Genomic DNA, 57671 nt, shown 5'->3' with positions numbered 1-57671 from the left:
GGTAAAAGAGAAAGAGTTTATTTGTCTGTTGAGGAGATGCCAAAATACTGGTATAATGCATTAGCTGATTTGCCATTTGAACTTGATCCACCTTTAAATCCACAAACTAAGGAAATAATGAAACCAGAAGAGTTAGAAGCTATTTTTTCAGCTCCTGAATCTTCCCATGCAATTGCTGGTGCAATTAAGGAAGCAATTGAAGCAAAAGAAAATAAAGAAGAGAAGGTTATTGTATTTACATTGTCCGGTCATGGGCTTCTTGATTTAACAGCGTATTCTTAATAAAAAGCCAACCATGGAAAATCATGGTTGGCTTTTTTATTATTTATTTTGATTAATTCCAACATATACAGTTACTTTTCTTTCGATTACACTTTCATTTGTTTTTACAGTATAAATTAATTGATATTTTCCTGGAATTGATAAAGTTACAGGACGATCGTAAGGTGAGAGGTAATATACTATAGCCTTTCCACCAGCATTTATGTATATTCTCCTTTTGTCGGAATTTTCATAGTTGAATACAACTGTGTTTTTATCAAGATTAATGAGTCTTAACGAATATCCCGTAATTTCAATAAATCTTTCTTTTTTGAGGTCTTTGTTATTGATATAAAATATTCCCTGAAATTTTTCATTTACTGGATAAAAGAGATAAGTATCCATTGACAGACTTATGTTTTTTAATTTTGTTTCAATTTTATCTGTAATTGGGAACGGAATATATACAGCCTGATTAAATTGTTTTGAAACGAAATATAGATCATATGTTCCCTTTTCTATTCTTGGTATATTAAAATCATTTACTTTTTTCTCAAGAGATTTTAATGTTAAATAACCAAAATCTACAGGAATTTCTTTTATTAATTTCTTTTTTTTGGTATATATTTGAATTGTTCCTTTAAATTCAAATTGTCTGGTTTCTTCAGAATAGTTTCTTGCCTCTATGATGAGTTGAGGATACTCATTTTCAAGGAAGAAGCCTTTTTTTAGATAGACATTATATCTAACTGTATGTATATAATCTATTTCTTTGTGCAATTTTATTTCTTTTCCATTTGAATTAAATGTGGAATATATTATGTATTTACCGTCAGGAATTTTTGAAAGAGGGTTTATATTCATTAGATCAAATATTTTTTTTGTTTCATATGGCGATAATTGATATTTTATTATTTTTGGATATTCGAATTTATAGAATGTTTCGCTTGAATCTCCTGTTATTTTGTAGATTATAAACTTAAATGAATCTATTTTTACATCTATTGGTGAGGTAGTACTATTGTTCATAGAAACAGAGACTGTTAAAGGATCAGGGTATGTGTATTTGTCTGAGGAAAATATTGAATAAGAAATTTTGTCAACTAAAACATAAAATCCGAAATTATATCGAGGAAAATATTTTTTTGAAATGAATATAAAAGCTATTGCGAGTATTGAAATAAAGATAATAAGCATATTGTTTATTTTTTGTCTTCTTTTTTGAATTTGACGCAATTTATCTTTTTTTGCTTTTTCCTCATCTAATTTTTTCCATTCTTCAGGACTTTTTGAATAATAACCCATTATATCATCCCCCTATGCTAGTGATGAATTGATTGTATTCTTCTGTATCTATTTTTCCCTGAATTAATAATCTATTTAGCTGAATTTCTGGTGATATATAAAAAATGGAGTTTTTAATTTCATCTATTTTGTTAGAAAGAATCATTTGTTTTGTATACTCATTTATGTGAAGGATTTCGAAAACAGGAATTATGTCAGAGTATCCAGTGTATTTACAGGTTTCGCACCCTTTTTTATTACAAGAACAAAGTATTTTTACAAATCGCTGATTGTAGATAATTTTTAAAGTGTCAAGAAGATATGATTTATTTAATCCTAATAATTCTAATCGTTGAATTGCATTAAATACATTATTTGCGTGAATTGTTGAAAATACATAATGTCCAGTCATTGCTGATTCAAGAGTTAGCTTTGCAAATTCATCTGTTCTTATTTCTCCAGTCATTATTATGTCTGGATCATGACGTAATATATTTTTTAATATAGAAGTTTTTTGAGAATCATTTTTTATTTCAATTTGTTCTGCACCGGGAATTATATATTCTAAGGGATTTTCGATAGTTATTATTTTTTTAGTTTTTTCTTTTAAAAGTTGAAGTATTATAAAGGCTAATGAGGTTGTTTTTCCGCTACCTGTTGGCCCTGAAAAAATAATTAAACCATCTTTATGTAGTTTTATTGACTCAATACTTTTTAAGAATTCTTCAGGATATTTAAGATTTTCTATTGTTAAGTCATTTATTGTTTTTAATTTCCTGATTACACAATTTGTTCCGTAATTATTGTTTATCAATGAAACTCTAAAATAATTATTCAAAAAAGTAAAGGACCCATCTGCTGGATCCCTATTATTTATTATGTCTATTTTACTCATTATCTGTATTTTTGTTAATATTTTCTTATATTCATCTTTTTCGAGTTCTGATAATTTTATTAATTCAGTATTATATCTATAATATATTGTTACACATGATTTTTTAGAAGAAAAGTGAAGATCACTTATATTGTTATTTAATAAATACATCATTATATCTTCAAATGAAGATAATCTTGAGGAATTTGTATCTTCAGTTTTTTTGAAAAAATCCACAGTTGAATTTGTAAATAATTGTTCAATAGCAAGTTTTTCCAGTTTACTCTTCATAATCTCCCTGCTGAGCTTCAAGATATTTTTCTAATTTTATTCGTTCTTCATTTGCAACATTGTTTCCAAATAACCTATATACTGCAGGTATTTCGTAAATGTTTTCACCATCATATTCGTTCATGATTTTGTTGTAGCCAGCTGCAACAATAGTTACTTTTAATTCATCTGGTTGCATATCTTCAACTTCAGTAATTCCGTATTTTAAATTTACTTCATCTGTTGAGTAAGAATGAAGTATAGAAGTTACTATTTTTAAATCTTTTAATGTAGGATTTTTACCAGATACATTAACTAATGCTGCTGTTGCATTTTGAACAGAATTTTCAAGGAATTTAGAGTTTAAAGCATTTTTAGCTGCTTCTTCTGCTCTATTGTCTCCTTTACCCCAACCTATACCAAGCATTGCTGAACCTCTTCTTTTTAATACTGATTCAACGTCAGCAAAGTCTGTATTAACAAGACCTTTTTTGGTAATTAAGTCTGAAATACCTGTGATACCCTGGTATAATATGTCATCAGCTTTAGCAAATGCCTGTCTAATTGGGATATCATCATTGTCTTCAAGTAATTTGTCATTTGATATTTTTATTAATGTGTCTACATATGGTTTTAATTTGTTTAAACCTCTGTTTGCGATTTTTTGTTTTGTAGAACCTTCAAAGTGGAAAGGTATTGTAACTACAGCAACAGTTAATATTCCTAATTCTCTTGCAACTCTTGCAATTACAGGAGAGGCACCGGTACCTGTTCCACCACCTAAGCCAGCAGTGATAAATAACAGGTCAGTTCCCTGAATCATTTCACGTATTTCATCAATACTTTCTTCGGCAGCCTTTTCTCCTTTATCAGGATTTCCACCAGCCCCAAGTCCTCTGGTAAGTTCTTTACCAAGTTGAAGTTTGAATTTTGCACTGCTTGCTTCAAGGACCTGAACATCTGTATTAGCTGCGATAAGGTCAACATCTTTTACACCAAGACGAACCATTCGTTCTATGGCATTATTTCCAGCGCCGCCGACCCCCATTACTTTTATTACATATTTAGGTCTTTTATGGAAAATTTCTTTATTTTCATCTGGCATAGGTAAATTAAATGGCATCTTCATTACCCCCTAACAGGATTCTACCTAATTTTGCGAAGAATCCACTCTTTTTTTCCTGTTTTTCTTGAATTCTTGGATTATTTTCAATTACATTTTCTTCAGATTCTTCTATGTATAATTTTGGAATATTTGTACCGCTAAAATATAGGTTAATTGTACCAATAAGTGGTGCAAAAAGAGGATCTTTGTAAATTTCTTCAGCATTTTCAATATAGAAATTGGATGAATTGTTTACAGCAATACCCAATCTTGTTTGCAATCCCATAAAATCGGATATTGTTTTTTCTATGTTTTTGATTCTTGCACCTCCGCCTGTATGAACAACTCCAGCCTGTAATCCTCCAGCAATTTCAACAGTGTTTTCATACTCTAATTTTGCAAGATCGCTGTTTAATTTGTTTATGATTTCTCTTACTCTTGCAAATACAATTTTGTTTAAAAGATTTTGTGTTGTATATTCATAGTGATCACCAACAAGGCTTAAATAATCAATCTTTTTAACAGCTTTTGTATCCTGAAGACATACAGCATGGTCTTCTAAAAGCCTAAGAGCCTCTTTTTCAGAAGTTTTTAATACGTGCATTATATCTTTTAATACATATTCCACACCAACTTCAAAGTCAAGATAGAATTTTGGTATTCCATCTTTGAATAAAAGCATACGTGCTTTTGAATGACCTAAATCAATTATTCCAACTCCTAAGTTTCTATCTGATGTATTGGTTACACCATATGCTGCTGCAAGTGTCGAATCGTATATAGGGATTTCTCCTTCGATTAGATTTTTTATTGTATTTCTAATAGGTGCAAACGAGTTTTCTGGTACCCATACAACATTTATTGTTGAGTTTAATGAGTAATTTGCTACAAATGCAACAGGGTTTTTAACTCTTTTTTCGTCAACTTCGAAATCTACAAATTTTATATCTAATACTTCTTTATTGGATTCAGAATATTTTTGCTGTATATTTGCTTTTATCTTTTCAAGATCCATTTCTGTTATTTCTTTTGGTTCTGTGAATTCAAGTGTATAATTTTCTCTTGATATTTTTAATTCGTTTGTTGCATATGAAATTATTATTTCTATTTCTCTTGCTTTACTATTTTCCCCTTCAAGTGAGTATATAACATTTTCTATCTTTTTTCTTAATGATTTTACATCCTGTATTTGTCCTTTGACGATTCCTTCAGCACGTTCTATTGCACTTGATATTAACTGAAAATTACCTCTATTTTCTTCAATTGCGATTCCTTTTACATAGTAATTTCCAATATCGATAGCATAAATTACCTTTTTGGCCATTTTAATCCCTCCTAATAAATGCTGATTAAACTACCACCAGAGAGTAAATAATAACTTCCCGGTTCATATTTTTCAAGTTTTTTTAATGTTTGATTTAAATAATTTACAACTTCATCCCATGAGTTATAAAATATTTTGTATTCTGGATTTATATATATAATTTTATTTTTAAAATCTATAGTAGATATATAATTTAATTCGTTAAGAGTCAATTTGTTTATTTTATCTTTGTATTTTAAGAAGTCATTATATTCTATGTTTGGAAAACCTAAAATAGGAATATCAGATATTTTAAAAATATAACCATTTTTGTTTAGTAAAAAATACCTATGATTTATCTCTACAACGCATATTGGCTGAGATATATTATCTAATATAGGACGAACAGGTTTAGAAGGGATAATTAAATAAGATAGTATTATATAAAATATTATAAAAACATATAATACTGTTGTAATAAGTATTATCGAACGTTGAACGTTCATCTTAGATGTCTAACTCCTTAACCTTTAATGCGTGTTCTTCAATAAATTCCCTTCTAGCTGAAGGATCACTTCCCATTAAGATTTCAAGAATTTCTTCTGTTTCTACAATATCATCAATATTAATTTGAATTAATTTTCTCTTTTCAGGATTCATTGTGGTTTCCCATAATTGATCTGAATTCATTTCACCAAGACCTTTATATCTCTGAAGTGAATACTTTTTTCCTTCAAATTCTTTTTTTAATTCCTCTAATTCAGCATCTGAGTATAAATATTTTTCAAATTTACCAGATTTAAATTTGTATAGAGGAGGTTGAGCTGCATATATTCTTCCAGCTTTAAGTAATTCTGGCATAAACCTGTAAAATAATGCTAATAACAATGTTCTAATATGAGCTCCGTCAACATCAGCATCTGTCATTATTATTATCTTTCCATAACGTAATTTTGATATATCAAAGTTTTCGCCAATTCCCGTTCCAATAGCCGAAATTATGTTAGCTACCTGTTCATTTTTCATTAATCTTTCAATATCATGCTTTTCTACATTTATTATTTTACCTCTTAAAGGTAATATAGCCTGGAAATTTCTATCTCTTGCGGTTTTAGCATTTCCACCAGCAGAATTACCTTCAACAATAAATAATTCTGATTCATCGAGATTATTTGATGTACAATCTGCCAATTTCCCAGGTAATGGCGAATTTTCAAATATAGATTTTCTTTTTACCTTTTCTCTTGCTTTTCTTGCACTTATTCTTGCTCTTGCAGCTTCTTTTATTCTTTCAAATATTAATTTTGTATCTTTGGGGTGTGAATCAAGATATTTTACTAAATATTCCGCGACTATATCGTTTACAGCTGCTCTAACTTCTTTACTTCCCAGTTTTGCTTTTGTTTGTCCTTCAAAAACAGGATCAGGAAGTTTAATACTTAATATAGCTATTAAACCTTCTCTGACATCTTCGCCCGTAAAATTAGGATCTTTTTCTTTTAAAAATCCAGCTTTTTTGGCATAGTCATTCATTACTCTTGTAAGTGTTGTTTTAAATGCTGATTCGTGTTCCCCGCCTTCTACAGTTCTTATATTGTTAACAAAACTGAATATGTGAGGATAATCGTTTCTTGTATACATCATTGAAAATTCAACTATTATATCTGAAAAGTTTTCGCCACGAGGATTTTTAAAAGAACCTTTTCCAAAAATTGGTGATTCATGAATAGGTGCTTTTTTATTCTTTTTTATTAAATAATCAAGAAATTCAGAAAGTCCTTCTTTAAAAAGGAATTTTTGTTTTTTATTTCTTTTTTCATCTATAAATTCTATTTCGAGACCAGGGTTTAAGAAAGCCAATTCCCTTAATCTATTTTCTATGATTTGACCTTCAACTTCAATATCTCCATTTTCAAAGATTTCAGCATCAGGTTTAAATTTTATATGTGTACCTGTTTTATTCGTCTCACCTAATATTTCTACTTCAGTTACCTTTTTTCCTCTTGAATATTTTTGATAATAAATTTTTCCATTTCTATGAACCCATACTTCTAAGAATTCTGATAATGCATTAACAACAGATGCACCAACTCCGTGGAGCCCACCACTTATTTTATATGTTTCTGTATTAAATTTACCTCCAGCATGTAAAGTTGTAAATACAACTTCAAGAGTGTCTTTTTTTTCTGTAGGGTGTGGACCAACTGGAATACCTCTTCCGTTATCCATTACTTCTATAGTATCATCTTCATTTATTTTTACCATTATTTTGGTACAGAAACCACTCATATATTCATCAACACTATTGTCAACAATTTCATATACAAGATGGTTTAAACCTGCTTTTCCAATTGATCCAATATACATACCAGGTCTTTTTCTAACAGGTTCTAAACCTTTTAATACTTTAATATCTTCTTGAGAATAATGGCTCATCTAACAGCACCTCCAGTAAATTTTATGCTTTTTATCCTGTCTATTTGCAATGAATTATTAATTTCTTTTATTAATTTATTTTTTTTAAATAGAATTTCCTGTTTTATGTAGTTGTTTTCAACATACAAAAAAAGCGTGGAGGTTTTTAAATCTATATCAACCACCTCCACTGAGGTAAAATTATATTTATCTAAAATTGCTGATATCTTATTTTTTATCTCGTCAAGCAACATAATTTTTTTTATAACATTGTTTTTTGAAGATAATTCATATAAGATATCTTTGATTTCTTTCATATTAATCCCAATATTCGTTGTTTTGTATAATAAAGTCTTTCCAGTAATTTATTAATGTTTCAGTTGTAATACCTGGGGCATTAAAGGTAAAATTAGGAACTATTCTTCTTACTGGAACAATTCCTGCACTTGTATGAGTTAAGAATATTTCATCTGCTGATAATAATTCCCATAATTCAATATTTCTTTCTTCAAAGTCTATATTGAAGCTTTTTATAAGGTCGATAACAACTTTTCTTGTAATTCCAGGTAATATACCAGCTGATAAAGGAGGAGTTATAATTACTCCAGCACTTACCATAAATAGATTTGATTTTGTTCCTTCAGTTACATAACCAAATTCGTTTAATACTATTGCATCATAATACACATTGTATTTTTGTCTTAAATATAATCCATAGCCATTTAGAGAAGTTTTTACATAATATGGAATAACGGGATTTTTTGGTTTTCTTTCTCGAGATATTGCCAAAACAACTCCACTTTCTCTTAAATCATCAACTTCATATATCGGCTCAATAAACGCATAAAAACTTTTATTTTTTGATGTGTATTTGTTAATTAATATTTTTATTCTTATGTCTTCTTTGCAATTAAACTTTTTAACTCCTTCAAGAAGAGTTTCTTTTAGTTTATTGTATTCAGGGAATTCTAATCCCAAAAATATGGCAGATTTTTTTAATCTTTCATAGTGAAAGTTAAGGGCAAATAGATTTTTGTTGTATGTTCTAATGGTTTCGTAAGTAGAATATCCGTTAAATATTTCAAAATCTTCACTTTTATATTCAGTACTTTCTATCCATTCTTTTGAATTATAAAACACTTGATATCACTCCAGTATTTTCAATTTTATTTATTTTTACTTTATGAAAATCATTTAAGTTTATACTATTATTTAATATTTTATGGTATATATAATATTCATCATATCCGTAACTGTATTGATTATCCTTTTTTTCTATAAGAATTTCTGGGGTTATACCAGAGTTAATTAATTTTTTTAAATATTGTTCATTTGAATTTTTTATGTATTGTTGCAATTGTTTCATGCGGGCTTTTTTTATTTCACCTGAAATTTGGTGAGGCATTTTTGACGCTTTGGTATTTGGACGTGATGAATATCTAAATGCATGAACTCTTGAGAATGGATATTTATTAATAAATTCTAATAATATTTCAAAATCTTCATTAGTTTCGCCTGGAAAACCAACAATTATATCTGAGGATATGGAAAAAATATCGTTTATTCTAAAAATCATATCGAATAAATTTATTAGATATTTTTCATTATATTTTCTTCCCATATTTTCCAGAACTTTTGTGGAAACATGCTGGAGTGATAAATGTATGTGTTTTTCGAAAATTTTGCTCTCATTGAGAAATTGAATGATATTTTCATTGATGAAATCGGGATATAAAGAACTAATCCTAAAACGAATTTTTTGGGATTGATATTTTTTTTCAATATCCATTATCAGATTTAATAAATTATAATCTGTTCCATAACCATAATAGGTTAAATTGATGCCAGTAATAATAAATTCTTTTACCCCTTTTTTAATAAGAGAATCAATTTTTTTGAATATCTCATCTTTTGAGACACTTCTTATTTTATTTCCTCTTGCGAATATTATTCTACAATATGTACAGAACTCAAGACATCCTTCTTCAATTGGCAGGAAATATCTTGAATAATTATTATAAGGTTTTTGAGGTAGAAATATTTTTTCATTTTTTGAATGCCAATAATCAAGGTCTACAAAGACACCATTTTTATCTATATAATTTTCTATGTATTTTTTTTCAAGGTTTCCTAAGATTAGATCAACACCATTTTCCAGTAATGATTTCGTATCTGTATGTGTGTAACACCCAACAACAACGACTTTGGTATCAGGTTTTTCTCTTTTGGTCTTCCTTATTAATTGGCGAATTTTCCTTTCGGCTTCAGAAGTTACTGTGCATGAGTTTATAATTAATATATCACTCTTAGTTGATTTGTCATATTCAACAATATAATTTAAAGAAGATAATTTCTCACCAATTACTTCACTTTCAGCCTGATTTAATTTGCATCCATATGTAACTATATTAACTTTTTCCAATATTATTCCTCCAAAATACCCTTTGCTGCTAAACTTAAAAGTTTAATTCTTCTTACAATACCAATAAGCCTGTTATCATAATCAACAACAGGAACTATTTTTAAACTCTTTTTTATTATTACATCGGCAACATGTAAAGCTGTGTCGTCATAATAAACTTTTGTAGGATTTTTATCCATTATTTCTGAAACGGGTTTGTTTAAAATATGACCTAATCCTTTTATGAATTGTTGAGAATCAGGGATAAATGAAGTAGATTGCATTAGAGATAAATATCCCGGGATAGAAGCTTTTATTACCATTGATTCGCTTAATAATCCAACGAGGTGAAATTCGGAATCTACAACAGGCAACGCTGAGTATCCATGCCTTTCACATAAAGTTATAAATCTATCTATAGTTACGTCCTCTGCTAAGGAAGTTACATCTTTTAACATAATATCTTCTACTTTCATTATTTCACCTTCTTTACTTCAAAGTAATTTAGATATTTATGAATCTCTTCTATATCTTCAATATACTTTTCGATATGATGAACTTTGGCAATAGCAGTTGCCATACCAAATTTTGCAGCTTCAAGGTAATTATATCCATTCTTTAATATATAATATATAATTCCTGTCATGAAAGAGTCACCAACACCAAATAAATGAGATCTATCAACATTTTCTTCTAATTTGAATAACCAGATTCCTTCAGGGGTTGCAATTATATCTCCTTCAACATGATAACTGAGAACAGCTAATTTTGCGCCATGTTTTATAATATCTTCTGCAGCATATACATAGTCATCCATTTCTTTTAATTCTCTATCAAAATATTTTTTCTCTCTTCTTAAGTCAATTCTTACTACCATAGGACATGATTTTTCAATTGCCTCGTTAAAATGAGGACCATTTGCTTCCATATATGTTGTAACCCCATTTTTCTTTGCAAGTTCAAACATTCTTGCATAGATATCAACTGGTGCATTAGGTGGAATGCTTCCAGAAATTAAAACATGTTCTACAAGAGAAAGTGAATTTTTATATCTTTGAATCATATGGTTAATATCTATTTCCTGAAGTTTTGGACCACTTGAATTAATTTGAGTAATTGTGTGATTTTTCAGGTCCAATATAGCGATATTTTCACGAGTTTCTTCCTCAACAAAAACAAAGTTTGCAGTTATATTTTTATCTTCGAGTAATTTTTCTAAAAACACTCTTCCAACAAATCCGCCTAAAAAACCCAAGGCCATGTTTTCAACGCCTAATTTACTAAGCATTTTTGATACATTGATACCTTTTCCACCAGGTTCCATTACAGAATTAGATGGATTAGAAATTCTAAACATATGTCCGCATTTAAAGTCTTCTACGATTATTTCTCTATCTAGTGAAGGATTTAATGTTACGGTCATTACATCCATAATTTAGCCCCCTCAAAATTATTTGTTATATTCATCTTTATTATACCACAAATGTCAAATTTTGTGAATTTTTAACCATTTTTTTTGAGTTTATTTTTTAGCATTTTTGATATTTCGGTGAAGTATTTACAATTTAGCAAATATGCCGCAACAGCGTATATTATCATTCCTTCAATAACAAGTATAAGTGTGTAGATGTTTGATATATATAATTTCTTTGATATATATAATATTGTTCCCATAATAAATGATGCAATAAAGATTTTTAATACTTCAATTATGTCATTTTTATCAAAATGTGCAAATAAATCCCAGCCCAGAATTATCATACCAATCATTCCTGAAATTGATGTTGCCAAACCAATTCCGGCAGTTCCAAAATATTTAGCAAGTATAATATCGAGTATTATGTTAATTGTAACCATTATAAATGAAATTTTTGTTGGTTTTTTGGAGTCTAATTTTGAATAATAATTTCTTACAAGAATACCGTGAATGGAATAGAAAACAATACCAATAGAATATGCAATTAATGTGTAGGCAGTTGCTGTTGTATCATTTGAAGTAAAGCTACCATGCTGATATATTAATTTAATTATTTCTTTGCTTAATATAATTAATCCAGATGCAGCGGGAATTGTTAAAAATAAGGATATGATTATCGCTTCTTTAAACTCTTTTACAAAATTTTCCATATCATCTTTTGCAGATAATTTAGATAATCTTGGAAGAATAACGTTTGCGATGCTCACAGAAAAAATTGCTAAAGGCAATTGATATAATCTTAATGCATATTGGATAGTTGCAACTCCACCTTCTCCAGTCCAGGTTGCAACATTTGTATCCACAATACTATTAATATGAGAAATGGCAACACCAAATAATGCAGGAATAAACATTACCATTATTTCGTTTATATAGTCTTTTTTTATAACAGGATAATATTTAAAATATTTTTTCTTATGTACGTAAATATAAACAAAGAATAATTGAAAAAATCCGCCAAGGAGAAACCCAATTGTTGGACCTAAAATTTTAATAGGAAAATATACAGAAAATAAAATACCTAATATGGTAAAAACATTGGTTATTGCTGGTGATACTCCCGAGATAAAGAAATTGCTTTCATTATGTAAAATACTGGCAAATATCGACCATATGGAAATAAAAGTAATAAATGGAAATGTGATTTTCATTAAAAAGGCAGAAAGGTTTAAATATTCTTTATCTAAACCACTTCCGAGTATTTTAGCAAAAATTGGTGAATAAAAAAATACTAGAATATATAGAGAAAATGTGATTAAAAATAAAATATTTATTGCGGTGCTTGCAAATAGATCAGCCTCTTTTCCTTTTTTTCTATTGTATAAAGGAATGAATACAGTAGAAAAAGCACCTTCAGCAAATATTCTTCTTAGAAAAAATGGAAGAAGTATTGCTATAATATAGGCATCATATTCTCCACTTCTTCCAAAGTAATATGCGAAAAGCATATCTCTGAATAATCCAAGAAAACGACTTACCATTGTGGCAGATGCAAATATTGCGGTGTATTTTAAAATCCCAGACATTATAACAGCCCCTTTTTATTTACTATTATAAAAGAAAGCCCTTTAATAGGGCTTTTATATTGTTTCAACCATTATACATTTATAGAACAGGTAATCAACTTCTGGATCATTTAATGAATCCAAGAATTCTTTGATTTCCTGAGATTCGGCACCTGGTTGATACCAGAATTTTTTAAATCCATTTTTATAAGCCTCTTTTGTAATTTCTAATCCAATTTTAGGCGGGACAACAAAGTTTAAAACATCAACTTCTGGTAATTCATTAACTGATTTATATGTTTTAATTCCTTCTATTTCATCATAATTTGGAGTTACTGGTAATACTTCATATCCTTTTTTTACAAGGTCTTTTAAGATTTTATATCCAAATTTTGATTTATTTGTTGTGGCACCTATTAACGCGATTTTTTTTATTTTTGATATATCTATCATATTAATTCCTCCTAAAGATTAATAAGATAATATAATAATGGAACAGTTAAAATTGATAATAGAGTACTTACAAAAACAAGCAAATTACCTAATGCAGGATTTATCTTTAATTCTTCAGTAATAAATGATACATTCATTCCAACAGGCATTCCTGCTTCAATTACAAATATCGCTCCAAGAATAGGGTCAAATTTTAATAGTTTTACTATAAAAATGGCGAGAACTGGAAATACAATTAATCTGAAAAAAGTAGTTAAAATGGTATCGTATAAATCATAGATTTTAATTTTTATTTTTGATAAAGAAACACCGATGTTTATAAGAATGATCACAATACTTGCATTTTTTATCATTTCAATTGGTTCAGAAATAACAGCTGGAAAGTTATACCAGAATATATTATTTGCACCTAATATCCATCCAATTAAGAATCCCCATAACATGGGTAATTTAACCATATTTAATAATCCTTTTTTTATATTTCCTGTAAGAATAACTATACCTATTGAAAATGAAAGTAATGTCATTGCAATAACGTAAATTACAGCTTTAGCAATATATTCATCTCCAAATAGTGCACCAACAACGGGATATCCTAAATATCCGCCATTTGAAAACATCAATGCAAAAGATATAATTCCCCATTCAGATTTTATGAGGTTCAATTTTTTTAGGATAAATGGAATTAAAATAGCTAATATAAAAAGGATTATATATCCTGAAAAAAATACTTTCAATTCATCTGATTTTGGTGGATGAGAATTTATTGCTGTAAATGCTAAAACATTTCCTGCAACCCATATTGTAATTTTATTTAGAATTTTATTGTCATATTCTTCAAATGTTTTGCCGAGAATATATCCAATAGAGATTATAATGAAAAGAGGTAATACCCTGAAAAAAGCAAGAGAAAATAACATCTATTCACCTCACTGATTTTATAGCATATACTTCTGTTCCAATTCCTGTTAAAAAGTCGAGAAGTTCAACATCCTGATTAAATAATCTTATGCAGCCGTGAGAAATACGTTTCCCGATTTCCCATGGCTTTGTAGTACCATGAATTCCATATTGTTCTTCTGAGAGTTGTAACCATCTACTTCCAATTCCATTAATTATTGATCCCGGTTTTATGTATTCACCATACCAATATAATGCAGGTTCTTTTTCTTTATACATAATTCTATAATATCCAGGTGGTGTTGCATCGCTTCTTCCAACTGCAGCTGGAAAAGTTAAAACCTTTTCACCAAGATAATATAGATTTAAAATACTTTTATCAAGATCTACCGTAATAACCAAAGGACTTTCACCAAATCGTAATTTCCCTATTTTTAGTAACTGTCCGGAGTATATTTTTTTAGGATCTTTAATATTATTATATAGAACAATTTCACCGGGTTTTACTCCAAATTTTCGGGCGATTTTATATATTGAATCACCTTTTTTGACAAGATAATTGCTTATAAATTCAACTCTATAAGACGCTCCTTTAAGATTAGAAGAACCAAAAAACCAATCTTTTTTAAAGAATTTTATTTTTTTTGAAAAAGAGATTTTATATGTATTTTCATAGGTTATATCGAGAGTGTGAAATCCGTTATCAAGATTTTGTGGAAGATAGAAAATATTATTTTCAGTATTTAATAGTTCAATTTTATTATCAATTTTAATTCCTGTAATTTTGAATTCATTATTTGAATTATTTACAAGAACTCCTTTCCAGCCATCTGGTGTTTCAATTGTTGAAATTTCTGCATTTAAAGGTGTAGAAAAATGTTTTAATTTAATAAAATTATGAAAAGTAAGAGTTTTATGACCATTTAAGGAATCAAATTCAATATTGAATGTGAGAATATCGTTTTTTGAAAAATCATTGATATTAATTTTTATTCCTATATACGATGGAGTTGTAGAATATTCAGGTATTACTCTGAATCCACCTGAATAAACAGATACATGCGGATTTATCATTTTTTCTTTTGTAATAAACTTTAAAAATATAATATTGTCATGAAAATCATCAATACTTAGAGTGTTAGCTATTAATAAGCTTTGAAATATAATCAGCAATATTAATAGCAATATTCTTTTTGGTGTTTTTTTCAACATGGGTAACATCTCCCAATTTATTAAGAATATAAACTTCATTATAATCCACATTAAAACCTGTTTCTGCTTTTGATACATCATTTGCAATAATCAAATCGCAATTTTTTTCTTTGAGTTTTTTCTTTGCATATTCAATGAGATTATTAGTTTCTGCGGCAAAGCCCACTAGTAATTGATTTTCTTTCTTTATTTTTCCTATTGTTTTTAAAATATCAGGATTTTTTATTAATTCTAAGGTTATTGAGTCTTTATCTTTCTTTATCTTTTGTTTTGAAGCATTTTTTACTTTGAAATCAGACACAGCAGCTGTCATTATTATAATATTCATATTTTCGTATTTATCTTTTGCTGCTTCTAACATTTCTTCAGCAGTAGTTATATTAATAATTTCTTTTATTAATGGAGAAGGTTTTAAGTTTGTAGGACCTGAAATTAATATTACTTCAGCTCCTCTTAATGCGAATTCTTTTGCAATTTCATATCCCATTTTTCCACTTGATTTATTTGTTATATTTCTTACAGGATCTATCGGCTCAACAGTAGGACCAGCAGTGATTAGTATTTTTTTTCCTTTGAAGTCTTGTGGAGATAAGAATTTTTCTATATATTCCATGATTATTTCATTGTCAGGATATCTTCCTTTTCCTATTTCGCCACATGCAAGATGACCAACTTCTGGTTCAACAATTGTCCAACCATCATTTTTTAAATTTTTCAAATTTCGTTGAAATGCTGGTGAATCATACATTCTTGTATTCATTGTTGGAACTACTATTTTCGCTTTTTTTCTAAAGGCTAAACCTATTAATGAAACAAGATCATCTGAAATTCCATTCGCAATTTTTGCAATTATATTTGAAGTAGCTGGTGCAACAACAAAAACATCGCTTTCCATTGAAAGCTGTGTGTGGGGAATCCAACCATCTTTAACTTCATTAAAGTAATCACTATAAACTGGACAATTTCCAACAGCAGAGAAAACTACAGGTGAAATCATTTTTTTTGCATCTTCTGTCATAACTATATTAAGTTGTGCATTTGTTTTTCTTAATCTTGATGCAAGATCTACTGCTTTGTATATAGCAATTCCGCTACTTACGCCAAGCGTAATTTTTTTATCCTTGAATCTGTTCATTTAAAAACACCTCTGTTTTTTTAAGACGAGAAATTGTTTTTTCTTTTCCCAATACGGCTATTGACTCAAATAATCCCGGAGTCACTAACTTTCCCAATACAGCCCCTCTAATTGTTTGAAATGTGTTCTTTTTGGAAGTGATTTTTAAATCGGCAATTTCTCTTATAGTTTTTTCAACGCTTTCTATTGTATATTCTTGTAATTCTTCAAATTTTGTTATAGTTGTTTTTAAAAGTTCTGGTGCCCATTCTTTTTTTAGAAACTTTTGTATGTATTTTTCATCATAATCATAATTGTCGTTGAAAAAGTTATATGAAAAATCTTTTAATTGTTTTAATGTGTTAATTTTTTCTCTTGAGATTTTTATTACTTCTTTTGAAAAATCTATGTCTTTTTCCAGCATATTAATAAATTCAATATCATTAATATATCCAAGCCATTCTTTAAGTTCAGAATATAATTCTTCTATATCCAATAATCTTAAATGTTTTCCACAAATCCATTCAAGTTTTTCATAATCAAATATAACACCTTTGTTAGAGATTTTTTCCGGAACAAAATTATCTATTTTATCTTTGAAATTAAAGATTTCATCTTCTATTGTCCAGCCCAATAAAGCAAGGTAGTTCATTAAAGCTGATTTTAAGTAACCTTCTTTTCTAAAAAAGTCAACAGTGGTGCCTCCATGTCTTTTGCTTAAAGGTTTTCTGTCATTTCCAAGGATTAAAGGGATATGCATAAATTCTGGAATATTCCAGTTAAAAGCCTGATATAATAATATCTGTTTTTGAGTATTTGAAATATGGTCTTCACCACGAATTACATGAGTAATTTCCATATAATGATCATCAATTACAACGGTAAAATTATATACGGGAATTCCATTTGATCTCAGGATTATAAAATCATCAATATATTCATTTTTAAATTCAATTTCTCCTTTTAAAAGGTCATTGAATCTTACAGAACCTTCTTTATTTATTTTAAATTTTACAACAATAGAAAAATCTTTTGTATTATATTCTTCAGGAAATTCATATGATTTGTGTATAACTTCTTCACCCTTATACACAGCATAATAAGCTTTTTCTTCTTTCAATAATTGATTTATATGTTCTTTATAAATTTCCAATCTTTCGCTTTGTCTATAAGGACCAAAATCTCCCCCTTTATCAGGTCCCTCATCCCAGTCAAGACCACACCATTTCATTGAATCAAGTATTTCATTTTCAAATTCTTTACTTGAACGTTCTAAATCTGTATCTTCAATACGCAGAATAAATTTTCCGTTATTTTTTTTTGCATATAACCAGTTAAATAAAGCTGTTCTAACTCCGCCAACATGTAAATGCCCAGTAGGGCTTGGAGCAAATCTTAGACGTATCATTTTTCAACCTCCATTTTTTTCAATAACTTTTCAAGTTCTTCTATGGTATTTACAGAATAAACTTTTGCTGTTTTTCTATTGTCAAGATATGTATTTTCTATTAAACATTTTTTTATTCTATCAGTCCATCCACCTGTGTTATTCATTAAAATAATAGGTTTTCCGTTTGCATATGCACCCAATAATTCAATGGCTGTACCAATTTCACCACCTATGCTAATAATTACATCAACGCTTTTTACAAGAACAAATGATCTCATTGAAAAATCCAGGCCGGTTTTTATGTGGTAATCTATATATTGATTTCCATCTATTTCCCAGGGAAGAATTCCCACAGTAACTCCGTTGCTTTCTTTAGCACCTTTTGAAACAATTTCCATAATTCCATTTCTTCCACCGCTATATAATATCCATCCATTTTTTGCAATCATTTTTCCAATTTCAAAGGTAATTTCAGAAAGATTTTTAATTTTTTCTTCGGTTAATTCTCCCGAATATCCAATCACTCCAATTTTCAACATTTATATCACCAACCCAGATAATTTTCAATAACTTTTTCATCTTTTAAAACTTCTTCAGGTTTTCCATGAGCAATAACATTACCTTTATGAACGACATATAATATATCAACAACTTCAGCAATTTCATCAACATTGTGATCTGTAACAATTACACCTAACCCTCTTTTAGAAAGAGATTTGATGATTTTTTGTATATCTTTTACTGTAATAGGATCAATTCCTACAAACGGTTCATCGAGAAGAATAAATTTAGGTTTCATTAGCAATGTTCTTGCAAACTCCAATCTTCTTTTTTCACCACCGGATAAGGAGTCAGCAATTTGATTTTTAAGTTCTAATATTCCAAATTCGCTTAATATATCTGTAATGATTTTTTCTTTGTTTTCAATTTTTAACATGGAAGCAATTAAATCCATGTTATCCCATACAGTTAAATTTCTAAAAACAGAAGGTTCCTGTGGAAGATATGCAATTCCATTCTTTGCACGTATATGTACAGGTAAATGAGTTATTTTAATATTGTCCAATAATACCTCACCGCTTTTAGGTACTACAATACCAAGAATAGTTTTAAATAAAGTAGATTTTCCGGCACCGTTGGGACCAAGGATCCCAACAATTTCACCAGTGCCGGCTTCAAAATCTACTCCATTTAAAACTATTTTTCTTCCATACTTTTTTATAATTTTTTTGCAAACAAGTGTATGTTTTTCCATCGAATTAATTTGCACCCGCTGTTTTTAACATTTCAATAATTTGCGGAGTTATATCTACTAATTCATCAGCATATAAAACTGATGGTTCATATAATACTAAGTTGTAACCATTATCTTTAGCGTATTTCACTATTTTTTCTTTTACTTCTGCTAATAATTCATTTGTCTTCTTTGTGTATTCATCCTGAATAGCTTTTTGATATTCATTAATTCTTAACTGTAATTCCTGTTGTTTTTTTACCAATTCATCATTTGTAGCACCTGAGTTTTTTAAGTCTTCAAATTCTTTTTGTAATTTATTGATTTTTCCCTGATAATACTGTAAGTCGTTTTTGTATTTTTCCTGTAAGTCCTGCCATTTGTAATAGGACTGAGTTACTTTTTCCATTTGTACAAATGCTATTTTTAAGTTTTTCCCTGTTTCTCTGGAATTTTCAGAAATTCCAATTTTAGGAATAAATAAAAATGCTGCAATAAGCGCTACTGCCACTAAGAGTTTTGAAGTTTTTTTCACCAAAAACACCTCCTGAAAAATTTTTAATCTCTGTATATTATATCATTATTTGTATAATTTAAAAAACATTTTTTTTGAAAAAAGATTATTTATTTCTTAATTTATAATACATGAACTTGAATAATAAATTGATATTAATCTTAACATTTTAGTATTATCATAATAATACCCCTATCCTCCTTAAAATAAATTAAGGAATTTCGGAGCGTAAGCTCCGTTTTTTTTATGTGGTAAAATGATATTATATTCTGTAAAAATTGTGAGGTGATATAAATGAAAAATGAAATATATGTAATAGGTCATAAACGTCCTGATACTGATAGTATTGCTGCTGCAATATCTTATGCTTATTTAAAGAATCAAATAGATAATGATAATACATATAAACCATATAGACTGGGAGATATAAATCCTGAAAGTAATTTTGTTTTGAATTATTTTAGCATAAATAAGCCGGAATTATTAGAACATGTATACATTCAAGTAAAAGATGCAATGGTAAAAGATGTTGTTTTAGCTAAAAGAGAATCAACAATATTTGAAATTGGAAACACGATGTTAGAGAAACATGTTAAGAGTATCCCAATTGTTGATGAAGAGAATAAATTAATAGGCCTTTTAACTGAAAGAGAATTAGCCAGAAATTTTTTGAAAGAAATACAGAATTTTACACTTGAAGAGAATCCTCCAAAGGTTAAAGATATTATAAAAACAATGGATGCAAAATTAATTGTTGGAGATGAAAATAAAAAATTAATGGGTTGTCCAACAATTGGAGCAATGACAGCAGAAGAAGTTAAAAGATACTTAAAAAAGAATGATGTATTGATAACAGGAAATAGGGAAGATGTTCAAAAAATAGCACTGGAGAGTGGAGTAAGCTGTTTAATAATAACAGGGGATTTTATTCCTTCAAAAAAAATAATAAATCTTGCTGAAGAGAAAAATATTCCGATAGTTGTAACTCCTCATCCTACATATGTTGCAGGGAGGTTATTACGTCTAAGTACTCATGTGGAAAGAATAATGAGCAGAAATCCATTAACCACATCACCTGATGAAATACTAAAAGATTTTGAAGAGGAATTAATGCAGGATAAGAAAGGTGTTGCGGTTGTAGTAGATAAAAATGGATATGTAAAAGGTATTATAACAAGACATGATTTGATAAAACCAAAACAGAAAAAAGTTATATTAGTAGATCACTCGGAAAAATCCCAAAGTGTAGAAGGAATTGAAGAAGCTGAAATTCTTGAAATTGTGGATCATCATAGATTAGGAGGATTGGAAACAGGGCTTCCAATTACTGCTCATATTAGACCTGTAGGATGTACAAATACAATAATATGGGATTTATATAAAAAACACAATATTATTCCTCCAAAAGAAATCGCTGGTGTAATGCTTTCAGCAATATTATCAGATACCATGCTTTTAAAATCACCTACTACTACTGATGAAGATAAAAAAGCAGTTGAAGAAATTTCAAATTTATTAAAACTTGACGCTATAAATTATGGTATAGAAATGTATAAAGCTAAAACTGATCTTGAAGATTTTAGTGAAAAACAAATTTTAACAATAGATTTGAAAGAATCAAGATTATCTCGCGGAACCATTGCAATTGCTCAAATAGAGGTAATTGATGTAGAAAGTATTTTAAAAAGAAAGGATAAGATTTTAAATGAGATGGAAAAAATTGTAGAAGAAAGAGGATACATCTTATTTTTATTCCTTTTAACTGATGTTTTAAAAGAAGGTTCTTATATATTTGCAGCTGGTCAATATAAATTGGCTGAAAAAATATTTAAACGTGATTTTTCAGATAAAATATCCTATCTTGAAGGAATTGTATCAAGAAAAAAACAGGTAATGCCTCTTGTTTTCAGAAATACTTAGATTTACAAGAAACTCTGTATATCTATTATGGATATGCAGAGTTTTTTTTTATAAAAATACTTCAGATAACATCAAAAAAAACGTTTTTACAATATATTTCTTTGTAAATTAGTTTCAATAAATCATATTTAAATAGAAATAAATTAGAAAATAAAAATTAAAAGTTCTTTTTACTATTTTTTAACATTAATAATCGTATATTTTTGATATAATAAAAAATGAATTAAAAGATGGGGTGATTATATGGATCAAGTATTAAAGGAAAAGTTATGGGATTTTCTTGTTCTTTTTATTACTCTAATTGGAACAATATATATATTTACATCATTTGTTTTAGAATATATAAACAATAACATTATTTTTAAAGAACACTTTTATGGTTTTCTTAAAATCTTTGTAAATACAGTTGATTTAAAAAAGATAGTAATTTTTTCCGCTATTTTGTTATTTGTGATTATTTCTTTAGAAATGATTGCCAATATTTTAATTCTAAAAATATTAAGAGTCAAAATTGATAAAGTGAAGTTTTTTCTTGCTTTTCTTATAATAAATGGATTAACCTCTCTTATAAATATACTCATGTTATATTTAGTTAGTCCGTCAATTAAAACAGTTATTATTTTATATATTTTGATTACTCTTATTAATAATTTTCTGGTTTTTCAGGAAGATTTAGGGAAACAAAAACTCAAATATATAAAATTTCAGATATTCATATTTCTTATAATGAGTCTATTTGTAACTATAATTTAAAAACAGCGCTTTTGAAAGCGCTGTTTTTTTATAGATTATAGAGAACAAGAAATAATTACAATTTCATATTTTCAAGTTGGAAAATATAGAATTTAAGATATTCTGTTTCTAAAATATTATATACTACAGGATGATCTGGTGATTGATTTCCTTTAAATATTTGTCTTAATAATAGTTTATTATCTTTAGCTGCATCGAAAATGATTCTTTTGAATTCTTCGTCATATACCAATTGTGTACATGATGCCGTGGCAAATAAAGAACCATTTTTTGTTATTCTCATAGCTCTTAAATTTAATTCTTTATAACCTCTTATAGCATTTTTTATTGAACTTCTTGACTTGGCTAGAGATGGAGGATCAATAATAACAAAGTCAAAATAGATATTTGCGCCGTCAAATTTTCTAAGCTGATCAAATGTATTTGTTTCATATAAATCGTATTTGTCCTTTGAGATATTATTTTCTTTTAAAGTTTTTTCAAGAACAAATAAAGCTCTATCAGAATAATCAAGGAATGTGACATGTTTTGCACCACCAGATAATGCATGGATACCAAAATTTCCTGTATATGAAAATCCATCGAGAACATTTTTATCTTTAGCTAATTCTTTTACTTTAAGAGCGTTATATCTTTGATCTAAAAAGAATCCTGTTTTTTGTCCAAGCGTATCGGCAAAAAACTTTATTCCGTTGATTTCAAATGGAATCAATTCAGGGCCTGTTTTATATATCCACCCTTCAGTGTATTCGAATTCTTCTATTTTAGCACTTTTTTCATCATCTTTCTCGAAAATTCCCTTTGGATTAATGAGTTCTACTAACGAATCGATAATATGATTCTTGAGTTTATATATTCCAAGAGTATTAATTTGAATGACTAAATAATCATTGAATTTATCTACGATAAGTCCTGGGAAATAATCGCCTTCGCCAAATATTAATCTAAAGGTATTTTCATTACCAAAAATCATTTTTCTATAATCGATAGCTTTTTTAATTTTTCCTTTTATCCATTCTTTATCGATCTCTTCATTCTTTTTTGTTAAAAGTCTAACTCTTATTTTTGAGTTATCGTTAATATATCCTTTTCCAATGAAATTCTTATTATAAAAAACATTTACTATCTCGCCGTTAGCGTATTCTCCTTGAATTTCATTTATTTCATTTTCATATATCCAGGGATGGCCATTTACAACCCTGCTTTTAATTCCTTTTTTCAAATATACATTTGCCATAAAATCTCTCCTTATTTAAATAGATTCATAGAATATTATATCATTTTTTGAAGTTCTGAAAAGCTTTCTTAAATTTTGATTCATCGTATATATTCCATATTTTAAGATTTTCAATAGCCTGATAATACCACATTTTTTCACCGGTGATAAGGTTTATGTTTAATTCTTTTGCCAATTCTTGAAGAGGAGTATTATAATAAACAACGTCATATACGAGTTTAATGTTTTTCAAATATGAGGGTTCTATAGGCAATTTTTCATTAAACATGCCTAACGATGAAGCATTTATAAATATAGATGTATCTTTTAATTCATTGTTTAATTTTTCCAGCGGATATGGAATAATATTTATAATTTTCTGAAATTCAACTTTTAAATTTAAAGCCCTTTCATATGTTCTGTTAATTACTGTGACTTTATCGATACCTAATTTGTATAATCCATAAACAATGGCGCGTGCTACACCACCAGCGCCAAAAATTAATATTTTTCCATTTAAGTTATAATTTGATTCTTTTAATGAATTTATGAACCCGATCCAATCAGTGTTATAACCAATTTTATTGTAAATATTATTTATTGCTTTTAAAACTGAAGCGTCTTCTATAACATCAATATATTTCATTATTTTCTCTTTAAAAGGAACAGTGACATTTAGACCATCATAACTATTTAAAATTTTTTCAATTTCAAAATCAAAAAGTTCAGGATTAATAGTTATAGAATTATAAGAAGAATCACTATTTAGAAATTTAAAATATTCAGTATAAACTTTTTCTGAAAGGGTTATTTTATGAGGAAATTGTAGAATTCCTAATTTAATTTTATTCACCTCATTTTTCTAAAAAGTTTTTAAAATATCATCTACTATAGAATCTGATACCATTCCATAAATGCTGAGTTTTTTTCTAATTCTTTCTCTTATATTCGTTGAAGATATTTCTATTATTGGAGAATCTAAAAAGATATGTTCAATATTATAATTTTCAAATTTTAATTTTTCAGAAAATCTCTTATAAACAACAAGAGTAACATTTTTTAGTAATTCTTTCCATTTATACCATGTATGAAAGCTAATTAGTGAATCTTCGCCAATTAATAAATATATTTCGTCATTATATTTTTCTTTTAAAAATTTTACCGTTTGTAGTGTATAAGAAGGTTTATCAAGTTTTTCCTCAATTCTGGAAATTTCAAATCTTTCAGATGGAAAAGTATTTTTGCACCATTCAATTCGTTTGTCATAATTTGCAATATCTGAATTTTCAAGTTTATGTGGTGGAGTATAAGCCGGGATAATTAAAAATTTATCTGGTTTTAAATAATCATATGCATATTCGGCTATAATTCTATGTCCAATGTGAGGTGGATTAAATGTTCCACCAAATATTACAATCATTTATATCACTCCATATATTCAAATGCGAAATCACCAAGATAAACGGTATCTCCTTCTTTTACACCGACTTTCTTAAGGAATCTTTCTAAACCGCTTTTTTCAAGTATTTGTAAAATCTTCAGCCTTGCATCTTTTTGGTCAATAGGATATTTTTTCAATAACACTTCAACATCATGACCGGTAATTTCATAAACACCTTCATCCCATTTGATAATTTCAAATCTAACTTTTTTAGGTATATCAACATCTACAGGTTTAATTTTTAATTTTATTTTATCAGGAGCATTTTTTAAGGATTCAAGTATTTGTTTTTGCCTATCTATACGCATTTCTTTGATTGTATCCCATATAGTATTTAAAAGTAAATCTATATTCTTTCTTGTAGCAGCGGAAATAGGAATGATTTTTTTGCCCAATTTTTCTTCAAGTTTATTTAACCTTTTTTCTAATTCGTCTTCAGGTAATAAATCAATTTTGTTTACTGCTATGATTTCAGGTTTTTTAGCAAGTTCTTCAGAAAATTTTTCCAATTCCATTCGTATTGTATAATAATCATCTTCAGCTTTTCTTCCTTCGCTTTCTGAAATGTCGAGTATATGCACTAAACAATAACATCTTTCAACGTGTTTTAGAAATTTATCTCCTAACCCAACACCTTCATGAGCACCAGGGACTAATCCTGGAATATCTGCGACAACAAAAGAATTTCCATCACCCATATCAACAACACCAAGATTAGGTATTAAAGTAGTAAAATGATAATTAGCTATTTTGGGTCGAGCTCGTGAAATAACAGAAATTAAGGTAGATTTACCAACATTAGGATATCCTATAATTCCAACATCTGCTAAAACCTTTAATTCTAATCTTAAAACTCTTGATTCTCCTTCGATTCCCTTTTCTGCAATAGTTGGAGCCTGAACTCTGGAATTTGTAAAATGAATATTTCCTTTTCCTCCTTTTCCGCCGCGTGCGACTACAACATATTGATTTGGATATTTAAGATCGGCTATTAATTCATTAGTTTCATAATCATATACAAGGGTTCCAACAGGGACTTTTATTATTAAATCTTCACCGTTTCTACCATACATTTTCTTTCCCTGACCATTTTTTCCGTTTTCAGCTCTAAACTTCTTTTTATGTTTGAAATCCATTAATGTGTTTTTTTCTACAGTAGACATTATTATTACATTACCGCCATCACCACCATCACCGCCGTCAGGGCCGCCTTTTGGAATAAATTTCTCTCTTCTAAAACTTACAGCGCCATCGCCCCCTTTGCCTCCGAATACGGTTATAATAACTTCATCTATAAAATTATTTTCACTCATTTTATCGCCTCCGTTTTGATTTTTTAATATTTTCAGTGTATAATATAAAGGATGGAGGTGAAAATATGGCTATCATAAATGTAACAAAAAACTCTTTTATTATCGCAGAAAGGATACATTCAATTATACCAGAAAAATTCTCCCATTTTAAGCGATTAAAGAAAGAACATAGAAATACTACAAGTCTTGTAGATTTAACCTATGGAAAAAGTGTGAAATCAATATTATTTACAGATAGCGGCCATATGTTTTTATTAGCAATACCAGTAAACAAGATTTTTGAAAAGATAAGGAGAGTGAATGAACAGTGAGCATGCCTATACCAGTTGTTGTTGAATCAAGTGGTAGATATGAAAGAGCTTATGATATTTATTCAAGACTTTTAAAAGATAGAATTATATTTCTTGGTTCAGAAGTTAATGATTATGTTTCTAATCTTATTGTAGCACAAATGCTGTTTCTTGAAGCTCAGGATCCAGAAAAAGATATTTATTTATATATAAACAGTCCTGGAGGTTCTATTACAGCAGGTCTTGCAATATATGATACTATGCAATATATAAAGCCAGATGTTTCTACAATTTGTATAGGTCAGGCTGCATCAATGGGTGCTGTGTTGTTAACTGCTGGTGCAAAAGGGAAAAGATTTGCTCTTCCAAATTCAAGGATTATGATTCATCAACCCTGGGGTGGAGCGCAGGGAACTGCAAAAGATATAGAAATACAGGCTCAGGAAATCTTAAGGATGAAGAAAATGTTAAATAAAATATTAAGCGAACATACAGGAAAAGATGTTTCTCAAATTGAAAAAGATGCAGATAGAGATTTCTTTATGTCTGCTGAAGAAGCAAAAGAATATGGATTAATTGATAAAGTAATAAAAAGTCGAAAAGAAATTAAATAAAATAACATTAATCAGGGCATTTTTGCCCTGATTAATAACATTATTATATGTAAAAATTCAGGGTGCGAAAGCACCCTGAAATAATGGGAAGGTGATATTATTAAAACTCTTACCCCTATGATGAGACAATATCTTGAAATAAAGGAAGATTACAAGGATTGTCTCGTTTTATTTAGACTAGGTGATTTTTATGAAACCTTTTTTGAAGACGCAAAAATAACCAGCGAAGCCCTTCAAATTACTTTAACCCAGAGAAATGGTCATCCTATGGCCGGTATTCCTCATCATGCGCTTGATAATTACTTAAAAAAACTGCTTGATCAGTGCTTTAAAGTGGCTATTTGTGAACAAATGGAGGATCCTTCAACAGCAAAAGGTATAGTAAAACGTGAGGTTACTCAGGTTTTAACTCCGGGTACAGTTGTTGAGGAAAATATGATAGATGAAAATAATAGATATTCGTTATTAATATATCCTGCTAAAAAAGGATATGTTTTTGTGATTTTTGATTTTAGTACAGGTGATTTGTATATAGACACATTTGAATATACTGAAAATGAAATTATGGACTTTATTTCTTCCTATTCATTTGTGCAAGTGTTATTAACAAACAATCTTAGAAATATAAAAAATAATATCAAAAATTCTTATCCAGGTTTGTACGTTGAAGAATTAGAAGATTGGTATTTCAATAAAAATAATATTGATATAGTTAAAGAAAGTTATGGAATATTAAACCCGGATGTTCTAAAATTAAATGATGAAGAAATTTATGCTCTTGGAGCTGTATTTAAATATCTTGAAGTTTCCCAAAAACAAAAAATAACGCATTTTTCATTTCCTAAAAGATTTAAAACATCCAATAATATGATTCTTGATTCAACGACTATTTTAAATCTCGGATTATTACCAAATAAAGAAACTAAAGGAAAAACATTATATGATGTATTGAAGTTTACAAAAACTTCAATGGGTGCAAGGCATCTTCAACAGTGGATATCAAAGCCATTAATATCAAAAAAAGAAATAGAAGAAAGGCAGGATATTCTGGAAATATTTAGAAATGATCAGCTGGTTATGGAAGAATTAAAGGAGTATCTTTCTGCTGTAAGAGATGTTGAAAGAATTGCATCAAGAATTTCTTTAATGAAAGCTACTCCGCGCGATTTAACGGCATTAAAAACAACATTAGAAGTAATTCCATATATAAATGAATTACTTCTAATGTTAGGTCTTGAAACGCTTGAAGAGTTTTTTGAATTAAAAGAATTACTAAATCGTGCAATAGTAGATGAGCCTTCCAATCAAATTGGTAAAGGAAAAGTAATAAAAGAAGGATTTAATGAGGAGCTTGACCAATATAAAAAAATATTTGAAAAATCCTCAGATTTTCTAAAGGAAATAGAAATAAAAGAAAAAGAAAAAACTGGAATTACCAATCTTAAAGTAGGAAGAAATAAAATATATGGTTTTTATATTGAAGTTACAAAAGCAAACAGCGATAAAGTGCCTGGGTATTATATAAGAAAACAAACTTTGGTTAATTCTGAAAGATATATTACAGAAGAACTTAGAGAGTTAGAAGAAAAATTTAGTATAGCAGAAAAGAAGATAGATGAACTTGAAAAGAGGATTTTTGAAGATTTAATAAGGGATTTACAAAGATATGTAAAAACACTTAAAATATTTGCTGAAAATATTTCAAAAATAGATATTTTACGTGGTTTTGCAGAAGCCTCGATTAAATATAATTATGTGAGACCTATATTTTCTGATAATAAATTTATTATAAAAAATGGAAGGCATCCTGTAGTAGAAAGGTTTGTAGAACAATTCACGCCAAATGATATAATGCTTGATGAAAATAAGAGATTTGTTATTTTAACTGGACCAAATATGAGCGGTAAATCTACATATTTAAGGCAAATTGGAATTATCTCAATAATGGCACAAATAGGATCATTTGTTCCGGCTGAATATGCTGAAATGCCTATATTAAACAATATATATACGAGAATAGGTGCAAAAGATGATGTTGTAAGCGGGAAATCAACCTTTCTTGTGGAAATGTCAGAGGTTTCAAGTATTCTAAATAATGCTGACGAAAAAAGTCTTGTTCTTCTTGATGAAGTTGGAAGGGGAACGGGAACAATAGATGGAATAAGTGTTGCATGGGCGACATCCGAATATATATATCAGATTTTAAAATCATATACTATTTTTGCTACACATTATATGGAGCTTACTATGTTGGCGGATTTTTATGATGGGATTTTAAATAAAAGAGTAAAGGTTATGGAAACAGAATCAGGTATAATATTTATGCATAAAATAGAAGATGGAATTAGTGATAAAAGTTATGGTATAGAAGTAGCGAAACTTGCAGGATTACCGGCAGAAGTTGTTTCACGTGCAAAAGAGGTTATGGAAGAAATTTCAAATAAAACTGAATTTGAAAATAAATTAAAGAGTATGAAAAAAATAAAACATAGAAAGTATCAAAAAAATACCAAACAATTAAAACTTTTTTAGCCTAACTATGATATAATATATTTTAGTGTTTTATTAAAATATTTATGAAAGGGGATAGATCATGTTTTTTGACAGAATCAATCTCTTAAGAGAAAAAATGGCAAATAAAGGTTTAGATGGATATTTAATTATTAATATTGAAAGCTCTTCAAAACCATCATCATACTATTTAACAGGATTTACCGGATCTTTTTCTGTTGTTTTAATAACAGAAAAAGAAGTAAAGTTTATGACAGATGGAAGATACATAGAACAGGCTACAAAACAAACAGGAGAAAAACCAATTATCTTAAAAGGAAAATTGGAAGAAGAAATAAAAAAACTTATTGAATTACCTGAAGGAGCAAAAATAGGATTTGAAGCTAACACTGTTTCTTCTCATATATATTTAAATATATTAATGAAATTTGAAAAATATACATTTGTTCCAGCTGAAGAACTTTTATTGGAATTAAGAAGAACAAAATCAATGGAAGAAGTAGAATATATAAAAAAAGCTGTTGAAATAGCTGAAAAAGCTTTGCAAGAAACATTGGATACATTTAAATTAGGAATGACAGAAAAAGAATTTGCAGCAAAACTTGAATATAATATGAAAATTTTCGGTTCAGACACTTATGCATTTGAAACAATAGTTGCATCAGGTCCAAGAGGTGCTTTACCTCATGGGATTGCATCAGATAAAACTATTAATAAAGGTGAATTGGTAGTAATTGATTTTGGAGCATATGCAAATGGTTATAATTCAGATATTACAAGAACCATTGCTATTGGTGAAATTTCAGAAAAACATAGAGAAATATATGAAATAGTTTTAAAGGCACAGAAAGCTGCTGTTGCAGGTGTAAAACCTGGATTGGCATATTCTGAAATAGATAAGATAGCAAGAGACATTATTTCTGAAGCAGGGTATGGTGAATATTTCTCACATGGACTTGGACATGGAGTAGGGCTTGAAGTTCATGAAAGTCCAAGAGTATCTAAATTATCAACTGAAACCTCACAACCTGGTGATATAATTACAATAGAACCGGGAATCTATATTCCAGGAGAAGTTGGGATAAGAATTGAAGATGATGTATTGGTAACAGAAGATGGTTATGAATTATTAACAACTTTTGATAAAAATCTTATTATAATATAAAAAAGAAAAAAGATAGGAGGAATGTGAGAATGGTAGTAGTTGGAGATTTAAAAAAAGGAATGATTATACTTTTAGATGGGGAATTATACAGAGTATTAGGAATGCAGAAACATTTCACAGGTAGAGGTAGTGGAATAATAAAAACAAAATTAAAGAATATAAAAACAGGTTATGTAATAGATAAAAATTTCAACTCTGGTGAAAAGGTTGAAGAAGCTGCTCTTGAATATAGACCAGCTGAATACTTATATCATGATGGAGATAGTTATGTATTCATGGATTTAAACACATATGAGCAATATTTATTATCAGAAGAGGATGTTGCTGATGCTAAAGATTATTTAATAGATAATCTTGAAGTTACTTTAACATTCTATGATGAAAAACCTGTTGGAATAGTATTACCAACAGTTGTGGTGCTTGAAGTAGTTGAAACAGAACCGAATTTCAAAGGAGATACTGCTTCAGGAGGAGGAAAACCAGCAATTTTACAAACAGGATTAAAAACAACAGTTCCATTTTTTGTTGAAGTGGGACAAAAAGTAAAAGTAGACACAAGAACCGGTGAATATATTGAAAGAGCCTGAGAAGGGAGGGATAATATGGCCATGTATGAAAAAAATCAATTTGGTGAATTAACCTTCACTGATAGTGCATTAAAAGAATTGGCCATGAAATCGTATCAATTATTTTTTAAAGAAAATGTTGAAGGTGCAGACTTAAATGAAAGAGATTTAGCAAAATTAATTAAAGTAAATGAAAATGATGATGGAACAATATCTGTATTCGTAAAAACAAAAGCAAAATATGGAGAAAGCATAATAAAATTTGCAAAAGATTTACAGGAATTCTTAAAATCAGAAGTAGAAAAAATGACAGAAGTGCCTGTAAGAAATGTTGATATTGTTCTTGATGGATTAATTATTTCTTCTACGGAAGATAATTATGAAGAATTAGAAGAAGCAGAAAAACCAGAAATTGAAGAAGAAATAGACTATGAAAAAATCGAAGATGAAAATGGGAGTGTTGAAAATTGATTCCAAAAAGAAGATATGTTAGAGAAGCAGTATTAGAAGCGACATTTCAACTTGATTTTATTGAGGGTATAGAATATGAAAATGTAATAGATTTATTGAGGGACCTTTTAAAAGAAAAAAAGGTCCCTCAAAACCTATTTGAAGAAGGGGAAATTTATTTACAAAATATTTTGGAAAATAAAGATAGATATGATGAATATATAAAAAAATATCTTATTAATTGGGATTTTGATAGAGTTGCAAATATTGAAAAAACTATTTTAAGACTTGCAATATTTGAGTTAGAAAAAAGAAAGGATATTCCGCCTAAGGTTATTCTTGATGAAGCTGTTGAATTAGCAAAAAAATATTCCAATGAAAAAAGTGCCAAATTTATAAACGGTATTTTAGATAAAATAGCAAAAGAAGAATTTAAAAGGCTATAGAGGTGGTTGGATGGATATGGAAAACCCTTTGTACCACAAGATACGGGAAATGGATTATGAAGAATTAGAGAGTTTAGCGAATAAAATAAGGAATTATATATATGAAACGGTTACAAAAAATACAGGACATCTTGCCTCAAATCTTGGAGTGGTTGAATTAACCCTTGCACTATATAGAATTTTTGACCCGAAAGAGGATATTGTTATCTGGGATACAAGTCATCAAGCATATATACATAAATTACTAACTGGAAGATGGGAAGCATTTAAAACATTAAGACAGAAAAATGGAATTAGTGGATTTACAAATATATTCGAAAGTGAATATGATTATTTTGGTGCTGGGCATGCTGGCACTTCTATTTCTGCTGCTTTGGGATATGAAATAGGGTTTAAAAATCAAAATATTGATAAGAATATTATCGCTATTATTGGTGATGGTGCATTTACCAGTGGTATGGTACTTGAATCATTAAATCAGTTAAAATCACTTCATTCTAAAATAAAAATAATACTTGTTAATAATGAAATGTCTATTTCAGAAAATGTTGGAGCTATTGCAAAAATTTTAAATAAAGTAAGATTATCAAATGATTATTATGCAATAAAGGAAAAAATAAAAGATACTCTTGAAAGTTCAGAAGTTGGTCAGGATATTGAACACACATTGAAAAAAATACGTGATGGTATTAAACATACAGTATATAATGAAGCAATGAGTATATTTGAAGGTATGGGAATAAAATATTATGGTCCAGTAGACGGGCACGATATAAAATCCCTTGAAAAATATCTTAGATTTATAAAAAATTATGATGATGGTCCATGTATTTTACATTTAAAAACCATTAAAGGTAAAGGAATGGACTTTGCTGAAGAAAATCCAACAAAATATCATGGAGTGAGCAATAAAAAATCAGAAAAACTTTCTTATAGTAAGGTAGTTGGTAATGTTCTTAAAGAATTAGGTGAGAAATATAATTTTGTTTCCTTTACCGCTGCTATGGAGGAAGGAACAGGGTTAAATATTTTAAAGTCCCGATATCCTGAAAAGGTTATTGATATGGGAATTACAGAACCATCAATAGTTACAGCTGCAGGAGCGACGAGACTTGCAGGGACATTCGCAATTGTTGATATATATTCATCATTTATGCAAAGAGCATTTGACTCAATTATTCATGATATAGCTTTACAAAAAATTCCTGTATTATATTTGCTCGATAGAGCTGGTATCGTTGGAGAAGACGGACCAACTCATCATGGTGTATTTGATATATCTTATTTGAGATTGGTGCCAGATATTGAAATATTGACACCATTAAATGCCCAGGATTTAGCTAATATGCTATATACCGTATTGGAAAACGATCTGGAAAAACCTACATTTATAAGATTTCCAAGAGGTGGAGAATATATAGATATAAAAGATATAATAAATAATTTAGAATTAGTGGATGAAAAATGGAAAGTAATAAAAGAAGAATCAAAAGAAAATATCGTTTTTGTTGTTGGACAATTAATTGAAGAATATAAAGAATTATGGGATGAACTTAATGCAACAATTATTGGTGTTAGAAGCGTTAAACCAATTGATGAAGGGATTTTAAAAGAATATATAAAGGATAATACAAATATTTTTATTGTAGAGGAGAATGCGATAAAAGGCGGATTTAATGAAGAAATAAAAACATATATTATAAAGAATAAAATAAATATAGATTCATTAGTAGAATTAGGAGCTAACGATGAATTTATTCCTCAGGGAACAAGAAAAGAATTATTAGATGAATATATAGTAAAACCAGAGTATTTAAGAGAAAAAATAGGAATTACCCATAAAACAAAATGAAAGGGGCGTTGAAAGTGAAAAAAGTTTTATTATTGATTTCTATATTTGTTGTTGCCATTACTGCTTTTACTATTAACATAGCTGTTATGGGAACATATGGAATTACTGCATCTTCTACATCTATTGATATAGCTGGTTGGGATGATACATTTAAAAACTTTGATTATTATACAGTTAGAATAGGTTTGCTCTTTCCAGCAGAAGATTCTCCAGAAATGTCATTTGGTCCATATTTTGGTTATACAGTTTATGATAATATATCACAAACACAATTAAAAGATTTAAATGCAATTATAGAAGATACTGGTTATGAAATCGGGATAATTACAACATATAACACCGATTTTTTATTTAATACAAAATTCAATGTATTAGCAGTTGGTGGAATGCATACAGAAGATGAGTTTAAAACTCTTTCTACAATAATAAACATTAATCTTGGATTGTCATATGAATTTTCTAATTTCAATATTATGTTATTGGGTGGATACGAGTCAAGATATTTCTCTACTGATAATAAAATGGCAACTATCAATTATTTTCCTCTTAATATAGCTCTGGAGGTGTCTTTTTAATAAAATATGAATTCCAAAACATATAAAGATCTTGAAATAGATAAAATACTAAATTTAATATCCTCAAAAGCCTCTTCAAGATATGGAAAAAGATATATACTTGAAGAGTTTGAATATTTCCAAGATTATGAAAAAATTGAAGAAGAATACAAAATAATAGATGAGATTAATAATTATATATATGAATACGGTGAATTTGATATTCGCGGAATCCCTATAATATATGATGAAATAAAAAAAGTTGAAAATGGTACATATTTAGATCCAATTGAATATAAAAGAATTGCTGATTTTCTTTCTCAGACACAAAATTTATATAAAGAAAATAGAAAAAATCTTATTAAATATACTCATTTACAGGATTTAATATTTTCTATTCCTGAAACAGATAATTTTATTGATATTGTATATAAAGCTATTGATGAAGATGGGAATGTAAAAGATTCCGCAAGCGATTTATTGAGACGAATAAGAAAAAGAATAGAAAATAATAAAAAAAGCATTTCTGTAACTTTAAGAAGAATAATAGGAAAATATCAAAAATATGTAAGTATTCAACAGCCTACTGTAAAAAATAATAGATATTGCATAGTTATAAGAAGTGAATATAAAAATAAAATAAATGGTTCTATTATTGCATATTCAGATAGAGGAGTTTCGGTATATATTGAACCGTATGAAGTAGGAAAACTCAATGCTGAACTTTCTGATTTATTTGCTCAGGAAAAAGCAGAAATATCAAGGATTTTAGGTGAAATATACCTTAAACTTGTAAAAATACTTCCCAAAGTAAAAAAAACTATAAGTATAGTTGAGTATATTGATTCATTACAGGCTAGAATAAAATACGCTAAAGAAAATAGATATGTATTTTCAAAACCAGAGAAAAATAAAAAGTATATATATCTTTCCGATATAAGACATCCTTTAATAGAAAAAGAAAAGGTAGTTCCAGTAACTCTAAAATTACCTAAAGATAAGTCTGGAATGATTATTACAGGGCCAAATACAGGCGGAAAAACTGTAGTTTTAAAATCTGTAGGGATAAGCGTTGTATTTTCTCATGCTGTATATCCAGTACCTGCGGAAATGGCGAATATCCCATATATAACAAATATTTTTACTGATATTGGTGATGAACAAAGTATTGAACAAACATTGAGTACTTTTTCTTCGCATTTGAAAAATATAAAAAATATATTGGATAATGCACATGAAAAAACATTGGTATTAATTGATGAACTTGGCACGGGAACTGATCCTATTGAGGGATCCGCTTTAGCAATAGCCATAATAGAAAAACTTCTCGAATTAAACAGCACATTTTTTATTACTTCACATTTATCCGCAGTAAAAATGTACTCTATAGAAAATGAAAGATTATTATCGGCTTCTATGGGATTTGATAAAAATACATTATCTCCAACGTACAGGTTATTAATAGGTGTCCCAGGTGCATCACATGCAATTGATATTGCAGAACGTCTTGGGCTTCCTCATGATGTATTGGTTAAAGCCAATAACTTTTTAAGTAAAGAACAGGTATATGATGAAAAAATAATAGAAAATCTTTCGCAAATATATGAAGAATTAGAAAAAGAAAAAGAATTACATAAACAAAAGCATAAAGAAGTTATACAACTTCAAAGAAATCTTGAAGAACAATTGGAAATAATTAAGAAAAGAGAATTAGAAAAAATTGATGAAGAAATAAAAGAGTATAAGGAATATCTAAAAAATCTAAAAAAAGATGTAGAAAATTATATTTCCATATTGAAAAACGAAAAGAATATAGACAAAATTAAGGATTTAAATAAAAAAATTGAAAAGAAAAAAAGAGAATTAGAAAAAACTAAGATAAAAAACAATAATAAAAAGAATGAAAATAATATAAATATAGGGGATGTAGTATTAATTGGTGGTGAAAAGGCAAAGGTAATAAAAATTTTAAAAGATAAAATACAGGTAAAATTTATTGAAAAACCATTTGAATTGACTGTTTCTCCAGATGAAATCAAATTAGAAAAAAGTAAAGACGAAAAAAATAAAAATCAAAAAAATTCTATGCATATTCCGGTATTAAAACCTATAAAAAATGAAATTGATATTAGAGGTTATACAGTAGAAGACGCAATTCCAGAAATAGAAAAATTCATATCAGATTTAATAGCCTCTAATATGAAAGGTGGATATATTATTCACGGGAAAGGTACCGGAAAACTTGCAATGGGAATCTGGGCATATCTAAGAAAAAATAGGAGAATAAAATCTTTCAGATTAGGAAATGATAATGAAGGGGGTACAGGAGTTACCTACGTGGAGGTGTAAAAATGTTTGCTCTTGATATAGGAACACGCTTTATAGTTGGAATAATATCAGAAATGACAGAAGATGGAGAAATTATTATAGAAAATTTTGCCGTAAAAGAACATGAAAATCGTGCAATGCTTGATGGACAAATACATGATGTTACAAAGGTTTCAAAAGGTGTTGAAAAGATAATTAAACAATTAAAAGAAAACATAGATGATGAATCCAAAATAAAAAATGTAGCCGTTGCTCTTGCAGGAAGGTTTTTAGTAACAACAATAGGCGAATATGAAATGGAAATTTCTAACATGAATTATATTGATTATAATACCGTTAAGACATTGGAATTGGAAGCAGTAAAAGATGCAGTTAAAAATTTAGAAATAGAAAAAAATTTCTATTGCGTAGGTTATTCTGTATTATATTATGAAATAGATGGAGAATGGATAAAAAAATTAGAAGGACAAAAAGGTGAAAAAGCAAAGGCAAAGGTTATTGCAGCATTTTTGCCTAAAAATGTTGTTGATGCAATGCTTGCCGTTTTAGAATTAAATGATTTAGAGCCAGTTCACATTACTCTTGAACCTATAGCAGCTATGAATCTAATTGTTCCGGAAGATTTAAGAACATTAAATATCGCCATGGTTGATGTAGGAGCTGGAACAAGCGATATTGCAATAGCAAAAGATGGAACAATAATCGGATATGGTATGGTTCCAATGGCAGGAGATGAAATTTCTGAAGCCATTTCAAAAGAATTATTAGTGGATTTTAAAACAGCAGAACGACTAAAAAGAGAATTAAATAATCAGGAAAAAGATGTATTTACATACAAAGATATACTTGATTTTGAACAGGAAATTTCAAAAGAAAAAATTCTTGAAATTATCGAACCTGTAGTTGAGGAAATAACTTCAAAAATAGCAGAAAAAATACTTGAATTAAATGGAAAACCTCCAATAGCTGTTATGGTTGTTGGTGGTGGAGGGAAAGTACCGCAATTTATTGATAAACTTGCATTAAAACTCAACCTTTCCAGAAATAGAATTACTTTAAAGGATATAAAAAATATAGAATATGTTGAATTTTTAACTGATGAAACACTTGAAGGAAGCGAATTTATTACACCTGTTGGAATTGCATATGTTGCACATAAAAATGAAGGGAATGTTTTTGCAAGAATTATAGTAAATGATAAGCCAATAAATATGATGCTTGTTGGTGGAGAATTAAGTGTAATGCAGGTTTTATTACAGGCTGGATTTGGAATAAATGATATTGTTGGAAAACCGGCACCTGCGATATCGTATGAAATAAATGGTGAATTAAAATTCTTGCCGGGAGAAAAAGGTAAAGAAGCACCTATAAAAATAAATGGAAAAGAAGCAGATTTAAAAAGTCCTGTTAAACCTGGTGATGTATTGGAGGTTGGTAAACCTCAAGATGGAAAGATTCATTATCCAACTGTGAAAGAGATTATAAAACCTTATAAAATATTTATTGATGGCGAATTATATTCTATCTATCCCAGAGTATATAAAAACAATGAAGAAGTAAATTTAGAAGATATTGTTCATGATGGCGATAAATTTGAAATAAGGAATCCTCTTGTAAAAGAATTAAAAAGCAAATTAAAATCAAAAACAATAAAATTCTCTATCAATGACAAATTTTATGAAATACCTGTTGGTAAAGTATTAATGAGAAAAAATGAAATATTGAATGATTTTGATGAAATATATGATAACGATAAATTATATACGCAAATGGTAGAAGTACCATTAATAAAAGATTTTATAGATGTTAATCCCGAAAAAGTTATGAGTATAGTTTTAAACGGCTCACCAATAGAATTACCTTTAGAAGAAATAATAGTAAAGGACAGAGAAAAGAGAGTAAATATAAACAGTAAAGTATATGATGATATGCATTTGAAAGTAGAAAAAAGAGAAAAAGAAATACGTTTATTGGATTTATTTACTCATATAGATTTTGATGTATCAAATTTTACAAAATACAAAATATATATAAATAACAAAGAAATATTCAGTTTTAATGAAAAACTTAATCCTGGTGATGAAATAAGGATGGAATTTGAATGATCAAAGGAATAGGTGTTGATATCGTTGAAATTGATAGAATTTCTCAAGGCTTAGAGAAAAAAGTATTGCATGATAAAGAATTGGAAATCCTTGAAAAATTTAATGGAGAACGACGAAAAAAAGAATTTGTTGCCGGGAGATTCTCTTTAAAAGAATCTCTTATTAAAGCATTTGGAGAATATATTCCATTAAAAAAAATTGCTATTTTAAATAATGAAATTGGTAAGCCTTATATAATTGAAGAATCAAAAGAGTATCTATTCAAAAAATTTGGCAAAAAGAATATACATATATCTATTTCTCATGAAAAACATTACGTTGTAACTATGGTAGTTATAGAAGAGGTGGAATAAATGATTTTAACATATGATGTAATATTAAAAATATTCTTTGCAACAATTGCCGGAGCAGCAATTGGATATAATCGTGAAAAAATAAATAGACCAGCAGGAATTAGAACACATGCTTTATTATCTCTCGGATCATGTATTCTTACAATACTTTCAATCTATGTATTTTTTGATCCGGTAACAAAAATGGGAGATCCTGGAAGAATAGCAGCTCAAATCGTTTCGGGAATAGGTTTTTTGGGAGCAGGTACTATCTTAAAGAATGGAAATAAAGTAAAAGGTCTTACAACAGCTGCTACATTGTGGGTTGCAGCATCAATTGGAATGACATTTGGTGCAGGAGAATATTTTATAGGATTTTCGGCGTTAATAGCAACATTAATTATTCTATACGTTAATAAATTTTCAAAACACCTAACAGACGAAACAACTATTGAAATTACTGTAAAAGATAATAAAACTATAAAAAGAATACTTGATATATTAAACAATAATGAAGATCTAATTTTAAAGAATGTAGATTTTTCTCAAAAAAATGATGGTTTGTTGTATTTTATATTCAAAGGGATTGAACCAAAAGTATTATCCAAACTTCAGAAACAACTGGCATATTTAGAAGGAATAGAAAATATAAATATAATTGACGAACATTAATGAAGTATGGAGGAAAAAAGATGATACCAGAAGACATAAAAAAGGAATATGAAGAACTTAAAAAAGTTATAGAAAAACATAATTATCAATATTATGTGTTGAATAATCCTATTATAAGCGATACGGATTATGATAAATTATTTAAAAAATTACTTCAAATAGAAAAGAAATATCCTGAAATAATTACAGCTGATTCACCTTCTTTTAGGGTTGGCGGTAAAATTATCAGTGAATTTAAAACTGTTCAGCATTCTATTCCAATGCTCAGTCTTGACAACACATATAATGAAAATGAAATAATAGACTTTGATAATAGAGTCAAAAGATTATTAAACAAAGAAAATGTCGAATATTCCTGTGAATTAAAAATTGACGGTATATCAATAGCCTTAAAATATGAAAATGGATATTTAGTTCAGGCTATAACGAGGGGAAACGGAATTTCAGGCGACGATGTAACAGATAATGTAAAAACTATAAGAAGTATTCCTTTAAAACTTTCTGAAGATGTAACTATTGAAGTTAGAGGCGAGATATTTATGCCCAAAAAAGAATTCTTGAAAATAAATGAATATAGGGAAAGTGAAGGTCTTCAAGTATTTGCAAATCCGAGAAATGCAACTGCTGGAACAATTAAATTATTGGATACCTCGGAAGTTGCCAAAAGACATCTTGATTCATATATATATTATATAATTTCACCGGAAAATTACAATATAACAACTCAAATTGATGCTTTAAAATATTTAAAAAAATTAGGATTTAAAATAAATGAAAATACAAAACTTGCTAAAAATATAAATGAAGTTATCGAATACTGGAAATATTGGACAGAAAATAAAGCAAAGTTAAATTATGATGTAGATGGCGTTGTAATAAAAGTTAATAGTTTTGAAGAACAACAAATTCTTGGAAATACCGCTCGTTCTCCAAGGTGGGCTATAGCATTTAAATTTCCTGCAGAACAGGCTATAACTAAAGTAAAAGACATAAAATATCAGGTGGGTAGTACTGGAGTAATAACTCCCGTTGCCATATTTGAACCTGTTTTTTTAGAAGGCACTACTGTTCAAAGGGCAAGTTTGCATAATTTTGAATATATAAAAGAAAGAGATATAAGAATTGGGGATTATGTAAAAATAGAAAAAGCAGGAGGAATTATTCCTCAAGTTGTTACAGTGCTCGCAGAAAAAAGAACAGGTAATGAAATTCCAATAGAAGAACCAAAAGAATGTCCAGTATGTGGTGGAAAGGTTGGGAAATTAAATCCTGAGGAAGTAGCTATAAGATGTTTAAACCCTTTATGTAAAGCAAAATTAAAAAGAAATCTTGAAGTTTGGGTTTCAAGAGATGCAATGAATATACAGGGGCTTGGCCCAAAATTAATTGACAGAATGGTTGAAGCAAAATTAATTGAAAAAATACCCGATTTGTACAAATTGGACCATTTTAAACTTGCAACATTAGGTCATGGAATTGGGCCAAAGATGATAAGTAATATACTTCAACAAATTGAAAATTCAAAAAATAGTGGATTAGATAGAGTATTATATGCTATAGGAATTCCCAATGTTGGTAAAAAAATAGCAAAAGATCTTGCTAAAAAATTTAAAACAATAGATAATCTTATGAATGCAAATTATGATGAACTTCTTGCAATTGAAGGAATTGGAGAAGATATTGCACAACAGATTTATGATTTCTTTAAAGATCCACATGTAAAAGAAATTATAGAAGAATTAAAAGAAGCTGGAGTTTCTCTAACATATGAAACAGAAGAAAATACAGAAGGTGTCTTTTCTGGAATGACAATATGTGCAACAGGTGAATTGGAAAGAATGCCAAGAAGTAAATTGAAAGAGTTAATTGAAAAAAATGGAGGTATTTTTAAAGATACAGTAACTAAGAAGCTCAACCTTTTGGTAGTTGGGAAAAATGCAGGAAGCAAACTACAAAAAGCACAGAAATTTGGAATTCCAATAATGACAGAAGAAGAATTTTTTGAAAAATATAAAATATAATTATAAAAGGCGAATCCTTATATGGACTCGCCTTTTATATTAGCATTTTCCGATAAAATCTAAAACATCTTCGTCAAACTTCTTAATAGAAGTTGTTAAAATTCCAACTCTTTTAATAGTTTCTTCAACATCGTCTGCAGCTATTCCGTTACCACACGGAATATTTATATTATTTAATGCAAGTTGAGCACTTTGAAGTGCCGTAAAACTTCCAGTTCCTGCTTTTAGCGCACAGCCTTTTTTAGCTCCATCGCAGGTTAAACCAAATAATGTAGAGAGAACATTATTAATAGCGTTTTTTATCTGATCACGATTTCCTCCTTTTAGATAAACTATACCTGCAGCAGCACCAGCTGGCGCAATAGAACCTGCACCACAAATTGGAGTTAAAACTCCTGTATATGCTTTTATATAGATAGTCACTAACATGCTTAATAATATAGCTTTTAATACTTTTTCATTATCATATTTTTTTCCAATTTCAATTACAGGTAATGTACAGGATAATCCTTGATTGCCACTTCCTGCAACAGTCATTACAGGCATTAACTCACCACTCATTCTTGCATCAACAGCAGCCTGAACAATATTTACCGGTTCATAATCAAGTACATTTCCGAAATTTTGAGGATTTTTTAAACCTCTTTCTGCAATACCAGTATTCATTTCAATTGCTTTTTCAAGTAATTCTCTAATATCTTCATCAAAATCTTCAATAAAATCCAAAATTTCATCAATTGAATAATCCTTAATTTTATCAAGTAAAGTTCCACCAGGTTCAAAAGGTTTATCTAAAATAGGTGTCCCGTCTTTTTCTATGTGAACGATATTATCATGTTTTCCTTCAATAATTACCTGAACATTGCTTTTTCCTCTTAAAACACAATTAACCTTTAAACCATTAAAATCCTTATTCACCTTAATCTTTACTTTTCCAAGATATTTATGCGATTCATCTATGCATTTCTGATTAACATTCTTTAAAACTTCAAGGCCTAAACTTGCATCGCCACATGTGTAAGATAATGCAGCTGCAATTTCTAAGCCTATAAATGGAGTTCCAGGAATATTTACTTCAAGACCGTTTTTATATGTATTTTTATCAAGTTCTACTTCTATCCTTTCAACTTCGCCTTCAAAATGTTTTTTAGCAGCTGCAACGGCCAAAGCAACAGCAATAGGTTCTGTACAGCCGTATGCGGGTTTAACCTGATCGAAAAGTATTTCTTTTAACATATTCAACCTCCTATATCTATTTTAATTTAAAAATTGGATTCCTGTGATTCAATAGAGGTAATGTCTATAATTGGAGCAGAAGCAACCATTAAAAAGCCTAAAACTTTTAAAACATTAAATTGTTCTGATAAAAAAATTGCAGATAAAACCGAAGCAAAAATTAATTCTAAAGGCATTAATAAGGCTAAAGTGTGAGATTGTAATTTTTTAAGTGCGAAATAATTTAAAGTTAATGGTACAAATGTTGCAAAAACTGCCAATAAAAATCCTGATAATAAGAATTTGGAACTTAAAGTTTCAAAACCGTTGGTAATTGACATTAAAATAAAGTAATAAATAAATGTTCCTAAAAAAGTGTAAAAACTATTTTCCAGAGGATTTGGATATTTTGTTTTTATATTTTCACTTACAGTAACTACAAAAAGAGCGTTTACAAAAGCAGCAAATAAAACCATTATAGTTCCAAAAATCAGGCTTTCATTTTGCAAAAATGCTTTTTCACCCATATTGGCAATTAAAACTCCTGCAAAAGATAAGCCTACCGCAACTGCATTATAAAAGTTGAGCTTTCTATTAGTAGTTTTCGTTTGTAATAGAGAAACAAAAATAGGGTTGGTGAAATATACTACAGTTGCATAAGCTGGGCTTAGATATTGAAGTCCCAAAAAAAATGAATAGGCAGCTATTCCATAATTAACAATTCCTAAACTGCCAAAAATAAAAAATTTTTTAAATTTAAACTTATACCCAAACCCCATAAATAAAACAAGAGCAATTAAAAAAGAAAAAAAGAATCTTAAAAATAGGATTTGCGTAACAGTAGCACCTAAAGTATAGGAAAATTTACCTAATACAGACGTTATAGATGATGAAAATGCTGAGACTACAGCTAACCAATAATGCAACCTGATCACTCCAAAAATTCAATTTCATCTCCATTATAACCTTTATTGAAAAATTTTTCAATATAAAAAATTAAGTGTATAATCAATTATACTAGATTATACACTTAATAACTAACTCTTATTGTGTATATTTGTAATTTATACTGTTAAAAAGACTCTTTTCAAAAATAAAAAAACAGTATGATTTTCTTGAATTTACAATTCCTATTTTTTTTGATATAATGATATTATAATATTTTGTTATCGAGAGGTGAATGATGGCTATAAGTGATTTTAAAAAAAATAGACTGCTTAGTTTAGCTTTGATTATTTCATTTATAATTATTACAACTATCAGCGTTATTTCTGCTGTATATTATTATAATACAAATTTAAATAAATCACAGGATTATATTAAAAGTGAAAATTCTGTAATCTCAACATTTATTGATGATTACTTTACTGAATTAATACATATCATTGAAACATTTGCCAATGATAAAGATTTTATTAATGGCGGTTTTTCTAAGGAAAGTGAGAAAAAAGTTTTGGAAACATTAAGAAATTATAGAAACGCAAATAAAAATATTGAGTTTATATATACTGGATACAAAAATAAAAAAATAATCATTGATAATTGGGAAGTTCCTGAAGACTATGATCCAACTATAAGGCCGTGGTATACAGAAGGTCTTAAAGATCCGAATTCGGTGTATATTGGAACACCATATAGAGAATATACAAGCAAACAATGGTTAATTTCAACAGGAAAGGCTCTGATAAAAGATGGAGAAGTTGTAGGTGTCCTTTCTGCCGATTGTTCAATAAAAGATTTTGTAAATCTTATTAACAGTGAATTAAGCTATAAAACAGGACAATCTTTTGTAATAAATAAAGATGGAATGGTTATCTTACATAAAGATCTTGAATATATAAATAAAAAATTATTTAATGATTTAAGTGAATTTAAAGGAAATAATGGAATTATTAAATCAACTTTTAATTCGAAAAAATATTATATTGCCTACACAAGATTGCCTTCAACAGGATGGTATGTTATTACAATGGTTGAAGCTTCGGAAATTACTTCGCCTGTTATAAAGGGTGTGAGTTTGTATTCAGTAGTTCTATTGACATTATTAATAGCATTCTTATATATTCAAAATATAGTATATTCTAATTTAAAATTAAAAAAGACTCTTGAAGAAAAGAATAAAGTTCTTGAAAAAACTAATAGAAAATTAACTGATAGTATAAATTATGCCAGGCATATTCAAAATTCAATTCTTCCATCTGAAAATAGTTTAAAAAATTATTTTGAAGATATTTTTGTTTTCTGGAATCCAGCAAATGGTGTTGGTGGCGATTTTTATTGGTTTAAACAAAATGATGACGGATCATATTATCTTGCAATAGTTGATTGTACTGGACATGGAGTTCCAGGTGCATTGATGACAATGACAGTAAATTCCATTTTAAATAGAATAACAGAAGATTTTAATCATTTATCCCTTTCAGAAATACTTAATAGATTAAATCTCATATTTAAAAAAACATTAAATTCAAATAAAAAGGATTTTAGAATGGACGATGGTTTAGAAATTGGTATCTGTCATATAATTCCTGATGAAAACAGATTATTATATGCCGGTGCCGGGATATCTTTATATTATACTAATAATGGAGAAGTAACAAGAATAAAAGGGAAAAATATTGGAATAGGATATAAAAGATCAAAAACACATTATGATTTTGAAGAGATATCGATAGATATAGAAAAAAATATGAATTTTTATCTAGCAACTGATGGATTTGAAGATCAAAATGATCCACAAAATAAGAGATTTGGAAGAAAGAAATTTATACAGTTGCTTCGTGAAATACAAATATATCCAATGGAAAAACAAAAGGAAATATTACAAAAAGCATTATATGAACATATGAATGGAGAAGAACAGCGAGATGATATAACCATTTTAGGGTTTAAATTGAGGTGATATTATTTTAGAAAAAAATTTTAAAATAGAAATGGAAATATTAAATCACGCTAAACAAATACTAAAAGATGAACAAATAACTTTTGAGAAATTAAAAGAGGAATATAAATATCTAATTGAAAAATATGAAAAATTACTAAAAGAGGTTGTAAAGATAACCAATATTTCTGATATTCAGGGAAACTATTTACACAAACTAAAAGATGAGCTATTAATTTCAAATAAAAAATTGAAAAATTTATCTGAAAGAGATAAATTGACAAATTTATATAATCGATTAAAATTTGATAAAGTAATCTCTCAGGAGATAGAATATGCTAAAAGGTATAATCGTATTTTTTCATTAGTTTTGTGTGATATTGATTATTTTAAAAATATTAATGATACCTATGGTCATAACTTTGGAGACGAAGTTTTAGTAGCGTTTTCAAAGCTTTTAATTCAAAATTTAAGAAAAATTGATTATGTTTTTAGATGGGGCGGAGATGAATTTATTATCCTTTTGCCGGAAACAAATAAATTTGAAGCACATAAAGTTGCTGAAAAACTAAAAAGAAAAATTTTGCAAGATAAATTTCTGAAAAAGATTAATTTAACAGCTAGCTTTGGAGTTGAAGAATATAAAAAGGGTTTGAGTATAGATGAGGTTATTGAATTGGCAGACAAAGCTTTATATAAATCTAAAGAAAATGGGAGAAATATGATTTCTTAATTATTTAGGGGGGAGAGAATTGAATCCAAAAAAGATTTTAGAATTGAAAAACAAAATTACAGAAAATAATGTAATAATTAGTTTTATAGGACCTTTTTCGCAGGGTATTATAGAAGAAATTGGAAGTGCGTTACGAGAACATTTAAAAAATGATCCTGATCTGAGTGTAGGATCAAATAATGTTTTCTCAGTATTTATTGAACAAAGCCAGAATATAAAAAACTATGAACGTATTCTTTCAAAAGAGGATATTAATAAAGTTCATCTTGATTCTATTTTATTAGTAGGTAAAGATGGTGAAAATTATTTTATTTGTTCAGGAAATGCAATAAGAGAAGAGCATATAAATGGAGTAAAAAAAAGATTGGATGAGATTAATTCTCTTGAAAAGTCTGAAATAAAAAAATTATATAAAAAGAAATTACGCGAGAGTATAAATAGTAATACTGGTGGGGCTGGATTGGGTTTTTTGGAAATGGCAAGACATTCAAAAGGAAAATTAGAGTATGAATTCATAAAACTTGAAAATAATTTTTATTATTTCATACTAATAGTAAAAATATAGGAGGGACAATAATGGAAAAATTATATATTAAACCAACAAAATCTACACCTGAAATAAATTTTGATCCAGAAAAAAGGAAATTATCTATACGTGGTGAATCTTATCCGGAAAATTCTTTTGAATTTTATAATCCAATATTTAAATGGTTAGAAGATTTTTTTAATGAAATTTCTGATGAAGAAGTAATTTTTGAATTTGAAATTAGTTATTTAAATACAAGCAGCACAAAATCTATAATGTTTATATTAGATATACTTGAAGAAGCTTATGAAGAAAATAAAAAAATAAAAATAAACTGGTATTATGATGAAGATAATGAATTTTCATATGAAATTGCAGAAAATTTTATGGAGGATTTAAATATTCCATTTGAAATGATAAAAAAGTAAAACTCTTGAGGTGACATTATGAAAAATATGTCTGAAAATATCTTTTTTAATGAAATTAATAACTTAAAAGAACATGAAGGATTTATCAAAAAAGATATTTCATATGAAGAATTAAAATCACATTATAATGATCTAATAAAGAGTTATAAACGCTTATTAAAACAAACACAAAAAATTTCAAAAATAAGCGATATTAATCATAGATTACTTAATGAAACCAAAACGCATCTGAAATTACTTCTGGATAATTCAGAAGAAGGATTTCTTGCATTTGGGAAGGATTTTTTAGTTTACAATGAATATAGTCACGAATGTTTGAATATTTTTAACATGGAAGATATTTCAAAAAAAAATATATTCGAGTTACTCTTTGAAAAGGATTATGACATAGAAAAAAGAATTTTTGAACATATTTTTGAAGATTCGGAAAAGGAAGATGTTTATTTAGAACTTTTACCGCAGGAAATAAAAAGAAAAGATAAAATTTTAAAGGTTAGATATAAGATTATATATATGAATTCTGAAAAAAGAATTATGTGTATAATAAAAGACATAACTGAAAAAAAACAGCTGGAAAAAAATCTCGAAATGGAAAAAAATAACAATAAAATGTTATTAAATGTGATAATATATAAAGATTTAGTAAAAAAATACATAGACGATTATCTTCAATATGTTACTTCTAAAATATATGAAGATATAGAATTATATACCATTGAAAAATTTATATCAGAATTTTATAGAAAAATTCATACATATAAAGGAATATTTTTACAATGGAATATGTTGAAATTTGGTAAAGAATTGGATAAACTTGAAAATGAGATAAATATATTAAAAGAATCAAACATCAAGAGTAAAGCTGAAATAATATCTTTTATTAAAAAGAAAAAAATGGATACATATTTAATGTATGAACTGGATCTAATAAAAAAAGTATTGGGTAAAGAATTTCTAAATAATGAGATGATCTGGGTTGATAAAAAGAAGATACTTTCCTTAGAAGAATATGTACAAAAGAGTATTCCAGAAGATCAGGCAGAATATATATTAAAAGAATTAAAAAGATTATATTATAAAGATTTCAACAATCTTTTTAATATGTATAAAAACTATACTATAGATCTTGCTGAAAAATTTGAAAAGAAAATAGATAATTTTATAGTTGAAGTTGATGATAATATACTTTTTGATCCAGAAATATTTTACAATTTCAATAAATCACTTATTCACATATTTAGAAATATAATAGTTCATGGGATTGAATATCCACAGGAACGTTCAATATTAGGAAAATCTTACGGTGGGAATATATATTGTAAAGTTTATACTGAAAATAATGAAATACATATAAAAATTTCCGATGATGGTAAAGGTATTGATAAGCAAAAATTAAAAGAGAAGGCTGAGAAAGAAAATATAAAAGAAAAAGATATACTAAATCTTATATTTAGAGATGGAATTACAACGAAAGAAAATCCTGATGAATATGGAGGTAAAGGTGTTGGTTTATCTGCAGTAAAAGAAGAAATTGAAAAACTTAATGGTAAAATACTGGTTTACTCAGAAGAAAATAAAGGGACTACATTTGAGTTTATACTTCCTGAAAATTTTTAATAGAGGTGATTGAATATATATGGCCAAAATATTAATTGTTGAAGATAATATAGTTGTAAGAAAAGACTTAAAGAAAATTATTGAAAGTCTTGGCCATACAGTAATTGGCGAATTAGAAGATAGTAATAATTTAGTTAATTTGTATCAAAAGTTACAACCGGATATAATAACCCTGGATCTGGTTTTGAAAAAGAGCAATGGATTAGATGCATTAAAAAAACTTAAAAAAAATTTCCCGGATTCAAAAGTAATAATTATTAGTGTTACAAATAATAAAAAAGAAATTTTTGATGCTTTAAATTTCGGTGCTGATTATTTTATCATAAAACCAATCACCGAAGAAAAATTAAGAAAAGCACTTAATAAAATCTTTATTTCACCAAATAAAGTTTCTAAAATAAGGAATTTGTACAAAAAACAGGATGAAGAAGATATAGTTGAAGTTTACAATATAGATGGAGTTTTAAAGATATATATAAAAAAACCAATAAGCGGGAGAGTTCTTGAAAAGATAAATAAGGTAGTTGATGGGCTTCTAATAATAAAACCTCTAAAGATTGTATTTACGTACTTTGATAATGAACATAACATATTTGCATTAAAAAAATCGTTAAATGATATAATGTTAAAAATAAAGCGACATGGTGGCGATGTCGATATTGAAATATAATGTATTGATAATTGAAAACTAATTTAATATATAAATCTGGGAGAAGATTAATATGCCTAAAATAGATAGTTTTAGAATAATTAATGTTGATTATGATAATAAAACAAAGAAAATAAATGATCTATATATTGAAATGTCTGGAAAAAATACCAATATTATAATAGCTAATGGTTCTGGTAAAACCTTTATTATTTCATTGTTATTCCAAACAATTATTCCTGGACAAATCTCTGCAGAGGGTAGAACCTTTGAGACAATGCTAAAGGATATTGAGGGAACAGCACATATAACATTATGTCATATACTCGATAACAATAAGAAACTAATTACAGGGTTTGTTGCTAAAAAGGCGGAAAGGATAAATTATTATAATTACACTATAGAAATTCCATATGATTATACATTAAAGGATATAGAATATGTAAAAGAAAATGGTGAAGTTGTAGAATATAATGAATTTCGTGAATACCTTGAAAGAAATAAGAAAGTATATAACATAAGAATATTCGGTGAAACCTTAAAAAGTGAATATAGAAAATATCTTGAAACATATAGAATATTTAAAAGTGAATGGGAAATGATGGCACGTACCAATCGTATCGAAGGTGGGGTATCGGAGTTTATATCCTCTGGAGCAAGGAAAAGTACAGAAAAACTACTTTCTCAATTTATTATACCGAATATTACGTATTCTTTGAAAAGAAAGAAATCAAATAATGAAATTGCTGAAGCTTTCAAAAAACAAATTGACAATATTAAAAATCTACCAATATGGGAAAAACAGATTGAAGATAGTAAAAGGGTAGAAAATCTATTTAAAGTGCAGGTAGAAAAACTGGAAAAATTATATCAAACGCAGATTGAAATTAATAAAAAGATATATACATTATTTGAAATAAATAGATTATTAAAAATTCAAAAAGAAGAATATAAAGAAGAGTATGTGAAAAACACGGCTATTTTTGAAAATCTTCAAAATGAAATAAATTTTATTTATCATAAAATTGAAAATATAAAAAACGGTTATTTATTATATCAATTAAAAAATAATGAGAAAAAACTTAAAAAAATTGAAGATTCAAAATACGAATATGAAAGGTTAATTGAAGAAGAGGAAGAAAAAATATCCTTAAAAAAAGCGTTGGATGAGTATCTCGAATATTGTGAATTAGAAAATGAGATAAATGTTATTGATGAAGAAATAAAAAATAAGAGTTCAAATAAAGATTTAAAAAGAGAAATAAAAAAGGTATCTTCAAAATTATATGATTATTATGATATGCAGATAAAAGAATTAAATAAAAAATTAAGGGATCTGGAATCAAATATATATAAACTTGAAGTTAGACGAGATAAAGTTATAAAAATCATATCTGAAAAAAATAATAGAATCAAAACACTTGTTAATGATATAAAATACCTTGAAAGAAAGCTATCCGAGATAAATAAAATAATTGAAATTAAAAAGATAAAAACACTTGATATTCAAATAGAAGAGATAAAGAATAAAGTAAATGTTATTCAGGAAAAGATTAGTGAAATAAACATCAATATAAAAACCATTGATAATGATTTAATAGGTAATACAAGTAAAAAAGAAAACTTAGTCGAAAAAATAAAAGAATTAAAAGATGAATATGAAAAGTTTAAGGAGTTATATAATGATATTGATGCTCTAAAAAAACTGTATGGAGTAAAAACTTTTAAAGTGTTATATATAGAGATTTTAGAAAATTCAAAAAAGTTGCTTATTGAAAAAGAATCAATTTCAAAAAAAATAACAGCTATAGATATTTTAATGGATAGAATTAAAAGAGATAATTATATTCCAATACCGGAATCTATAGAAAAACTTGATAATTATCTTCAGGAGAAAAATTTTTATGATTATACAACAGGATATAAATTATTAAGAGATGGAATAGAACACAAAAATCCAATATTGTTAAATTCTATTATAGTGGAAAAAAAGGATATAAAAAAATTATCTGAAAAACTTAGAAAATATAGATTTTCAAATGACATAATTTTTATACAAAATAGGGAAAATCTTGCAAATTATGAAATAAATGATAGTATTTATAATTCTGGAATTCAGATAATTATGAATGATTATCATAAATTTGTTTCTGGTGAAATTTCTATTGAAGAATTATATGAGAGATATAAAACAGATAAAGAAAAATTAGAAAAAGAACTGGAAAGTATATCCGAAGAATACAATCGTATAAAAGAATATCAGGATATTGTAATTAAATTTGAAAATCTATATGGAAAAAATGATATTGAAAAAGATAATGAATTTCAAGAAAGAATAAAGGTTTTAGAAAAAGATAAAGATAATATCCTATTAAAGATTTCAAAATTAAATTCTGAAAAAGCAGAACTTATCAATGAAAAATCCAGATTAGAAACGGAAATAAAAGAGATATCAAATAAGTTAAATCAGTTACTGGAAAAACAGATGAAAATTAGAGATATTCGAAACACATTAAATGACCGATTTGGAATAGATATATTCCAGATAAATGAATTCAATAAAAAATTATATAGAGAAAAAGAATCTATAGATCTCAAATTATTGGAATTAAACAAAGAGCTGGAAAAACTTAAAGAAGAAAAGAGATACATCAGTGCAGAAAAAGATGAAACATTTTTAAAAAAGTCTGAATATAAATCATATTTAAATATATATGAAAAGGGAATATGGAAATATGAAAACGAAGATATTTATGAATTGTCTTCACGCTATGAATATCTTATACAGCAAATTGATACAAAAGAATTATATAAAAGGAAAGAAAAATTACAGAAAAAGCTCAATAATAAATTACAGAAAATAAAACGCTATAAATATGAATTGGAAACACTTGAAAATCTTAAAAATGCAGAATTAAAAGATGAAAGTTATTATCGAAGTAATATTAGGCGTTATAGAAATGAAATAGGTGAATTCAATAGAGAAATTGGAAAAATTGAAGCCGAAATAAAATTGTTGAAAAAGGATATAACCAATTTTGAAGTAGAAGAAATTCCTGAAGAAAAATATATTATTTTAAAAGAAAAATTTGAAAAAGAATTATCCGACAAAAAAGAAAATTTATCAGTAATTGAAAATCAAATAAACGCGCTTGAAAAAAATATAGAGCGTCTGGAAATGAATATAAATGATGAAGAAAAATTACTTCAACCATATGAATTCCCTGGAAAACAGATAATAACAAATTTATCAGTATTTCAAAAAGAACATTTGCATAATAATTTTATAGCAGTTTTTCAGGAATTAAAAGATCTGGAAAATACCGAAAAGAAGAAAAGGGAAGAGATATCAGATGGTTGGCAGAAAATGAAATTATTAATTTCAGAAGAAGGATTTGATTTAATAGTAAATATGGGATTTTTGTATGAAAGAAATGATTTTCAATTTAACTATGAAACCGCTAAAAATCTCTATATAACAGTAAAAGATTTAATAGAAAAGAAAATTAACACATTAAAAAGTTATAAAGAAAAAGCCATGCGATTTAAAAATGAGATGATAAAAAATATTCTGAGTGAAGTTTCAATATACATGTCAGCATTAAAAAAACTCTCAAAATATTCAGAAATATATGTTGAAGATAGAAAAATTGAAACAATAAAAATAATATTTAATAAATATAACGAAGAAGAAGCATATTCAAAAATTTCAGAGTATATAGATGAAATAATAAAGCATATCACAGATAAAAACAACGAAAAGTTTAAAAGCGAAGAGGAGATAACGAAGTATATAAATATTAGTTTTTCAATTTTTAATCTCTTAAAAGTGGTTAATAATGGACCGATAAAGATTAAAATATTAAAACCGGATAAAACATTTGAAAATCCACGATGGTATTTTCTTGAAAATGTATCAGCCTGGTCTGGTGGAGAAAAGTTCTTTGCATTTTTTTCAATATACATATCAATTGTAAAAGTATTAAAAAATAATATTGGCGGAAATATGGTTGTTATATCAGATAATCCATTTGGAAAGGCAAGTTCAGAACATATACTTTCACCATTAATGATACTCATGAAAAAGAATAATGCACAATTCATCACCTTTACGGCACATAATGACATGAATATATCCAGATATTTTAATTATAATTATAGCCTTGTCCTTGTAAAAAATAAGGTTGTTTCTAATAACATATTAAAAATAGCCAGAAAAGAACATAAAGAAACATTTGAAAAAGGGTATTATGTGGAATGGTGAAAATATGAATTTAAAAAAATATCTTGAATCATATAAAAAGAAATATATCACCTATGAAGAACTGGAAAAAATTTCAAATAATGAATATGAAGAAATATATAAAAAAATAACAAATTTAATGAATAAAGGAATTCTAATACCTGTAAAAAATAAAAAAGAAAATGGAAGATATCCCTCATTACCGGCCAAATATCGTATAAATATAAATAATAAAAAAGACGAACTCTTTTTATTACATCCTAAAATAAATATAGATTATTATTTAAACCATATAAATGAGTATCAAAAAGATAGAGAAATTATTTTGAAGATAGATAATTACTTGAAAAACGGTGATAAAAAGTATGTTGCTATGCGTGAAAGGGCCTATGAAATATTTGATAATGAAAAGGCATTTGAAAGGGATAGAGAAGTACTAAATGTATTAAGAAACATAAAAATAAACATAAAAGAAGATTTATATACCTTTGATTCAAGAGAACCATTTTATATATTTGCATTTAATAACAATATAAAAAAGGTTTTAATATCAGAAAATCAAACACCATTTTATAATTTTTATCTTTTACACCAAGAAGGAATAAATCCTTTTGATGCAGTTATATTTGGCGAAGGAAAAAAGATTTTACGCAGTTTTGAATTTATATATGAATATGTGCCTGTTAATACCATTTTTTATTATTGGGGAGATATAGATTATGATGGTATATTTATTCTAAACAAATTAATAGAAAGATATAATAAACATCATATTATCCCCTGGGAAAAGGGATATAAAGCTATGCTTAATCAAAAATCTAAAAAAAGCAAGGAAAGAAAGTTCAGTATAAAAAGTGAAAATAACCTTATAAAAGAGTTATTAAATATAATAAGAGAAGGGAAGAATATTCCTCAGGAAGCAATTAATTATCAGTTATTAAAAAAGCTGGTGAGTGAAAGTGTTTAAAACATTTCATGAAAGAGTTTTTACAATTGGAGAATTTGCAGCATTATATAGAAATCTCACATCCTTTAAAAAAATTTCTCCTTCACGTTCCTTTTCAATTGGAATACTCATGCTAATATATATATTTAATAAAACACTTGAAGGTGAAAAAGAGGTTGAAGTTAAATCTATAATAGAAAATATGAAAAATATAGATAATAAAATATCTGAGGATCTATTAAAGGAAATATTTGAAAGACTAATCTTTGAAAATGGTTTTAAAGGTTTGTCCTTTCAATATTATGATTATGTAGAGGGAATAGAGAAAAAAATAAAATATAACTTTCTTGATATACTTCCCAAAAGGGATATTAGCGGAATAAAAACGGTGGTTTCTTTAACAAAGTCAGGCAAGGATTTTATGCTTAAAACACTGGAAGTTTATAAAGAGCTACAGATAACCATGGAATTATTATTTCTTCAAGAACAATTTAGAAAAGGAACATTTATAAATGCAAGAAACTCAGCTGAAAAATTGAAATTAGTGGTTTCATCAGAGCTGGAAAATATTGAAAAATTAATATATGAAATCCGCAGAGCTCCATGGAGAGTGGAATTTAAAAAAATAGAGGAAACGTATGATTTTACTCTAAATCAATTACAAAATGAAAAACAAATATTTGACAGGATATTCTTTTTAATTGATGAATACAATCTTGATACTTTATCAGAAGAAAAAGCAAAAAATCTGAATTATATAAAGAAAATATTATTAGAATCAAGGGAAATGCATTCCAGATTGCTTACAAAGTATCAACAGATAACAACGGAAATCATGAGAGCTGGTGAAAAGAACTTCTGGGAACATATAATAAATGAAATAAATATTGAAAAGAAATACCTTGATAAATTATTTTTATACAAAGAATTAAATCCTTTTTCAATATACATATTTTCATCATTAAAACCAAAAAAAAGCATAGCCTTTAATGTATTCTTTAATAATTCATATGAACATAATCAAAAGAGCAGTATAATTTTAGATGAAAATGAAGTAGAAAATATAGACGAACAAAAAATGATAGAAGAAATGCAAATTTCTTTTCTAAAAAAATTATTAAAAGCTTTAAAAGAGGTCGAAAATAAAATATATTTAAGTCAGATTATAGAAAAACCAAATAAAATTATCCTGGATACAGTCTTATATATGCACCAGCTAAAGACAATAAATATTACCAGAGAGCCGTTATTTAAAAAAGCTTTAAAAGATTTCAACGAAATATTTGAATTTAAAAAAATACATATTATACCCCTTGAAGAGGAAATAACAATTGAAGATTTTACATTTACAGAATACATATTTAAAAAATCAAGGTGAGAAAATGGAATCCATAGAGAATGCAATACAGATAATAACAAAATTAATAGAAAAAACAGAGATTTCAGAAGAGGAAAATAGAGAATTAATTCATATATATTTCAATGATGAAGAAGTAAAAAAAATTGTTGAAATATTTGCTGAAAAAGCCAACCTTTCATTATATGAATCTCCATCGGAAAATTATATATGTATTATTCCACGAAGTGTAAGAAGTATTTACGCCTACACTAAAGATGATATATATAAGCGATACGGATTAGAAAAAAATTCATATATGTTATTTATGTTCTATACATTTTGTATATTGCATATCTTTAATGACTTACAGGAAATTAGCGTGAAGGTTGATAAAGTATATGAAATAGCAGAAGAGTATATAAACAAAATAAAAACAGACCTTTCAAAAGAAAATATCAATCAAAAATACAATTGGAATTTTGAAGGGCTTATAAAAATATGGGATGAAATGAAAGAAATTTCGAGAAGTGATTTAACAAAAGAAAGAAGCAGTATTCATAATAAAATCGGTATGTTGAAAAAAACAATAAATATATTAAGTGAAGAAAAAATTATTGAATATATAGGCGAAAGCATAAATGCCATAAAAATGACTGAAAAAACGCATGCAATTATATTTGAACTTTCAAAAAACGATACATATCTTACATTAAAAAAATATTTTGAGGAAAGAGACTGATAAATTAAAACTCTTCTGGAAATTACAATCCAGAAGAGTTTGTTTTTTAAAAATCTGGTAGTATAATAAAAAGTGTGTAAATAAAAAAATAGAA

At 27.6% G+C, this 57671-nt stretch carries 52 protein-coding genes and 1 pseudogene; 27 read left to right on the top strand and 26 right to left on the bottom strand.

Annotated elements, in window-relative coordinates; genetic code table 11:
• Positions 1-150: 150 nt before the first annotated feature.
• Positions 151-282: pseudogene (locus tag XO11_RS10710) on the top strand (TrpB-like pyridoxal-phosphate dependent enzyme); the annotation flags it as partial.
• A 39-nt stretch (positions 283-321) separates the two neighbouring features.
• Here XO11_RS10710 and XO11_RS01845 read toward each other — a convergent pair.
• The 20 genes from XO11_RS01845 to XO11_RS01750 all read right to left on the bottom strand — a co-directional run bounded on the left by XO11_RS01845 (position 322) and on the right by XO11_RS01750 (position 19733).
• The gene (locus XO11_RS01845) at positions 322-1566 is read right to left on the bottom strand and encodes a hypothetical protein (protein ID WP_175418073.1); all 1245 of its coding nucleotides are present in this window, start codon (positions 1564-1566) and stop codon (positions 322-324) included.
• A 4-nt stretch (positions 1567-1570) separates the two neighbouring features.
• A complete protein-coding gene (locus XO11_RS01840) occupies positions 1571-2710 on the bottom strand; it encodes a GspE/PulE family protein (RefSeq protein WP_014295793.1) in 1140 nt (379 codons plus the stop codon).
• Positions 2700-3812: a cell division protein FtsZ gene (ftsZ, locus tag XO11_RS01835; RefSeq protein WP_014295792.1), complete on the bottom strand. Its 1113-nt coding sequence runs from the start codon at positions 3810-3812 to the stop codon at positions 2700-2702. Before ftsZ ends, XO11_RS01840 begins: the two co-directional genes overlap by 11 nt.
• Positions 3802-5118: a cell division protein FtsA gene (locus tag XO11_RS01830; protein ID WP_075780180.1), complete on the bottom strand. Its 1317-nt coding sequence runs from the start codon at positions 5116-5118 to the stop codon at positions 3802-3804. Before XO11_RS01830 ends, ftsZ begins: the two co-directional genes overlap by 11 nt.
• A gap of 11 nt (positions 5119-5129) precedes the next feature.
• Positions 5130-5603 (bottom strand): DUF4894 domain-containing protein, encoded by a 474-nt coding sequence (locus XO11_RS01825; RefSeq protein WP_075780179.1) that lies wholly within the window; start codon positions 5601-5603, stop codon positions 5130-5132.
• A 1-nt stretch (position 5604) separates the two neighbouring features.
• Complete coding sequence (locus XO11_RS01820) at positions 5605-7533, bottom strand: type IIA DNA topoisomerase subunit B (protein WP_014295789.1); 1929 nt, start codon at positions 7531-7533, stop codon at positions 5605-5607.
• Positions 7530-7829 carry a DciA family protein gene (locus XO11_RS01815; protein ID WP_014295788.1) on the bottom strand — a complete coding sequence of 100 codons (300 nt, stop codon included), beginning with the start codon at positions 7827-7829 and terminating at the stop codon, positions 7530-7532. The genes XO11_RS01820 and XO11_RS01815 overlap by 4 nt, the downstream gene beginning before the upstream one ends.
• Before the next feature lies 1 nt (position 7830).
• On the bottom strand, positions 7831-8652 hold the full coding sequence (locus tag XO11_RS01810) for an aminotransferase class IV (protein WP_014295787.1): 822 nt from the start codon (positions 8650-8652) through the stop codon (positions 7831-7833).
• Positions 8642-9934, bottom strand: a complete 1293-nt coding sequence (gene mtaB, locus XO11_RS01805) for a tRNA (N(6)-L-threonylcarbamoyladenosine(37)-C(2))-methylthiotransferase MtaB (RefSeq protein ID WP_014295786.1) — start codon at positions 9932-9934, stop codon at positions 8642-8644. Before mtaB ends, XO11_RS01810 begins: the two co-directional genes overlap by 11 nt.
• A gap of 2 nt (positions 9935-9936) precedes the next feature.
• On the bottom strand, positions 9937-10389 hold the full coding sequence (locus XO11_RS01800; RefSeq protein ID WP_014295785.1) for an HPP family protein: 453 nt from the start codon (positions 10387-10389) through the stop codon (positions 9937-9939).
• The gene (locus tag XO11_RS01795) at positions 10389-11345 is read right to left on the bottom strand and encodes a 1-phosphofructokinase family hexose kinase (protein WP_014295784.1); all 957 of its coding nucleotides are present in this window, start codon (positions 11343-11345) and stop codon (positions 10389-10391) included. The genes XO11_RS01800 and XO11_RS01795 overlap by 1 nt, the downstream gene beginning before the upstream one ends.
• 71 nt (positions 11346-11416) lie before the next feature.
• Positions 11417-12916, bottom strand: a complete 1500-nt coding sequence (murJ, locus tag XO11_RS01790) for a murein biosynthesis integral membrane protein MurJ (RefSeq protein WP_014295783.1) — start codon at positions 12914-12916, stop codon at positions 11417-11419.
• A gap of 54 nt (positions 12917-12970) precedes the next feature.
• A complete protein-coding gene (locus XO11_RS01785) occupies positions 12971-13345 on the bottom strand; it encodes a CoA-binding protein (RefSeq protein WP_041638713.1) in 375 nt (124 codons plus the stop codon).
• Positions 13346-13359: 14 nt separating this feature from the next.
• On the bottom strand, positions 13360-14268 hold the full coding sequence (locus XO11_RS01780; RefSeq protein WP_175418072.1) for an AEC family transporter: 909 nt from the start codon (positions 14266-14268) through the stop codon (positions 13360-13362).
• Positions 14269-14272: 4 nt separating this feature from the next.
• On the bottom strand, positions 14273-15460 hold the full coding sequence (locus XO11_RS01775; RefSeq protein WP_175418071.1) for a L,D-transpeptidase family protein: 1188 nt from the start codon (positions 15458-15460) through the stop codon (positions 14273-14275).
• A complete protein-coding gene (coaBC, locus tag XO11_RS01770) occupies positions 15387-16595 on the bottom strand; it encodes a bifunctional phosphopantothenoylcysteine decarboxylase/phosphopantothenate--cysteine ligase CoaBC (protein WP_014295779.1) in 1209 nt (402 codons plus the stop codon). Before coaBC ends, XO11_RS01775 begins: the two co-directional genes overlap by 74 nt.
• Positions 16576-17982, bottom strand: coding sequence for a glutamate--tRNA ligase (gene gltX, locus XO11_RS01765; protein ID WP_014295778.1), 1407 nt, complete (start codon positions 17980-17982; stop codon positions 16576-16578). The genes coaBC and gltX overlap by 20 nt, the downstream gene beginning before the upstream one ends.
• On the bottom strand, positions 17979-18503 hold the full coding sequence (locus XO11_RS01760) for a TIGR00725 family protein (protein ID WP_014295777.1): 525 nt from the start codon (positions 18501-18503) through the stop codon (positions 17979-17981). The genes gltX and XO11_RS01760 overlap by 4 nt, the downstream gene beginning before the upstream one ends.
• 5 nt (positions 18504-18508) lie before the next feature.
• Positions 18509-19219 (bottom strand): LPS export ABC transporter ATP-binding protein, encoded by a 711-nt coding sequence (gene lptB / locus XO11_RS01755; RefSeq protein WP_014295776.1) that lies wholly within the window; start codon positions 19217-19219, stop codon positions 18509-18511.
• Between the two features lie 4 nt (positions 19220-19223).
• On the bottom strand, positions 19224-19733 hold the full coding sequence (locus tag XO11_RS01750) for an OmpH family outer membrane protein (RefSeq protein ID WP_175418070.1): 510 nt from the start codon (positions 19731-19733) through the stop codon (positions 19224-19226).
• Positions 19734-20006: 273 nt separating this feature from the next.
• On the opposite strand from XO11_RS01750, the gene XO11_RS01745 reads away from it, so the two are divergent.
• Together XO11_RS01745 and XO11_RS01740 are read left to right on the top strand one after the other, a co-directional pair.
• Positions 20007-21632: a putative manganese-dependent inorganic diphosphatase gene (locus XO11_RS01745; protein WP_175418069.1), complete on the top strand. Its 1626-nt coding sequence runs from the start codon at positions 20007-20009 to the stop codon at positions 21630-21632.
• 243 nt (positions 21633-21875) lie between these two features.
• Positions 21876-22385 (top strand): hypothetical protein, encoded by a 510-nt coding sequence (locus tag XO11_RS01740; protein ID WP_014295773.1) that lies wholly within the window; start codon positions 21876-21878, stop codon positions 22383-22385.
• Between the two features lie 55 nt (positions 22386-22440).
• Here XO11_RS01740 and XO11_RS01735 read toward each other — a convergent pair whose 3' ends face one another.
• From XO11_RS01735 to obgE, 4 genes are read right to left on the bottom strand one after another with little or no spacing between them, the layout of a single operon-like run.
• Complete coding sequence (locus tag XO11_RS01735) at positions 22441-23622, bottom strand: class I SAM-dependent rRNA methyltransferase (RefSeq protein ID WP_014295772.1); 1182 nt, start codon at positions 23620-23622, stop codon at positions 22441-22443.
• A gap of 40 nt (positions 23623-23662) precedes the next feature.
• On the bottom strand, positions 23663-24454 hold the full coding sequence (locus tag XO11_RS01730) for a shikimate dehydrogenase (protein ID WP_083635616.1): 792 nt from the start codon (positions 24452-24454) through the stop codon (positions 23663-23665).
• Between the two features lie 9 nt (positions 24455-24463).
• Positions 24464-25021, bottom strand: coding sequence for a nicotinate (nicotinamide) nucleotide adenylyltransferase (gene nadD / locus XO11_RS01725; RefSeq protein WP_014295770.1), 558 nt, complete (start codon positions 25019-25021; stop codon positions 24464-24466).
• 5 nt (positions 25022-25026) lie between these two features.
• Positions 25027-26355 carry a GTPase ObgE gene (obgE, locus tag XO11_RS01720; RefSeq protein ID WP_014295769.1) on the bottom strand — a complete coding sequence of 443 codons (1329 nt, stop codon included), beginning with the start codon at positions 26353-26355 and terminating at the stop codon, positions 25027-25029.
• Between the two features lie 65 nt (positions 26356-26420).
• Here obgE and XO11_RS01715 point away from each other — a divergent pair, with 65 nt between their 5' ends.
• The 14 genes from XO11_RS01715 (at position 26421) to ligA (ending at position 42261) form a co-directional block, all read left to right on the top strand.
• Positions 26421-26666: a DUF370 domain-containing protein gene (locus tag XO11_RS01715; RefSeq protein WP_014295768.1), complete on the top strand. Its 246-nt coding sequence runs from the start codon at positions 26421-26423 to the stop codon at positions 26664-26666.
• Between the two features lie 2 nt (positions 26667-26668).
• Positions 26669-27259, top strand: a complete 591-nt coding sequence (clpP, locus tag XO11_RS01710) for an ATP-dependent Clp endopeptidase proteolytic subunit ClpP (protein WP_041638420.1) — start codon at positions 26669-26671, stop codon at positions 27257-27259.
• A 117-nt stretch (positions 27260-27376) separates the two neighbouring features.
• On the top strand, positions 27377-29791 hold the full coding sequence (gene mutS, locus XO11_RS01705) for a DNA mismatch repair protein MutS (protein ID WP_254873285.1): 2415 nt from the start codon (positions 27377-27379) through the stop codon (positions 29789-29791).
• Between the two features lie 61 nt (positions 29792-29852).
• Complete coding sequence (locus tag XO11_RS01700; protein WP_014295765.1) at positions 29853-30935, top strand: Xaa-Pro peptidase family protein; 1083 nt, start codon at positions 29853-29855, stop codon at positions 30933-30935.
• A 29-nt stretch (positions 30936-30964) separates the two neighbouring features.
• Positions 30965-31522, top strand: coding sequence for an elongation factor P (efp, locus tag XO11_RS01695; protein WP_014295764.1), 558 nt, complete (start codon positions 30965-30967; stop codon positions 31520-31522).
• A gap of 15 nt (positions 31523-31537) precedes the next feature.
• Positions 31538-31972: an Asp23/Gls24 family envelope stress response protein gene (locus XO11_RS01690; protein WP_014295763.1), complete on the top strand. Its 435-nt coding sequence runs from the start codon at positions 31538-31540 to the stop codon at positions 31970-31972.
• Positions 31969-32397, top strand: a complete 429-nt coding sequence (gene nusB / locus XO11_RS01685; RefSeq protein WP_014295762.1) for a transcription antitermination factor NusB — start codon at positions 31969-31971, stop codon at positions 32395-32397. The genes XO11_RS01690 and nusB overlap by 4 nt, the downstream gene beginning before the upstream one ends.
• 10 nt (positions 32398-32407) lie before the next feature.
• A complete protein-coding gene (gene dxs, locus XO11_RS01680; protein ID WP_148265119.1) occupies positions 32408-34249 on the top strand; it encodes a 1-deoxy-D-xylulose-5-phosphate synthase in 1842 nt (613 codons plus the stop codon).
• Positions 34250-34263: 14 nt separating this feature from the next.
• A complete protein-coding gene (locus tag XO11_RS01675; protein WP_041638418.1) occupies positions 34264-34824 on the top strand; it encodes a hypothetical protein in 561 nt (186 codons plus the stop codon).
• A 6-nt stretch (positions 34825-34830) separates the two neighbouring features.
• Positions 34831-37152, top strand: a complete 2322-nt coding sequence (locus XO11_RS01670) for an endonuclease MutS2 (RefSeq protein ID WP_014295759.1) — start codon at positions 34831-34833, stop codon at positions 37150-37152.
• Between the two features lie 2 nt (positions 37153-37154).
• Complete coding sequence (locus XO11_RS01665; RefSeq protein WP_014295758.1) at positions 37155-39236, top strand: cell division protein FtsA; 2082 nt, start codon at positions 37155-37157, stop codon at positions 39234-39236.
• Positions 39233-39589, top strand: a complete 357-nt coding sequence (gene acpS, locus XO11_RS01660; RefSeq protein ID WP_014295757.1) for a holo-ACP synthase — start codon at positions 39233-39235, stop codon at positions 39587-39589. Before XO11_RS01665 ends, acpS begins: the two co-directional genes overlap by 4 nt.
• Positions 39590-40240 carry an MgtC/SapB family protein gene (locus XO11_RS01655; protein ID WP_014295756.1) on the top strand — a complete coding sequence of 217 codons (651 nt, stop codon included), beginning with the start codon at positions 39590-39592 and terminating at the stop codon, positions 40238-40240.
• A gap of 20 nt (positions 40241-40260) precedes the next feature.
• The gene (gene ligA / locus XO11_RS01650) at positions 40261-42261 is read left to right on the top strand and encodes an NAD-dependent DNA ligase LigA (protein ID WP_175418068.1); all 2001 of its coding nucleotides are present in this window, start codon (positions 40261-40263) and stop codon (positions 42259-42261) included.
• A 39-nt stretch (positions 42262-42300) separates the two neighbouring features.
• Here the strand turns inward: ligA and XO11_RS01645 are convergent, their stop codons facing one another.
• On the bottom strand, positions 42301-43497 hold the full coding sequence (locus tag XO11_RS01645) for a serine dehydratase subunit alpha family protein (RefSeq protein ID WP_014295754.1): 1197 nt from the start codon (positions 43495-43497) through the stop codon (positions 42301-42303).
• Positions 43498-43523: 26 nt separating this feature from the next.
• The gene (locus tag XO11_RS01640) at positions 43524-44402 is read right to left on the bottom strand and encodes a DMT family transporter (protein WP_014295753.1); all 879 of its coding nucleotides are present in this window, start codon (positions 44400-44402) and stop codon (positions 43524-43526) included.
• A gap of 257 nt (positions 44403-44659) precedes the next feature.
• Here XO11_RS01640 and XO11_RS01635 point away from each other — a divergent pair, with 257 nt between their 5' ends.
• The 10 genes from XO11_RS01635 to XO11_RS01590 are packed head-to-tail and all read left to right on the top strand — an operon-like array spanning position 44660 to position 57577.
• A complete protein-coding gene (locus XO11_RS01635; protein WP_014295752.1) occupies positions 44660-46378 on the top strand; it encodes a cache domain-containing protein in 1719 nt (572 codons plus the stop codon).
• 31 nt (positions 46379-46409) lie between these two features.
• Positions 46410-47090, top strand: coding sequence for a GGDEF domain-containing protein (locus tag XO11_RS01630; RefSeq protein WP_014295751.1), 681 nt, complete (start codon positions 46410-46412; stop codon positions 47088-47090).
• Positions 47091-47109: 19 nt separating this feature from the next.
• Complete coding sequence (locus XO11_RS01625) at positions 47110-47655, top strand: SiaB family protein kinase (RefSeq protein ID WP_014295750.1); 546 nt, start codon at positions 47110-47112, stop codon at positions 47653-47655.
• A gap of 11 nt (positions 47656-47666) precedes the next feature.
• A complete protein-coding gene (locus XO11_RS01620; protein ID WP_014295749.1) occupies positions 47667-48044 on the top strand; it encodes a DUF1987 domain-containing protein in 378 nt (125 codons plus the stop codon).
• A gap of 18 nt (positions 48045-48062) precedes the next feature.
• The gene (locus tag XO11_RS01615) at positions 48063-49661 is read left to right on the top strand and encodes an ATP-binding protein (protein ID WP_075780166.1); all 1599 of its coding nucleotides are present in this window, start codon (positions 48063-48065) and stop codon (positions 49659-49661) included.
• A 19-nt stretch (positions 49662-49680) separates the two neighbouring features.
• Entirely contained in the window at positions 49681-50331 is a 651-nt protein-coding gene (locus XO11_RS01610; protein ID WP_014295747.1) for a response regulator, read from the top strand.
• Between the two features lie 52 nt (positions 50332-50383).
• A complete protein-coding gene (locus XO11_RS01605; protein ID WP_075780165.1) occupies positions 50384-54574 on the top strand; it encodes a hypothetical protein in 4191 nt (1396 codons plus the stop codon).
• Positions 54561-55520, top strand: a complete 960-nt coding sequence (locus tag XO11_RS01600) for a Wadjet anti-phage system protein JetD domain-containing protein (RefSeq protein WP_014295745.1) — start codon at positions 54561-54563, stop codon at positions 55518-55520. The genes XO11_RS01605 and XO11_RS01600 overlap by 14 nt, the downstream gene beginning before the upstream one ends.
• Positions 55513-56877 (top strand): hypothetical protein, encoded by a 1365-nt coding sequence (locus XO11_RS01595; protein ID WP_014295744.1) that lies wholly within the window; start codon positions 55513-55515, stop codon positions 56875-56877. The genes XO11_RS01600 and XO11_RS01595 overlap by 8 nt, the downstream gene beginning before the upstream one ends.
• Positions 56878-56881: 4 nt before the next feature.
• Complete coding sequence (locus XO11_RS01590; RefSeq protein WP_156865364.1) at positions 56882-57577, top strand: DUF6063 family protein; 696 nt, start codon at positions 56882-56884, stop codon at positions 57575-57577.
• The last annotated feature ends 94 nt before the right edge of the window (positions 57578-57671 follow it).

It is taken from the genome of Marinitoga sp. 1138, assembly GCF_013363265.1.
Classification (GTDB): Bacteria; Thermotogota; Thermotogae; order Petrotogales; family Petrotogaceae; genus Marinitoga; species Marinitoga piezophila.
This window is presented reverse-complemented; position numbering and strand designations above follow the sequence as displayed.

Bases quoted from the DNA above. Each gene is read 5' to 3' on its own strand.
- XO11_RS01735 (WP_014295772.1), bottom strand. From the start codon at position 23,622: ATGGCAAATGTATATTTGAAAAAAGGAATTAAAAGCAGGGTTGTAAAT.
- XO11_RS01745 (WP_175418069.1), top strand. From the start codon at position 20,007: ATGAAAAATGAAATATATGTAATAGGTCATAAACGTCCTGATACTGAT.
- lptB (WP_014295776.1), bottom strand. From the start codon at position 19,219: ATGGAAAAACATACACTTGTTTGCAAAAAAATTATAAAAAAGTATGGA.
- XO11_RS01820 (WP_014295789.1), bottom strand. From the start codon at position 7,533: ATGAGCCATTATTCTCAAGAAGATATTAAAGTATTAAAAGGTTTAGAA.
- XO11_RS01815 (WP_014295788.1), bottom strand. From the start codon at position 7,829: ATGAAAGAAATCAAAGATATCTTATATGAATTATCTTCAAAAAACAAT.
- XO11_RS01605 (WP_075780165.1), top strand. From the start codon at position 50,384: ATGCCTAAAATAGATAGTTTTAGAATAATTAATGTTGATTATGATAAT.
- XO11_RS01740 (WP_014295773.1), top strand. From the start codon at position 21,876: ATGGATCAAGTATTAAAGGAAAAGTTATGGGATTTTCTTGTTCTTTTT.
- XO11_RS01840 (WP_014295793.1), bottom strand. From the start codon at position 2,710: ATGAAGAGTAAACTGGAAAAACTTGCTATTGAACAATTATTTACAAAT.
- XO11_RS01665 (WP_014295758.1), top strand. From the start codon at position 37,155: ATGTTTGCTCTTGATATAGGAACACGCTTTATAGTTGGAATAATATCA.
- XO11_RS01700 (WP_014295765.1), top strand. From the start codon at position 29,853: ATGTTTTTTGACAGAATCAATCTCTTAAGAGAAAAAATGGCAAATAAA.
- obgE (WP_014295769.1), bottom strand. From the start codon at position 26,355: ATGAGTGAAAATAATTTTATAGATGAAGTTATTATAACCGTATTCGGA.
- clpP (WP_041638420.1), top strand. From the start codon at position 26,669: ATGCCTATACCAGTTGTTGTTGAATCAAGTGGTAGATATGAAAGAGCT.
- efp (WP_014295764.1), top strand. From the start codon at position 30,965: ATGGTAGTAGTTGGAGATTTAAAAAAAGGAATGATTATACTTTTAGAT.
- XO11_RS01635 (WP_014295752.1), top strand. From the start codon at position 44,660: ATGGCTATAAGTGATTTTAAAAAAAATAGACTGCTTAGTTTAGCTTTG.
- XO11_RS01670 (WP_014295759.1), top strand. From the start codon at position 34,831: ATGAATTCCAAAACATATAAAGATCTTGAAATAGATAAAATACTAAAT.
- nadD (WP_014295770.1), bottom strand. From the start codon at position 25,021: ATGATTGTAATATTTGGTGGAACATTTAATCCACCTCACATTGGACAT.
- XO11_RS01845 (WP_175418073.1), bottom strand. From the start codon at position 1,566: ATGGGTTATTATTCAAAAAGTCCTGAAGAATGGAAAAAATTAGATGAG.
- XO11_RS01600 (WP_014295745.1), top strand. From the start codon at position 54,561: ATGTGGAATGGTGAAAATATGAATTTAAAAAAATATCTTGAATCATAT.
- acpS (WP_014295757.1), top strand. From the start codon at position 39,233: ATGATCAAAGGAATAGGTGTTGATATCGTTGAAATTGATAGAATTTCT.
- XO11_RS01620 (WP_014295749.1), top strand. From the start codon at position 47,667: ATGGAAAAATTATATATTAAACCAACAAAATCTACACCTGAAATAAAT.
- dxs (WP_148265119.1), top strand. From the start codon at position 32,408: ATGGATATGGAAAACCCTTTGTACCACAAGATACGGGAAATGGATTAT.
- ligA (WP_175418068.1), top strand. From the start codon at position 40,261: ATGATACCAGAAGACATAAAAAAGGAATATGAAGAACTTAAAAAAGTT.
- XO11_RS01800 (WP_014295785.1), bottom strand. From the start codon at position 10,389: ATGAAAGTAGAAGATATTATGTTAAAAGATGTAACTTCCTTAGCAGAG.
- XO11_RS01690 (WP_014295763.1), top strand. From the start codon at position 31,538: ATGGCCATGTATGAAAAAAATCAATTTGGTGAATTAACCTTCACTGAT.
- XO11_RS01615 (WP_075780166.1), top strand. From the start codon at position 48,063: ATGAAAAATATGTCTGAAAATATCTTTTTTAATGAAATTAATAACTTA.
- XO11_RS01780 (WP_175418072.1), bottom strand. From the start codon at position 14,268: ATGTTATTTTCTCTTGCTTTTTTCAGGGTATTACCTCTTTTCATTATA.
- XO11_RS01715 (WP_014295768.1), top strand. From the start codon at position 26,421: ATGGCTATCATAAATGTAACAAAAAACTCTTTTATTATCGCAGAAAGG.
- XO11_RS01825 (WP_075780179.1), bottom strand. From the start codon at position 5,603: ATGAACGTTCAACGTTCGATAATACTTATTACAACAGTATTATATGTT.
- XO11_RS01645 (WP_014295754.1), bottom strand. From the start codon at position 43,497: ATGTTAAAAGAAATACTTTTCGATCAGGTTAAACCCGCATACGGCTGT.
- XO11_RS01590 (WP_156865364.1), top strand. From the start codon at position 56,882: ATGGAATCCATAGAGAATGCAATACAGATAATAACAAAATTAATAGAA.
- XO11_RS01795 (WP_014295784.1), bottom strand. From the start codon at position 11,345: ATGGATGTAATGACCGTAACATTAAATCCTTCACTAGATAGAGAAATA.
- XO11_RS01630 (WP_014295751.1), top strand. From the start codon at position 46,410: ATGGAAATATTAAATCACGCTAAACAAATACTAAAAGATGAACAAATA.
- ftsZ (WP_014295792.1), bottom strand. From the start codon at position 3,812: ATGCCATTTAATTTACCTATGCCAGATGAAAATAAAGAAATTTTCCAT.
- XO11_RS01830 (WP_075780180.1), bottom strand. From the start codon at position 5,118: ATGGCCAAAAAGGTAATTTATGCTATCGATATTGGAAATTACTATGTA.
- coaBC (WP_014295779.1), bottom strand. From the start codon at position 16,595: ATGAACAGATTCAAGGATAAAAAAATTACGCTTGGCGTAAGTAGCGGA.
- XO11_RS01775 (WP_175418071.1), bottom strand. From the start codon at position 15,460: ATGTTGAAAAAAACACCAAAAAGAATATTGCTATTAATATTGCTGATT.
- gltX (WP_014295778.1), bottom strand. From the start codon at position 17,982: ATGATACGTCTAAGATTTGCTCCAAGCCCTACTGGGCATTTACATGTT.
- XO11_RS01760 (WP_014295777.1), bottom strand. From the start codon at position 18,503: ATGTTGAAAATTGGAGTGATTGGATATTCGGGAGAATTAACCGAAGAA.
- mutS (WP_254873285.1), top strand. From the start codon at position 27,377: ATGATGAGACAATATCTTGAAATAAAGGAAGATTACAAGGATTGTCTC.
- XO11_RS01610 (WP_014295747.1), top strand. From the start codon at position 49,681: ATGGCCAAAATATTAATTGTTGAAGATAATATAGTTGTAAGAAAAGAC.
- XO11_RS01655 (WP_014295756.1), top strand. From the start codon at position 39,590: ATGATTTTAACATATGATGTAATATTAAAAATATTCTTTGCAACAATT.
- murJ (WP_014295783.1), bottom strand. From the start codon at position 12,916: ATGTCTGGGATTTTAAAATACACCGCAATATTTGCATCTGCCACAATG.